The 57,671-nt window shown below is 40.5% G+C and carries 45 protein-coding genes (1 of these 45 running past the window's edge); 10 read left to right on the forward strand and 35 right to left on the reverse strand.

Annotation, left to right across the window (positions count from 1 at the left end):
- Nucleotides 1–438: 438 nt before the first annotated feature.
- The 5 genes from BM291_RS18900 to rpmH form a co-directional block, all read right to left on the reverse strand.
- Nucleotides 439–948: a DUF2480 family protein gene (locus BM291_RS18900; RefSeq protein WP_092900425.1), complete on the reverse strand. Its 510-nt coding sequence runs from the start codon at nt 946–948 to the stop codon at nt 439–441.
- Nucleotides 945–1,634, reverse strand: a complete 690-nt coding sequence (gene tsaB / locus BM291_RS18905) for a tRNA (adenosine(37)-N6)-threonylcarbamoyltransferase complex dimerization subunit type 1 TsaB (RefSeq protein WP_092900452.1) — start codon at nt 1,632–1,634, stop codon at nt 945–947. Before tsaB ends, BM291_RS18900 begins: the two co-directional genes overlap by 4 nt.
- A 5-nt stretch (nt 1,635–1,639) precedes the next feature.
- The gene (locus BM291_RS18910; protein ID WP_092900462.1) at nt 1,640–3,301 is read right to left on the reverse strand and encodes a S41 family peptidase; all 1,662 of its coding nucleotides are present in this window, start codon (nt 3,299–3,301) and stop codon (nt 1,640–1,642) included.
- A gap of 86 nt (nt 3,302–3,387) precedes the next feature.
- Complete coding sequence (gene rnpA, locus BM291_RS18915) at nt 3,388–3,789, reverse strand: ribonuclease P protein component (protein WP_092900475.1); 402 nt, start codon at nt 3,787–3,789, stop codon at nt 3,388–3,390.
- A 52-nt stretch (nt 3,790–3,841) separates the two neighbouring features.
- Nucleotides 3,842–4,000: a 50S ribosomal protein L34 gene (gene rpmH / locus BM291_RS18920; protein WP_092900477.1), complete on the reverse strand. Its 159-nt coding sequence runs from the start codon at nt 3,998–4,000 to the stop codon at nt 3,842–3,844.
- A gap of 138 nt (nt 4,001–4,138) precedes the next feature.
- Here rpmH and BM291_RS18925 point away from each other — a divergent pair, with 138 nt between their 5' ends.
- Complete coding sequence (locus tag BM291_RS18925) at nt 4,139–5,785, forward strand: M61 family metallopeptidase (RefSeq protein ID WP_092900479.1); 1,647 nt, start codon at nt 4,139–4,141, stop codon at nt 5,783–5,785.
- Nucleotides 5,786–5,839: 54 nt separating this feature from the next.
- Here BM291_RS18925 and BM291_RS18930 read toward each other — a convergent pair whose 3' ends face one another.
- The 8 genes from BM291_RS18930 to BM291_RS18970 form a co-directional block, all read right to left on the reverse strand.
- A complete protein-coding gene (locus BM291_RS18930; RefSeq protein ID WP_092900485.1) occupies nt 5,840–6,568 on the reverse strand; it encodes a LolA-like protein in 729 nt (242 codons plus the stop codon).
- A gap of 6 nt (nt 6,569–6,574) precedes the next feature.
- A complete protein-coding gene (locus BM291_RS18935; RefSeq protein ID WP_092900677.1) occupies nt 6,575–8,623 on the reverse strand; it encodes a M16 family metallopeptidase in 2,049 nt (682 codons plus the stop codon).
- 27 nt (nt 8,624–8,650) lie between these two features.
- The gene (locus BM291_RS18940) at nt 8,651–9,979 is read right to left on the reverse strand and encodes a M16 family metallopeptidase (protein ID WP_092900680.1); all 1,329 of its coding nucleotides are present in this window, start codon (nt 9,977–9,979) and stop codon (nt 8,651–8,653) included.
- Between the two features lie 204 nt (nt 9,980–10,183).
- Nucleotides 10,184–11,179 (reverse strand): adenosine kinase, encoded by a 996-nt coding sequence (locus tag BM291_RS18945; RefSeq protein WP_092900493.1) that lies wholly within the window; start codon nt 11,177–11,179, stop codon nt 10,184–10,186.
- 212 nt (nt 11,180–11,391) lie between these two features.
- Nucleotides 11,392–12,555, reverse strand: coding sequence for a hypothetical protein (locus BM291_RS18950; protein ID WP_092900494.1), 1,164 nt, complete (start codon nt 12,553–12,555; stop codon nt 11,392–11,394).
- 440 nt (nt 12,556–12,995) lie between these two features.
- The gene (locus BM291_RS22345; protein ID WP_245786917.1) at nt 12,996–13,271 is read right to left on the reverse strand and encodes a hypothetical protein; all 276 of its coding nucleotides are present in this window, start codon (nt 13,269–13,271) and stop codon (nt 12,996–12,998) included.
- A 404-nt stretch (nt 13,272–13,675) separates the two neighbouring features.
- The gene (gene rimO / locus BM291_RS18965; RefSeq protein WP_092900683.1) at nt 13,676–14,989 is read right to left on the reverse strand and encodes a 30S ribosomal protein S12 methylthiotransferase RimO; all 1,314 of its coding nucleotides are present in this window, start codon (nt 14,987–14,989) and stop codon (nt 13,676–13,678) included.
- A gap of 351 nt (nt 14,990–15,340) precedes the next feature.
- Nucleotides 15,341–16,435, reverse strand: coding sequence for a hypothetical protein (locus BM291_RS18970; protein ID WP_092900496.1), 1,095 nt, complete (start codon nt 16,433–16,435; stop codon nt 15,341–15,343).
- A gap of 319 nt (nt 16,436–16,754) precedes the next feature.
- Between BM291_RS18970 and BM291_RS18975 the strand changes: the two genes are divergently transcribed.
- Both BM291_RS18975 and BM291_RS18980 read left to right on the forward strand, forming a co-directional pair.
- The gene (locus BM291_RS18975) at nt 16,755–18,755 is read left to right on the forward strand and encodes an alpha-ketoacid dehydrogenase subunit alpha/beta (RefSeq protein ID WP_092900497.1); all 2,001 of its coding nucleotides are present in this window, start codon (nt 16,755–16,757) and stop codon (nt 18,753–18,755) included.
- 251 nt (nt 18,756–19,006) lie between these two features.
- Nucleotides 19,007–20,332: a DUF5723 family protein gene (locus BM291_RS18980; protein ID WP_092900502.1), complete on the forward strand. Its 1,326-nt coding sequence runs from the start codon at nt 19,007–19,009 to the stop codon at nt 20,330–20,332.
- Between the two features lie 65 nt (nt 20,333–20,397).
- Here the strand turns inward: BM291_RS18980 and BM291_RS18985 are convergent, their stop codons facing one another.
- Nucleotides 20,398–21,558, reverse strand: coding sequence for a cellulase family glycosylhydrolase (locus BM291_RS18985; protein WP_092900507.1), 1,161 nt, complete (start codon nt 21,556–21,558; stop codon nt 20,398–20,400).
- A 316-nt stretch (nt 21,559–21,874) separates the two neighbouring features.
- Here BM291_RS18985 and BM291_RS18990 point away from each other — a divergent pair, with 316 nt between their 5' ends.
- A complete protein-coding gene (locus BM291_RS18990) occupies nt 21,875–22,570 on the forward strand; it encodes an outer membrane beta-barrel protein (protein WP_092900512.1) in 696 nt (231 codons plus the stop codon).
- A gap of 16 nt (nt 22,571–22,586) precedes the next feature.
- Here the strand turns inward: BM291_RS18990 and BM291_RS18995 are convergent, their stop codons facing one another.
- The 7 genes from BM291_RS18995 to BM291_RS19025 all read right to left on the reverse strand — a co-directional run bounded on the left by BM291_RS18995 (nt 22,587) and on the right by BM291_RS19025 (nt 34,380).
- Nucleotides 22,587–23,723 carry a hypothetical protein gene (locus BM291_RS18995; protein WP_092900524.1) on the reverse strand — a complete coding sequence of 379 codons (1,137 nt, stop codon included), beginning with the start codon at nt 23,721–23,723 and terminating at the stop codon, nt 22,587–22,589.
- 116 nt (nt 23,724–23,839) lie between these two features.
- Entirely contained in the window at nt 23,840–25,024 is a 1,185-nt protein-coding gene (locus BM291_RS19000; protein WP_092900527.1) for a DUF4221 family protein, read from the reverse strand.
- Nucleotides 25,025–25,274: 250 nt separating this feature from the next.
- Nucleotides 25,275–26,381: a 6-bladed beta-propeller gene (locus BM291_RS19005; protein ID WP_092900530.1), complete on the reverse strand. Its 1,107-nt coding sequence runs from the start codon at nt 26,379–26,381 to the stop codon at nt 25,275–25,277.
- 60 nt (nt 26,382–26,441) lie between these two features.
- Nucleotides 26,442–29,630 carry an efflux RND transporter permease subunit gene (locus BM291_RS19010; protein ID WP_092900534.1) on the reverse strand — a complete coding sequence of 1,063 codons (3,189 nt, stop codon included), beginning with the start codon at nt 29,628–29,630 and terminating at the stop codon, nt 26,442–26,444.
- A 1-nt stretch (nt 29,631) separates the two neighbouring features.
- Nucleotides 29,632–32,676 carry an efflux RND transporter permease subunit gene (locus BM291_RS19015; protein ID WP_092900536.1) on the reverse strand — a complete coding sequence of 1,015 codons (3,045 nt, stop codon included), beginning with the start codon at nt 32,674–32,676 and terminating at the stop codon, nt 29,632–29,634.
- A gap of 3 nt (nt 32,677–32,679) precedes the next feature.
- On the reverse strand, nt 32,680–33,750 hold the full coding sequence (locus BM291_RS19020) for an efflux RND transporter periplasmic adaptor subunit (protein ID WP_092900540.1): 1,071 nt from the start codon (nt 33,748–33,750) through the stop codon (nt 32,680–32,682).
- Between the two features lie 81 nt (nt 33,751–33,831).
- Complete coding sequence (locus tag BM291_RS19025) at nt 33,832–34,380, reverse strand: septal ring lytic transglycosylase RlpA family protein (RefSeq protein WP_092900542.1); 549 nt, start codon at nt 34,378–34,380, stop codon at nt 33,832–33,834.
- A 231-nt stretch (nt 34,381–34,611) separates the two neighbouring features.
- Here BM291_RS19025 and BM291_RS19030 point away from each other — a divergent pair, with 231 nt between their 5' ends.
- Together BM291_RS19030 and BM291_RS19035 are read left to right on the forward strand one after the other, a co-directional pair.
- Nucleotides 34,612–35,841, forward strand: coding sequence for a metallophosphoesterase family protein (locus BM291_RS19030; RefSeq protein ID WP_092900686.1), 1,230 nt, complete (start codon nt 34,612–34,614; stop codon nt 35,839–35,841).
- Nucleotides 35,838–38,867 carry an SbcC/MukB-like Walker B domain-containing protein gene (locus tag BM291_RS19035; protein WP_092900545.1) on the forward strand — a complete coding sequence of 1,010 codons (3,030 nt, stop codon included), beginning with the start codon at nt 35,838–35,840 and terminating at the stop codon, nt 38,865–38,867. The genes BM291_RS19030 and BM291_RS19035 overlap by 4 nt, the downstream gene beginning before the upstream one ends.
- Nucleotides 38,868–39,271: 404 nt before the next feature.
- Here the strand turns inward: BM291_RS19035 and BM291_RS19040 are convergent, their stop codons facing one another.
- From BM291_RS19040 to BM291_RS19110, 14 genes are all read right to left on the reverse strand, one after another.
- Nucleotides 39,272–39,880 carry an alpha/beta hydrolase gene (locus tag BM291_RS19040; protein ID WP_092900689.1) on the reverse strand — a complete coding sequence of 203 codons (609 nt, stop codon included), beginning with the start codon at nt 39,878–39,880 and terminating at the stop codon, nt 39,272–39,274.
- On the reverse strand, nt 39,873–40,823 hold the full coding sequence (locus BM291_RS19045) for a ring-cleaving dioxygenase (RefSeq protein ID WP_092900556.1): 951 nt from the start codon (nt 40,821–40,823) through the stop codon (nt 39,873–39,875). The genes BM291_RS19040 and BM291_RS19045 overlap by 8 nt, the downstream gene beginning before the upstream one ends.
- A 111-nt stretch (nt 40,824–40,934) precedes the next feature.
- Nucleotides 40,935–41,462, reverse strand: coding sequence for a YceI family protein (locus tag BM291_RS19050; RefSeq protein WP_092900559.1), 528 nt, complete (start codon nt 41,460–41,462; stop codon nt 40,935–40,937).
- 73 nt (nt 41,463–41,535) lie between these two features.
- Entirely contained in the window at nt 41,536–41,988 is a 453-nt protein-coding gene (locus tag BM291_RS19055) for a MarR family winged helix-turn-helix transcriptional regulator (protein WP_092900562.1), read from the reverse strand.
- Nucleotides 41,989–42,137: 149 nt separating this feature from the next.
- Nucleotides 42,138–42,938: an alpha/beta fold hydrolase gene (locus tag BM291_RS19060; protein ID WP_092900572.1), complete on the reverse strand. Its 801-nt coding sequence runs from the start codon at nt 42,936–42,938 to the stop codon at nt 42,138–42,140.
- A gap of 79 nt (nt 42,939–43,017) precedes the next feature.
- The gene (locus BM291_RS19065) at nt 43,018–44,607 is read right to left on the reverse strand and encodes an amidohydrolase family protein (protein WP_092900575.1); all 1,590 of its coding nucleotides are present in this window, start codon (nt 44,605–44,607) and stop codon (nt 43,018–43,020) included.
- A 135-nt stretch (nt 44,608–44,742) separates the two neighbouring features.
- Nucleotides 44,743–45,558, reverse strand: a complete 816-nt coding sequence (locus BM291_RS19070) for an enoyl-ACP reductase FabI (protein WP_092900589.1) — start codon at nt 45,556–45,558, stop codon at nt 44,743–44,745.
- Between the two features lie 85 nt (nt 45,559–45,643).
- The gene (recN, locus tag BM291_RS19075; RefSeq protein WP_092900600.1) at nt 45,644–47,296 is read right to left on the reverse strand and encodes a DNA repair protein RecN; all 1,653 of its coding nucleotides are present in this window, start codon (nt 47,294–47,296) and stop codon (nt 45,644–45,646) included.
- A 39-nt stretch (nt 47,297–47,335) separates the two neighbouring features.
- Nucleotides 47,336–48,238 (reverse strand): type IX secretion system protein PorD, encoded by a 903-nt coding sequence (porD, locus tag BM291_RS19080; RefSeq protein WP_092900603.1) that lies wholly within the window; start codon nt 48,236–48,238, stop codon nt 47,336–47,338.
- Between the two features lie 243 nt (nt 48,239–48,481).
- Complete coding sequence (gene coaBC / locus BM291_RS19090) at nt 48,482–49,690, reverse strand: bifunctional phosphopantothenoylcysteine decarboxylase/phosphopantothenate--cysteine ligase CoaBC (protein WP_092900609.1); 1,209 nt, start codon at nt 49,688–49,690, stop codon at nt 48,482–48,484.
- Nucleotides 49,691–49,694: 4 nt separating this feature from the next.
- Nucleotides 49,695–50,009: a DNA-directed RNA polymerase subunit omega gene (locus BM291_RS19095; RefSeq protein ID WP_092900612.1), complete on the reverse strand. Its 315-nt coding sequence runs from the start codon at nt 50,007–50,009 to the stop codon at nt 49,695–49,697.
- A 20-nt stretch (nt 50,010–50,029) separates the two neighbouring features.
- Nucleotides 50,030–50,938, reverse strand: a complete 909-nt coding sequence (locus BM291_RS19100; RefSeq protein WP_175499749.1) for an outer membrane protein assembly factor BamD — start codon at nt 50,936–50,938, stop codon at nt 50,030–50,032.
- Between the two features lie 67 nt (nt 50,939–51,005).
- On the reverse strand, nt 51,006–51,722 hold the full coding sequence (locus BM291_RS19105) for a T9SS type A sorting domain-containing protein (RefSeq protein ID WP_092900616.1): 717 nt from the start codon (nt 51,720–51,722) through the stop codon (nt 51,006–51,008).
- Nucleotides 51,723–51,891: 169 nt separating this feature from the next.
- Nucleotides 51,892–53,532, reverse strand: a complete 1,641-nt coding sequence (locus BM291_RS19110; protein ID WP_092900619.1) for an OstA-like protein — start codon at nt 53,530–53,532, stop codon at nt 51,892–51,894.
- 114 nt (nt 53,533–53,646) lie between these two features.
- Here BM291_RS19110 and tilS point away from each other — a divergent pair, with 114 nt between their 5' ends.
- The 4 genes from tilS to BM291_RS19130 form a co-directional block, all read left to right on the forward strand.
- On the forward strand, nt 53,647–54,900 hold the full coding sequence (gene tilS, locus BM291_RS19115) for a tRNA lysidine(34) synthetase TilS (RefSeq protein WP_245786918.1): 1,254 nt from the start codon (nt 53,647–53,649) through the stop codon (nt 54,898–54,900).
- Between the two features lie 3 nt (nt 54,901–54,903).
- Nucleotides 54,904–55,419, forward strand: coding sequence for a Crp/Fnr family transcriptional regulator (locus BM291_RS19120; protein WP_092900625.1), 516 nt, complete (start codon nt 54,904–54,906; stop codon nt 55,417–55,419).
- Nucleotides 55,420–55,566: 147 nt separating this feature from the next.
- Entirely contained in the window at nt 55,567–56,502 is a 936-nt protein-coding gene (gene mdh, locus BM291_RS19125) for a malate dehydrogenase (RefSeq protein WP_092900628.1), read from the forward strand.
- Between the two features lie 100 nt (nt 56,503–56,602).
- On the forward strand, nt 56,603–57,671 hold the beginning of the coding sequence (locus BM291_RS19130) for a hypothetical protein (protein ID WP_092900631.1). The gene runs 1,637 nt beyond the window's last position; the window shows 1,069 of its 2,706 coding nt (coding positions 1–1,069); the start codon lies at nt 56,603–56,605; the stop codon falls past the right edge of the window.

Here is a 57,671-nt window from a genome sequence, read left to right on the forward strand (position 1 = left end):
TTACTATTTTTTTTGTCTTACATCACTTCAAAGAACTTAGTGCCACGCATTTGTGACTCTTGTCAGAGCTTCAAATCTTTCGATTTTCGTTCCGTTTTTTCCCCTTCCTTGCTGAAGGGAGTGCAAAGGTAAGAGGATAATTTTAACTTCCAATACTCTCTGCAAAATTTAATTTCTAAAGTTTCTCAGAGACTAAACCCGATCCGCTTTATCCCCCTTCCGTCCTGAAGGGAGCGCAAAGGTAAGAGATCATTTTTGACTTCCAAACCCTTTGCAAAATTTAATTTTTCAATACTTTCTGAGCCTTCCGACTCTTCCCTTTTCCTCAGCCGTTCGCGTTGTTTGGGAGTGCAAATATCTACCTTTTTATTTTAGAGACAATAGCAGGTGCAAAGAAAATCGTTAAATATCAGGTGTATTTCCGCAGTCCATTAATTATCAGGACTTTTGTTTTTTATAGAGGGGTACCGTACTACATGGCTCTCCGTACATAATTGATTTTGCACGGCTTTGTACCAGTGAAATTATTTTGCCGTAGGCGAATAAAGGAATAGGAAAATCACTGCACCCTTTAACCACAACTGGCCTATCTGTAAATGAATCAAGGTCTAATTCCCTTAAACAATCTTCGCAAATCATTACTTCAAGCTCCTTTAGATCGCCAATAGCGAAGCCTCGAGCGATGGAATGAAGATAAGTACCTACTAACATAAATGCCCAATTGGGAACAATTGCATCCGCAGTGCAAGTAATCGCAACCCATCTATTGTCATATTGAGCCCAATCAACCTCTTTTAGTGCTGCCCTGAAATCCTTTTCACGCAAAATCAACTCTTGAAAGAGAAAAGGCTTCAGGTCAAACATCACGCGTTCTTCCTTAGGATATATCTCTTCCAGGTTAATTGTAATAATCGGGCTACTTGCAACTCTATTTATTATTTCACTCATATAAGCAATGGATTCTTTTTGGACTGAAGGGCTTTAAACTCCTTCAGATAATTTGGGACGAAATATGCCAGGTCGGCAAACTCTCCTTTTTGAAACTTTTCAAAGGCCAAAGCACCTACATACTCCGCTGAGATTGCTACGTCTAAAAAGATCGCATTTTCGTGATGAATTACCTTAGACACTTTCTCGACCGCATCTCCTACATAATAGACTTTACCCTTTTCGAGCAAATCGGAAAACGATTCCTCATCGATGATCTCCGAGTCTAGCTTTCTGACAGAAACTAAATCCTCATCAAACACTTCTCGATAAACTTCCATCCGGCGTGCATCTAGCATTGCTACAATCAAACCAAAATCTTCTACCTGTGACTTCGCTCCATAAGACAGTGCTTTCAACGTACTAATTGCAATCAACGGTATGTCTCCAGCAAATGCCAAACCTTTGGCTACTGAAACACCAATTCTTAATCCCGTATAAGATCCAGGTCCTTCAGATACTGCAACAGCATTAACTTGTTTTATCGTAAACTGACATTCATCAAGGAGACTTTCTATCATCCCCATCAATTTCTCAGAATGAGCTCCCGGAACGTCTAATGACTTCTCTCCTATCAACACTCCGTTCTGATGAAGCGATATGGAACAAATGGTAGTAGAAGTCTCCAGTGATAAAATAACTGCCATAGATCTTATTTTGAAGAGGCGGTTAGTATTGTTTTAATTTTTGCGGGTTCCTTCAAATACTCTTTTGCAAGCATCACATCTTCGTCACCTCGTAATCCAGTTTGAATCATTCCCTCCTGAAAGTAGTACCTAGACACGATTTCCTGAGAAAGGATTTCTTTGATCTCCTCCTTATTAGTAACCAAATCTTGCTCTTTGCTATGATTCACTCTCTTTTCAAGTAAATCTATCTGAGCTTTGATCTCATCATAGTAATCTACTTTCTCTGCATTCTTTCGCATATCCTCCACAGATTTCTCTAAGTAGGTAGTGTAATCGTATTCTTTTCCGACAAGCCATTTTACAAAACCATCATAATCTGCATCCGAGATAGCAAAGCTGGATGGATCGGCAATCTTAGCATGCTCGTAGAAGTACTTTGTAGCATAGTCAAAGACGTGATTTCTAGCCACCAAACTGTAAGAAATTGGCGCATAGCTTTTCTGCTCCATTTTTTTGTCAGGCTCAATTCCCGCACCATCCAATACTTTTCTACCATTTTTAGTGTAGAACACCTTTCTCAAGGAGTCAGGAACAGTAACCAACTCATTGCTTTCTCTGCTTTGCAAATAATCAATTGCCTGAATACAACGTCCACTTGGGATATAGTACTTGGCCGTAGTTACTTTCATCTGAGCATTGTAAGTCAGCGGCACGGTTGTTTGAACCAAGCCTTTACCAAATGATTTCCTACCAATCAAAACTGCGCGATCATAATCTTGCAGTGTACCCGCTACGATTTCTGAGGCGGATGCACTATGCTCATTGAGCAATACAACCATAGGAATATCTTTATCCACTGGTGTCTTGGTAGTCTTATAGGTGTAATTCACATTTTCAAGCTTACCAATGGTCTTTACAACCTCTTTCCCTTTTGGAATAAAAAGGTTAATGATCTCAACGGCTTCATTTACTAGTCCACCTGGATTGTCTCTCACATCTAACACCAAACGATCTATTCCTTGGCTTTTCAAGTCAACCAAGGCATTTCTAACTTCAGTTGAAGCATTGGTTGTAAACTCAGCCAACTTGATATAACCTGTTTTTTCATCAAGTTTCCCATAATAAGGAACATTCTTGATTGCTATTTTCTTTCTGACTATGTCAAATTCAAGCGTATCCATATCTCGCTTAACCTGCAAATGAACAGGTGTATTCACGGGACCCTTGAGAAGTGCGGACACATCCGCAGTTCCCAAAGTGGTAACATCTGTAGTGTCTATTTTTAGAATATAATCAGCAATCTTCAAACCTACCGTCTGAGCTGGAAAACCAGTGTAAGGCATAATGACCATACTTCCTTCTCCCCTATTTCCTATTAAAGCCCCAATTCCAGCATATTCCCCGGTAGTCATCATACGATAATCGTCTGAATCCTCCTCAGGCACATAGGTAGTATAAGGATCTAACTCTTCCAGCATTGCATTGATACCGATAGTCACCAATGCATCCGGATCAATATCATCCACATAATAGGAATCCAACTCTCTTATGAGCGTCGCGAAAATGTCAATATTCTTAGCTATTGCAAATAACTTATCATTCTTAGCTTTGAATGCAAAAAACCCTGTTAGTACAAACGCTCCCAACACGAAGATCAGGAGGGATTTTTTCAATGATTTATTCATATGATTATAATTTATCTTCAATGGCGATCCCAATAGCTATCGGGAGGAATCTCGCAGGGTTCACAATCATCCTAGCGTGTGACTTTTTAGTCTTGCTCGATTTCATGTTGTTTTTGGTTTTCGCTTACAATGCTGGCCAGTTTTTTAAGAACCAGAGTGATTTTTGTCTGAATGTCTGAGAACTCCATCAAATCCGAACTTACATATATTAAGCCAATGGACATAGCTGGAGCAGTGGGTGGGATCAAAGCTTTGTTAAGCCTGTAAGCCTCGCGTATTCTTCTTTTCACGAAGTTACGCCCGACGGCTTTTTTGATCTTCTTCTTCGAAACGGAGAAAAGTACCTGCGAGGTTCCACTACCCTGGTCCTTTTTAACAAAAAATTGGACTTTAAATGGGTATAAAAAAAAAGAGGAACCTTCGTTAAAAAGTTCCTTGATAAGTTTGTCGGCATGAAGCCGCTCACTTTTTGGGAGTCTGTAATTCATCACAAGGACTTAATTGCATGTAAACATACAATTATATTATCAGTGCTAAGAATTACTTCTTCAATGTCTTTTCAGAAGAAACAGACAATTTATGTCTTCCTTTTGCTCTTCTAGCTTTCAGTACTCTTCTACCGTTAGCAGAAGACATTCTTTCTTTAAAGCCGTGCTTGTTTTTTCTTTTTCTACGAGAAGGTTGAAATGTTCTTTTCATGATCGAATATCTTTATCTAATTGCTTTCTATTTCTTTGTTCCCCAGGTTCACCCCTGAAAAGGACTGCAAAGATAAGTACCATTTCTTAAAATTCAAACAAGGCAAAAAACATTTGTTTGAAATCATTCAACTTCACAATGATTAAATACCACATAAAATCAACAAATCCAGTTTCCCAATTCATAGAAATCAAGCTATTCATCCCTGTGAGGCATCTTTCGCAGGTAAGACTACAACTTCCTGCTTGGCGAGCAGGGCGATATCAATTGGCAAATTACGTTCAAAATATTCGGAATCTCATCGTTTTCACACCTGCAGGAAAGCAGGTTTTAGCCTCCAAACTCACTAAAGATTTGTGGGAATTCACTCCTGATCATGTGGGTGAGTACGAAGTAAGCTACGAATATTACTGCGCGAAGATGGATGCGGGTTCTTGCTGGGTAGACGACGAACAGATTTATCTGAACTTTGTCAATTGCTGTTTTGACGTGGAAGGCAGCTCAGACGAAAAGATCCAAGTGGAAGTCTTCTATCCCAAAAACTTCCAATCCTGCACTACTTTACCAGCAGAAAACAACGAATTCTTTGCTTCTAACTTCCAGCAACTGGCGGATAGTAGCTTCCTAGCTTCGCATAGTTTGATTCATGAGTCGTTTGAAATCGATCAGGTAAAATTTCATCTATGGCTTCGTGGGGAAGTACATTTTGATTTAGCTGAATTCAAAGCGAACATCAAACGATTCACAGAGAAACAAATCGAAGCATTTGGAGAATTTCCAGTCGACGAATATCATTTCATCTATCAACTCCTACCCTATCCTCATTATCATGGAGTGGAGCATCAACGAGGGACTGTGATTACGTTTGGGCCTGCGGAAAGCTTGGCAGATCGAGCGCATATGAATGAACTCATGGGCGTGAGTTGTCATGAACTCTACCATGCTTGGAATGTCTGTCAGATCAGACCAAAAGAAATAATGCCTTATGACTTTTCTAAAGAAGCATATCACGAAGCGGGATGGATAGTAGAAGGTATCACCACCTATATGGGAGATATTTTCCTGTTGAAATCAGACTATTTTTCACTTCGGGAATACTTTGAAACTTTTGAAAAAGTACTGAACAGGGAATCTGTGAACTTCGGTTGGAGAAGTCAATCCATCCTAGAATCTAGCTTTGACCTCTGGATAGATGGATATGTAGCTGGAATTCCTGACAAAAAGGTAAGTATCTATACCCATGGTGCTTTGATCGCCTTTTGCCTAGACGCTATGCTCTTGGACGAAAACTCTTCCCTTCATGAAGTGATGAAGATATTGTGGAAGCGTTTCGGGAAACCTAAAATCGGCTACAGCCTAGATGAGGTATGGGAAGTCGTGCTTTCGCAAACTGATCACACTATTTATTTCAATCAATTCTATGAAGATTTTATCATAGGAAAAGAAGATATTTTCCCTGTAGTAGGGAAGCATCTCGCTTCTTTAGGCTTCGAACTTGAAACCAAAAATAGAGAAGATAACTTATCTTCTACTTATGGTATAATCAACCTAGATGAAGGCAAAATAACTAAACTTCACCCAAACAGCGAGGCTTACAAAAAGCTTATAATAGGTGATTTGATCACCTCTAAAACACTAACAAATAGCGGAATTAACTTATCAATCGATCGATTTGGAAGAAATCTGGAAATTGAATTATCAATTTCAAAAGAGATCTTATTTCAAGACCATTTCATCATGGACAAAAAAAGCAATTCCAAAAGAGAAGCTTGGATAAATGGCTAAAAGAAAAGGGCTGTCTTTGCGGACAGCCCAATATACTTTTACATTATTTTCTAATCAATTGAAGACAGAATCATCTAAATCCTGGTTGAATTTAACAGAAGTAACCTTAGCCTTCAATGGCATTGGCATCAAACTGTTCGTGATTTCCATAGCCATTGGCATCATCAACCCATCCACTTCTTTGTAATCTTTGTAAACCATAGTACCTACAATGTCTGATTTTGTCTGAATTTTCAGACCTGTCGCCACACTGTAGTATTCTGTGGTATTAGCATCTCCTCCAGCTTCAAAAGACAGCTTATAAGCTTGCTCGCCTTCCACCTCCTCAGTTCCTTCATAGGTGACATTGATCCCCAATTCATCCAAATACAATTCGCGGAAAGCGTAAATCTGATTTTTCAATACAGAAGCCACCTGTTCGTCTGTCAAAGATTGCTCCTGCCCCATGGCAGTAACAGTTCCAGCTCCATCTTTCACAATAGTCTTGGACATTACATTACCGTTCACTTCTGTCACATTCAGCAGCCTCTCATTTTTCTGATCGGTTACACCAGAAATGATCAATTTCATGCCCTGAATTTCGGCTTCCATGTTCATCTCCACGTTGTAAATTGCCTTCATCTTCGCTTCTCCACCAATTGCTTTGATATACTTATCAATTACTTCTTTGACAGAATTCTCAACAACACTTTTAGATGAAACTTCTTTCTCTATTACACTTGCTTGCGTAAGACCTGGCGCTGCTAGCAAGCCAAGTGCTAATACTACTATTATTTTTTTCATATTTAATTAGTTAAAATCCGCTTCAGTCAATTCCGGATTGATTTCAATACTTGTGATTTTAGCCTCTAGAGGCACAGGAATCATAGCTGACTTGATGGTCTGAGTCATTGGTATCAAAACGCCATTTTTCTCCTGATAATCACTATAAAAGGTATCTCCTGAAACAGGGTTCTCATTTTTAATTTTCAATCCAGACTCTACTGAGTAATAGTTATTCACAGTAGATCCCAATGGAGTCGTCACAATTACCTTGTATGCAGGAGTTCCCTCCACATCTTTAATTCCGTCCAACTTCAAAGTATATCCCATAGCTACGAAATGCAATTCAGGCAAGAAATAGGTTCCTAGCTTTGCCGCATCCACTTGCTCGTCTGTCATAGCCATAGATTGACCTTGCACACTTGCAGTTCCTTTTCCATCCTTCACTACGGAAGTTTGCATTACATTTCCTCCCACGAGCGTCTTTTGCGCAAATCTCATATTAGCATCATCATGGATCAATTGAATGGTCAACTGTGTCCCCATCACTTCTGCTACCATTTCTAGTTTCGCAGCTTTGATGGCTTTTGCCTTATCCATTCCACCTATTGCAGCTATATAATTTTCAATCACTTTTTCAGAAGTCATGTCAGCATCTACAGCCGCCATTTCTTTAGCAGGAAAGCCCATATTATCATACACCGTCACTTCACCAAACTGTGCCAGTTTATCCTTAATCTCTGCGCCATTACCTACAGCAGTGATATAAAGCTTACTTGGGTCTATCAGATCGACAGCAGTTTTGTTGATATCAGCTACGGTCAAGGCATTCATTTTCTGCAAGTAAGTCTCGTAGTAATCTTTAGGAAGGTTATAGCGCTCGATATTCAAGGCAAAATTCGCTATCGCTGCCGGGCTTTCTAGAGATCTTCCAAATGAGCCAGCTAGGTTAGCCTTCGCCTTATCCAATTCTTCCTGAGTTACTCCATCTTTTACCAATCGGTTGATTTCATAGATGAATTCATAGACTGCAGAATCCGTCACCTCTGTACGAACTGAAGCGCTAGCAGAGAATTGTCCAATAAGTTTGTCTGCAGCGAATGAAGAATAAGCGCCATAAGTGTAGCCTTTGTCCTCACGAAGATTCATGAAAAGCCTAGAGGAAGATCCTCCACCAAAGATTTGATTCAAAACTCTACTTGCAATGTATTCCTCATCACCAAGAGTCAAATCAATTGGCTGAGCAATATCAATCACAGTTTGCACCGATGAACTGCGATCCACCAAGCCTACTACATTTTTGGTCGCTGGAGCCGGAGCCTCATAGGTGAATTTCGGCACATCTCCACTTTTCCATTTTGAAAAATGCTCCTTCACTACTTTCTCCGCTTCTGCCTTAGTCATATCACCTACAATTGCCAAGTAGGCAATATTCGGTTTAAAGTAAGTTTTATAATAAGTTTTCAAATCATCCACACTCACGTTACTCAGTGAAGCTTCAGTGGTTACTTCACCATAAGGATGATCTTTTCCGTACACCATCGCATTGGAAAGTCTACCCGAGATAGCATTTGGCTCATCCTTGCTAGTAGCCAAAGCCGTCAGCGATTGCTTCTTCAATTTCTCCAATTCTTCTTCAGGAAAAACAGGATTATACAACACATCAGCCATCAAGTCAAGAATTTTGCCCTGATGCTTTTTAAGTGATGATGCAGAAACGGAAGTAGCGGAAACACCGAGATTAGCTCCAATGAAATCAACTTCTTCATCTATCTGATCCTTGGTCCTGCTGGTAGTACCTGCCATCATCATCTGACCTACAAAACCAGTCAAGCCGGCTTTGTCGCCTTCAAATAATGGATCTCTTTCGAGTACTAGCGTGAATGAAACTCGAGGGAGTTTATCATTCTCTACTACAAAAACTTTCAGTCCATTGTCTAGGGTAAAAGTCTCTGCCTCGCCTATTTTAATTACGGGCGCTGGCCCAGCTTTTGGGAATTGACTTCTGTCCACCTGAGCAAAGCTCGCGACAGACACCAAAAGGCTCAATACAAAGGCTATTGTTATTTTCTTCATGTCATTTCGATTGTTAAGGTGAATCAATTACTGAGCTGGTTCAGCTGGCTTTGGCAAATAATACAAAACTACGCGACCGTCTAGTGTCAAATATTCTTTGGCGACTCTCTGCAAATCAGCCTTAGTCACCTTACCGTATGCTTCCATCACCTTATTCACGTATTGTGTATCACCATAAATCACGTGAGCCTCCGCAAGGTTTTCCGCTACTCCTGCCATCGAAGAGTTTCCACTCACGATGTTGTTCTCCATGATATTCTGAAGTTTTTCAAAATCCTTGTCGGAGATTCCTTGATCCTGCACCTGCTTGATCAGCTTATCTATTTCTGTTTCCAGATCCTTTGGTTCTACCCCCATGTTGGTAATTCCATACATGATAAAAATGCCACCGTCTTCCAAATCCAATGGAATCGCAGCCAATGCTAGCGCTTTTTGTTGCTTATCTACCAACTCTTTGGTCATCAAGGAAGAATTCCCTCCAGTCAGGTAAGTAGAAAGCATAGACATCGCATAAGAATCCTTATCCGTTTTTGGAGGAAGATTGTATGCCTGAATCACCGCAGGAATCTGAATATTGTCATAAATAATATCTCTGATCTCTGCAGTTTTCTTTGGTTCCTTTACATCTGGTCTGTAAATAGCTTTCGTCCCCTTAGGGATTTCAGAGAAGTATTTTTTCACCCACTCCTCCGTCGTCTTGTAGTCTATATCTCCAGCGATGGTCAAAGTCGCATTGTTTGGCACATAGAAATCCTTGTAAAACTGCTGGAATTCTTCGATAGAAGCAGCATTCAAATCATCCAGTGAACCAATTGGTGCCCAACGATAAGGATGCTCGGTATAAGATCTTTTCAGAGTTTCGATTAGAATACTTCCGTAAGGTCTATTATCATAGCTCTGACGCTTTTCTTCTTTTACAACTTCCCGTTGCGTTTCCACTCCTGTCATATCCACCTTAGAGTGAAGCATACGCTCACTTTCCATATACAGTGCCAGTTCCAATTCATTGGAAGGCAATGACTCATAGTAGTAAGTAATGTCATTTGACGTGTAGGCATTCAATGTACCACCGTGTGCTTGGATGATATTCATGTATTCTCCACGGTCGATATTCTCAGTTCCTTCAAACATCAGGTGCTCAAAAAAGTGTGCAAAACCAGTTCTGTCTGGCTGCTCATTCTTTGACCCTACATGGTAAAGAACTGATGTCACCACAATTGGCGTGGTATTGTCTTGGTGCATGATCACATGCAGCCCATTGTCCAAGTCAAATTCCTTGAACTCAATTTTGGTTTGTGAAAAAGCCGGGACACTTAGCATCCCTGCTACTAACCCCAAAGCAGTAAGTTTTCTCATCATAGTATATTGGATTTTATTCTTATTCATTATTCTGGAAGCAAATCTATCAGTGCAGTCTTTTCAAAAGCCTAATCCGACGCTGATAAAACCATTCATCACAATTTTACCCTAAAAAAATACTATTAATTGTAATCTAAAAATTTAGGATAAAATATTAATAAAAAATAAGGCTCTGAAAAATCAATTCCCAGAGCCTTATTTTTATGGATTTAGCTTTGCTAAAATCTCCTTCGCTTCATGTCCTTGTAGTCTTGGCCCAAATTGACTTACGATCTTCGAACTTGCCATCGATGCAAGTTTACCACTCGAAGCATAACTATGATCATTGGTAATGCCATACATAAATGCTCCAGCAAACATATCCCCTGCTCCGTTGGAATCAATAGCTGCGGTAGCATATGGCTCGATATCGATAAATGTATCTCCATCGTAAATCATCGCACCATTTTTACCCTGCGTGATTACAAAGTGCTTAGCTACCTTTTTCAACTCCTCACGAGCCTCTAGTAAATTGTCTTTGCCAGTGAAAATCATCGCTTCTTCCTCATTTGCAAAAAGCAAATCCACACTCGCTCCGATCACCTCAGTCATCGGGTCTTTGAAATACTTCACCATCGCTGGATCAGAGAATGTCAAGGCCACTTTCACACCATTTTCTTCAGCAGTTTTCTTTGCATGAATCATCGCTTGCTTACCATTCTCAGAAGTAATCAAATAGCCTTCTATGTATAAATACTGCGAATCTTTGATCGCTACTTCATCTACATCTGCCCTGGAATAGGTCTCAGTGATTCCCAAAAATGTATTCATCGTACGCTCAGCATCTTCAGTCACCATCACTAGGCATTTCCCTGTGATTCCTTCAGCCAAATTGCTTTCGTTGAGATTGTGAGAAACTCCAGCATCCTTCATGTCATTCATGTAGAAATGACCTAGCTCATCATTTGCAACCTTGCAGGAATAGTAGGATTTGCCTCCAAACTGAGCAAGTGCTATCACTGTATTCCCAGCTGATCCTCCACATTGTTTCTTAGCCTGCTCGGTATTGATCACTTGCATCAATGCATTTTGGCGATCCTCATCTACCAAAGTCATCAAACCTTTCTCAACTCCATTGTCTGTAAAAAACTGATCTTTTACTTTGAACTCTATATCTACTAAGGCATTTCCTATGCCGGTTACGTCGTATTTTTTCATTTTTTATTCTGTATTCTGTATTGGAAAATTGAAATATTTTAAAATTGGAAGATTGGGCTCAGAAGTTAGCGATACTTCATTATTCGAAATTCAGTGTTCTTCATTCGATGTTACTTTTGAAAGATTAGGCATAAAGAGACTTCAAAGGTTAATTAGGAGAATATCTCAATAGCATAAAAAGACCTCGCAAATCGTAATTCAGATATCGTAAATCAATCGAATATGCGGTGTCTCTCAAAAGGTTTCTCTCGATCAAATAAAAACCGATAGGTATGATGCGTCTTGTAAATATCTGCCAAAAGCTGCTCACACACACGCATCATTTTCGGATTAAAATCTCCAATCCAATTCATCTCGATGGTCTTGTACTGGAAATCAGATTTACCACTCATCTTGTCGTAAGTAATAATCATCGCACTCTCCACCCCTTTTCCCTGATGCTCCGGCACTACTCCAAACACCAAACCGAGCATTTTGTTAGGCGGTGAAAAGGTTTTGTACCAAAGGAATTTGAGTTTACCTATCAGATCCATCTTTCCATTCACATGTTTGAAGATCTGGTTGATTTCTGGAATCTGAATAAAGAATGAAACGGGCTCGCCTTTATAAAAGCCAAAGTAAATCAGCTTTTCGTCGATGATCGGTTTCATCTTGGCAAACATCATCTGTGCTTCTTTCAGCGCAAGTGATTTCCCCATATGTCGCGCCCAAGCCTTATTATATACGGTCATGAAATATTCTGGAGCTTTTTCCTTCAGCTCTTTGCCTTTCAGGTAGTGAAATTCATAATCCGGATTATCTGTAACCACCTTGGCTCTGGCTATCATTTTCGCATCAAAGCCTAAACCTTGCACATTTCTAGCGTAGGTGAATTGCTTGAAGTAAATCTGAAAGCCGTATTCTTCGAAGAACTTTTGATAATAACCGAAGTTCCACGGCATATTGTAGTTCGGCTCAGTGAATCCATCCACGAGCAATCCCCACCATTTGTCACGTTCACCAAAGTTGATTGGACCATCCATGGCTTCCATTCCTTCACTTTCAAGCCAGGATTTCGCCGTATCAAAAAGTAGAAAAGCTGCTGTCTGATCGTTGATACACTCAAAGAAGCCCAATCCTCCAGTTGGTTGCTTTTCTTTCATCTTTGGATTGATGAAAGCTGCTACACGTCCGATTGTTTCTCCTTTATCATTTTGCAAAAGCCAGCGCTTGGACTTTGCCCCATTCCGAAAAAGCTTGTTTGTTTCCTTGTGAAAAAGCCCCTCGATATCAGCATCAAGAGGCCGAATCCAATTCTTTTCATTTTTATACAACCTGACAGCCATCTCGATAAACTCTTTCTGATGGGCAGCTGTGGTAACTTCGATCAACTTCATTCGGGTGATTTTAGAATGCTAAATTAGGTAGATCAGGTGAAAGGGCAAAAATCAATTGCTGTGCTGCCTAAGTTGTGCTGCTTCTCCAGAAGCAGTACAAACTATGAAATGGGAAAAGATAAGTTTTCCTGCTTCACCAGAAGCTGAACTAAAGAAACCTAAAACCAAATCCAAATGATCAATTCTCTCACTACCGTAATGCCACCTAATGTCAATAAGCAGTAGATAAAAATATTTCTCTTGAATTTGTATTCGTAATTGAATTTGTGAAAGCCCACTTTATCAGGTAGAATAACCTTACGGTATAAATAAACACCCAATCCAAATAGGATTAAACCGACTAAAATCAACATAATTTAATGTTTTTAAATGTTGCTTGTGGAAAAGCAGCATAACCTGCGATTTGTTGTGCTGCTTCTCCAGAAGCAGTACTCTAAGAACTAGTACAATTCTACTTTTACCAAACCTTTTCTACCAGCATAATCTCTCGCGGAGCTGAACAAATATTCCTCTGGTTCATCTACAATCATAGCTTCAACCGGATTTTGATGAATGTAATGCAGTTTCTGTTCCAAAAAATGATTTGATTCTATTGCTACTGCATGCAATCCATCAACCCAAAACTTATAATTAGTTATTCGATTTTGATTCGCGCCCTTTTCCTTAAAAGTTTTCAAAATCCATGCTGCTCTGGATTCAATTGATTCTCTTTCCATACTGGCTAAAATCTTTCTAGCAGTGAATTTTTTAAAATCTTGAATAATATCACTTAATCTAAAAGCCTCTTTTTATCTACACAACAAATGGAGGTGATTGCTCATTAAGCACCAAGCAAAAATCTCTAATCCCTTTCTCTCAACGCAGAAATTTAGGCTATCAACAACTTCTAGCTTGTATTCTTTCCTTGTAAAAACATCTATCCAGTCGACAATCGTTAATGTCAAAAAATAAACTGCATGCTGATCAGAAACTTGAAATGGCCTCATAAAAATCAGTTTTAAAAGTTACTTAAATGCTGCTTCGAAAGCTGGAATATAAAAATAAAGAAAATGCTGCTTCTGGAGAAGCAGCATAACTAGCATTGTTGTCCTGCTTCTCCAGAAGCAGGACTTATTTCATCCTACTCCTCTACCGTCGCATACAGATCAAACTCTGTTGCATCAGTTACTTTCACATTAACAAAGTCTCCAACTCGGCAATAATGCTTGGAAGCATCGATCAGTACTTCATTATCCACTTCCACAGAATCGTATTCGGTACGACCTACGAAGTGTCCACCTTCTTTTTTGTCGATTAGCACTTTGAAAGTTTTACCGATTTTCTCCTGGTTCAGATCGTAAGAAATCTGCTCCTGAATCTCCATCAGATGGTTTGCACGCTCCTGCTTCACTTCCTGAGGAATAACATCTTCCATCGTATAAGCATGCGTACTCTCTTCGTGAGAATAAGTAAACACTCCTAGGCGCTCAAATTTCATTCGCTCCACGAAGTCTACCATTTCCTGATATTCTTTCTCGCCTTCACCTGGATGACCAGCGATCAGCGTCGTACGGATAGCGATATCTGGCAAAACATCACGTATGCTATGGATTAAATTCTCTTGCTTTTCACGAGTAGTACCACGACGCATCGCTGTCAATACATCCGTAGAACCGTGTTGCAAAGGAATATCCAGGTAATTACAGATATTATCACGCTCTTTCATCACCTCAATGACTTCCATAGGGAAACCAGTTGGATAGGCATAATGCAAGCGAATCCAGTCGATTCCCTCTACATCAGAAAGTCTACGCATCAACTCAGCTAGGTTACGCTTCTTGTAAATATCAAGTCCGTAATAAGTAGAATCCTGAGCGATCAAAAGCAACTCTTTCGTTCCGCCAGCTGCTTTATGCTGAGCTTCTTTCACCAATTCCTCAATTGGTCTGGAGATATGTCCTCCACGCATAATAGGAATCGCGCAAAAAGAACAAGGTCTGTCACAACCTTCGGAAATCTTCATATAAGCATAGTGAGAAGAGTGAGTCAATAGTCTCTCTCCAACCAACTCATGCTTATAATCTGCTTTGAATTTCTTCAAAATAGCTGGCAAATCCCTGGTACCAAAAAATGCATCGACCTGAGGAATTTCCTTCTCCAGATCATCTTTGTAGCGCTGCGAAAGACATCCCGTCACATAGACTTTGTCCACCAAACCTTGCTCTTTGGCCTCCACATACTGCAGAATAGTGTCAATAGACTCCTGCTTTGCATTGTCGATAAACCCACAAGTATTGATAATGATGATGTTATTGTCATCCGTACCAGACTCATGGCTGGCGTTGATGCCGTTACCTCGAAGCTGGGTAAGTAACACTTCCGAATCAACAAGATTCTTGGAGCAACCCATGGTTACAATATTGACTTTGTCTTTTTTTAACGTTCTCGCTTTCACAGTTTTCCTACATTTTGAGGCTGCAAAGGTAGACAAAAAAGTGCGAAGCGAAATTTTGAATTGGAAAATTGGAAAATTAAAAGATTGAAAAATTCTTACCTATCGAAATCGGGAGGTAAGAAGCGATTGCTCTTGAATACTAAAAGCGTTGATTTTTATCTTTTACCACAAAGTCGCTGAGAACACGAAGTAAAACGCAAAGGTTAGTATTTCAATAGTAGAAGGCTTAAAAAGAGTTATAAACGATTTGTACAACAAACAATTCCTACTCTTTGCGATTCTTCTCTGCGAACTTAGCGGCTCTGCGGTAAAAAGAACCTCTTGCATTCTTTACGCAAATTTCAAATTCTCTCAATACCCCGTAATCTCCTTCAGCAATTCAAAAAATCCTTTTTTCCGCTCGGAATTGATCCCCCAATCAACCGGCACGCTTTGATAACCTTCTTCAAATCCCTCGTCTTTCATGCGGTAATCAAAGTATCCCCAAGATGCATAGGCAGAAACAGCAGCGGTAAAGTTGTTTAAATCCTGATCAAAGTTGAAGTGATCGTCCTCATTGTAAACGATTGGTTTATTCGTGTATCCATTCACTTGGCGCGTCGCTTCCACCTGCTCGATAATCTTATTCGGATCTTTTACGCCATTCCCATGAAGCAAAATATAATCAGAAGCCCTCACTACATTTTCCTTCGGCACCGCGCCTCCACCATAGCTGGTGCTAACTAGAAATCTATAGCCATTTTTCTCCTTGCTTTTCACCAGCTCTATCAATTCATGAACTCGCTCAGGCTGAAGAATTGGATGATCGTAGCGAATATTACATTCATTGTTCACTTCGATTAGCACATTCTTATAGTCTTTGCTGTGCAACCAATCAATCACATTGCTCACAGCATTTACGACAGCTTTTTCATCGGCTAGATTTTCGTCTTGTCCGAAGTAAAATAGACCCAACATTGGCGCCATGCCCAATTCATCAGCTTTATCTAAAATCCGCTCCAATCGTTTGAAATATGCTGGTCTCAGTTCTCCGCTTTCTGTATAAGCGGAATTGATCCAAGGCTGACTCTGTGAGTAGCCATAGGGACTTCCGCCTTGTAGATTCAGTGTAAATGACAAAAGCCCATACGACTTCCAAACGGACATATTTGCCACAAACTCATCCGTATTCCGATCTGCATCCCACTTCCTGGTATCAGCATATTGCCAGTTTTTAACAGTCTCTGCATTCAAGTCATCAAATACTCCTTGCACCATTCTCGAATTCATCAACAAACCTTCAATTGGATTTCCTTTCCAATTTCTGTCCGAATAGGTCAATTCATTATTGATGTAGAATTTCCCTTCAGAGATGCTGACTACAGTCTTACGGGAAGTTTGGGAAAAAGCACTAAATGCTGATAAAAGAAAAATACAGGATAAAAAGAGAAAGTACTTGCGTTTCATAATAGCTAGGTTTTGGGTTAAAGTTGCTGCCGTAATTTCCAGTTTCTTTTGGACACCAGCACATTAACCATCATTTTTTTTCGCCTCAAAATCCAATATTATCTTAAGATCATTTCATAAGACATATTGTTAAACTAAGCTTAACTCGCTTCATGGCTTGGAGCAAGCGCCTTTTACTACTTTTGAGACGTACAGCAAACTTTTTAACTCCTTGCATTTATTTTTCGCCCCGATTCACGTCGGGGCCTTTTGGCAAGGCGCTATAGATCCTTTGGCTTTTTGTTTGCTTCCTGTAACTTAGAATGGAAATCACCATTCTATGGAAACCACCACTCAAATTCTAGCTTTCGATCGTAAAGATATATCTGATATAACTCTATTGGAGCTTTATGAATCGCTCATCATGCCGCGAAGAATCGAGGAGAAAATGCTTATTCTACTTCGTCAAGGCAGGATTTCCAAATGGTTTAGCGGCTGGGGACAGGAAGCCATTTCGATTGGAGTAGTAAACGCTCTTCAAACTGATGAGTTCATCCTTCCTATGCACAGAAACCTAGGGATTTTCACGGGGAGAAATATGCCATTGGAAAGACTGTTTGCTCAGTTTCAGGGAAAGCTATCAGGTTTCACCAAAGGCCGTGATCGCTCCTTTCACTTTGGGTCGATTGAACATCATATAGTTGGGATGATTTCGCATTTGGGTCCTCAATTGGCTATCGCCGATGGGATCGCATTGGCGGATAAACTATCGCATGAAAAGAAAGTGACTGTCGTCTTTTCTGGAGATGGAGCAAGTTCGGAAGGTGACTTTCACGAGGGGTTGAATGTGGCAGCAGTGTGGAAATTGCCGGTGATATTTGTCATAGAGCATAATGGCTACGGGCTTTCTACCCCGAGTGAAGAGCAATTCGCTTTCAACTATTTCACTGAAAAAGGCCCTGGCTATGGAATGGAAGCCATTCGAATTCAGGGAAATAATGTGCTTGAAGTTTATACAGCAATCAAAAGTCTGGCAGAAGATATACGTCAAAATCCCCGTCCAGTGCTCGTAGAAGCAATCACTTTTCGGATGAGAGGACACGAGGAAGCCTCTGGCACCAAGTACGTTCCCAAGCAACTCATGGAAGACTGGGCGAAATTGGATCCAGTAGATAACTATGAAGCTTACTTGGAAAAAATCGGTGTTTTGGATGAAAAAACTAAGACTAAGATCAACGCCAAAATCAAAAAGGCGATCAATGATGGCTTGGAAATCGCCTTTGCTGAGGAGGCCATTTCAGCCAATCTAGAAACGGAGCTAGCTGATGTCTATGCGCCATTTTCGCAGGAAGTCATTTTCCCATCAGCAAATAGCCCCAAGTCTGAAAAGCGGCTCGTCGATGCGATCTCGGACGGTTTAAGACAATCCATGGAAAAGTATTCCAAGCTCATCCTCATGGGACAAGACATAAGTACATACGGGGGAGTTTTCAAAATAACAGATGGATTCAAAGCTCAATTCGGTGCTGATCGAGTGCGTAATACACCACTTTGCGAAAGCGCTATCATAGGAACTGGACTTGGACTTTCCATCAAAGGATACAAAGCCATGGTAGAAATGCAATTCGCTGATTTCGTCTCGGTAGGATTCAACCAAATCATAAATAACCTCGCCAAAATCCATTACCGCTGGGGTCAAAATGCCGACGTAGTCGTAAGAATGCCAACTGGAGCTGGAATGGCTGCAGGTCCTTTTCATTCACAATCTAACGAAGCTTGGTTTTTCCATACTCCAGGGCTAAAAATCGTCTATCCATCCAATCCATACGATGCCAAAGGCTTGCTGAATGCAGCCTTCGAAGACCCAAATCCTTACCTCTATTTTGAGCATAAGGGAATGTATAGATCCATCAGCGCCGAGATTCCAGATGAGTATTACACGGTGGAAATTGGCAAAGCGACTTTGGCGAAAACCGGAGATCAGCTTTCCATCATCACCTATGGAATGGGAGTTCATTGGGCGGTTAAAGCAGTGGAACAACTTGGGATTTCTGCTGATATTCTTGATCTGCGTACACTTTTACCTTGGGATAAGGAAGCTGTGAAAGACACCGTAAAGAAGACTGGTAAGGTTATTTTCCTACAGGAAGATTGCTTGACTGGTGGAATCGGTGCTGAAATCTGCGCATGGATTTCAGAACATTGCTTTGAGTACTTGGATGCTCATGTCATGCGCGAAGGCAGTTTGGATACGCCAGTACCTTTTGCGCCAAACTTGGAAAAACAGTTTCTTCCTGTAGAGCGGTTTAGCCAGAAACTAAAGGAACTGCTAGCTTATTAACACGTGTATGATTTCTCATAATAGTTCTATTATTAGATAATATCATCCCAGAATAGCAGAAATTAATATGACCCGCAGCTTCTAATTCATACCTGAATAAACCCTTCTTAATCTTTTTTGTTTATTTTGAATTAAGTAATTTTCTTTACGATTAGATATCGTAAAGAGGCAACGGGATTTTTCAAATAAGGCTTTTCACAAATGTCTCTTCTAACTAATTTTTATTCAAATCATTTTTAAAAATTACTATCATGATAAAAAACTGTAGCTTAACACTTATAGTAGCATTAATGGTTACTTCTGTAACCTTGACAAATGCTCAATCATTCATCGGTAGCACCGTTGACAATTATGCGGGAGTGCATTCCGTGCTTATTAATCCTGCAAATGCAGCGGATTCCAGAATGAAACTGGATATAAATCTATTTTCTGCCAGCGCTTTTGTGGGAAATGACTTCATAAGTGTTGATTTGAGTAACCTGAAAAATTTTAGTGACGGTTTTGATTTCAATACCGATGCGGAGAAAAACCCTATGGATCAAAACAATTTCTTCGGCAATGTGGATATCCTCGGCCCCTCAGCTCTATTCAACCTAAATCAAAAAAATAGTATTGCTATTACTACACGGGTTCGGGCATTTTTCAATCTCCATAATATCGGAGGAGAACTTTACGAAGTATTAAACGGTGATGAAGATATAGACAACTTCAATATCTCAATGAACGACTTGTCTGGAGTTGTACATGCTTGGGCCGAAATTGGGCTTACCTACGGAAGGGTAGTTCTAGAGAAAGACAAGCACTTTTTGAAAGCCGGAGCTACCCTCAAGTACCTTGGAGGGGCTGGAGGATTGTTTGGCTTGAGCCCGCTTTTGACTGCCAATTATAGTGCAGATAATGAATCTCTTACTACTACTGGTAGTCTAAATTATGGTTACACTTCAGGTTTTGATACTGAAGAAATTACCTTTTCAGATGTCAGTGGAGGCTTTGGAGCAGATCTAGGCGTCGTCTATGAATTTAGAGATATAGACAACAGGCATGAGAATCCATATAAATTTAGAGTAGGGCTTTCGGTGACGGATATTGGAGCAATTAATTATAAAGCAACGAGTAATTTTCGCTACGATATGAATGCTACCATTGATGCAAATGAATTTGAAGAAAAAGATTTGGACGAAGTATTAGACGATAACTATAACGGCACAGAAACGCTGGAAGCAGCCAAGTTCGGCTTACCCACTGCCATTCAGATTTTTGCCGATTACAGTATCACTAACAGATTCTTTGTAAGTGCACAAGGTGCTGTTTCCGCCAAAAAAGTATCTGATGTGCCTGTGAGCAATATCATCAATTCCTTTTCAGTCACTCCCCGGTATGAGATGAGATGGATTAGTGTTTACAGTCCACTTAGCTTCCGACAGTATGATTCCAGCCTAGCATGGGGATTTGGGCTACGCGCCGGTCCCGTGACTATAGGCTCAGGTTCTATTCTTACGAATCTAATTTCAGGATCTTCCCGCAGTGCAGATGTATATGTCGGGTTGAAAATTCCACTTTATAAAAAGTCAGAATAAATAAAGGTCAGGGATTTCGAAATCCCTGACCTTTTCATTTTATTTCCAAATATCCTATTTAGTGATTAAATCTGAGCCCTCAGCAACTCCAAAAACTTCCGATCCAGCTTCTCTCCGTACCAATCTTCGTATTCCACGTCTTTTCTGCTAGAATTCAATACTCCAAAAGTCCCTGAGAATTCCCAGATCCCGAAGCCAATTCCATTTTCTTTTAATACCGTCAACACATCACCGAACCAGCTCAAGAACACGTCGTGAGGCGTTTCATTATAACAACCGCATTCTCCACAGTGAACGCCTATCCCCTGATCAATCAAAGCTATCCAAGGCGCATAATACCTCCTGATTTCCTCAATATCTAAAATCCTTTCTCCCTGTGTCAATGGCCAATCCACTGGAGGAACGCTTTCCGGATCCTTATATACCCATCCGGCTTTGTAATGTGATATTGGAAAAGGATGGTATCCTCGACAACTTTGCGCCAGCTCCAAGTCCGCCAACTCAGGCATGGCTGTCCCACCTCCGCCGTTTCCATCAGCAATCACCAATCGGGATTTTTTCACGGATTTGATGGTATTTAGCGCAGCCTCAGCCACCCGATGATAATCCAACATATCCACGGGTCCTCCGGGGCTATGTTGATCATTTGGATCGAGACGCTGATAGGGTTCATTGACCAAATCGAAGCTCAAGTTCTTCTTAGAAATACCTTTGTAACGGCCCGCCCACATTTCCCAGTGCGCACAGAATGCATCTAAGGCTTCCTGATCTTTCCAGAGATTGTATGGCTCTACAAATCCTGCATTGATACAAAAGCCTGGTGCTCGATGGAGATTCAGGCTCACATGCAATCCTTGGGAAATGCATCGCTCGACCAGCTCATCCACTTTCTCCAAACGGCTTTCGTCAAAGTTCATCACTTCATCTGGACGGATAGGCCTGCTTCGATCTATATCCAGATAGCTTGGATAGGAAATAGGAATCCGGGCAAAATCAAATCCCCAATCGGCTATCCATTTCACGTATTCTGGTTTGGTGGGCCTACCTCGATCTGGATGATCTGAGAAAAAGTGCAGTAGGTTAAAGCCTTTCCAGGCGGGTAGTTTGTTTTTGGATTTGGCAACTTCGGCAAAAGCCTGAAGCGAGGTACTGGCAGCTAAGCTAAGACCTGTACCAAGCAAAGCGGATTTCTTGAGAAAATCCCTTCGGGAATCTGAGGTATTCATAGGTTATTATAGGTTTGATACCATCAAGATACTAAAGTCATACAGCCAACTGGCTGAACAATACATAAATGGCTTCTTATTTATCTTTTTGGAATTCTCTAAACAAATCGACCTATTTGTCCCGTATGCATAACTAACTATTATGATTGTCCGCAATGATGCCAGTAGCGATAGTTTCTTTGCTTTACAGGACGTCCCGATAGTTATCGGGAGACCAATGACCGAAGTGGCCTAAATGCCAATTTTTACCATATTAGAAGTCGCTTTTAGGCCCTTACTGGTGCAATTGCGGATTTACATAACTAACTCTAAGCTTATGCGGAAATCTTTACTCATTCTTCTTTTTCTAGCCAGTGCTACAAGTCTTAAAGCGCAATTTTTCATAGCTGGAGGGCATCTCAACGGCGGATTCCCTGCATCCAATCTAAAGCAAGAAGTGGATAAGACATTTTTCCCAACACTATCCGGAATACTACTGTATGAATTTCAAACCCAACCTTTTCAAGTAGGTCTGGAAGTAGGCTATGGTGTCTACGGAACTAAGCTGGAGAAGCGGGACGATTTGTATCCAGGGTTTTCGGAAGAGTTTAGGCTCAGGAGGAATAATAACTATGCTTCCGGAATGGCGGTGTTCAGATACTTACCGACGCAGTCGAGCAAAATCACCCCTTTTGTAGAGATCCAAGCTGGGGCAAATTACCTGTATTCGCGATTTCAAATACGTGCATCCATTTTTGAGGATCCAGTGGAAGTAGGCATAGATATGCAGGACTGGGGATTTGCGTACAAGATCGGCGGGGGAATTCAACTGCCGTTATCATTCATAGAAGGCGGCAAGCTGGAATTGAGAGTGAATTATCAAGACGGAAGCATAATGCGATTCTTGACGAGAGCTGATACTAATTTTTTACCAGATAAGGGCAACGGAGAATTTGACTACAATCCCCGACAAAGTCCGCTACAGCTGATTACAGGTTCTGTAGGAATAGTGATTTATGATGCTTTTAGGTGAGAAACATTGAATTGTACTAATTCACTCCTGCGGAATCAACAGATATCAGATAATACTTAAAAACATCCTCATCTGGATCTTTGGAGGATTGTATAAGGATTTTTCCTTCTACTGTGATATAAAATGGTTTCAGCTTTGACTGAATGGCTGTGAGATCAAATTCAATTATCTTTTTAAGTGAGTTATCAAATAACTCTAAAAATTTCTTAGGAGATTCATCTTGAGCTTCAAATACTATCCGATACAGCAAGCCATTATTTAATCTATATACAGATCCATAATTGACATCTTTGCTCCATCTAGAATTAATTTCCATAAATTCAGATAAATCCTTAAAATCATTTTTCTGCTCTGGCAAATCTTTCTGAGTCTTGAAAAGCATCGATTCATATAGAAAGTCTACTTGCTTCAGATCATCTAATCCAATCTTACTTATTTTATTCATAAACGGATAGGATACAATGAGCACAGAATCAGCGACAGTTAAATAAGGAGAAAAAGAATTTGAAACGGTAGATCCTTTAGCAAAGTCAAAAGAAATCCTATGTTTTGAAATCTGTTCCGAATCAAATGAAAAAGGTATTTCTTCAAAGGTTTCAAAATCATACTTCATAAGAGTATACTTTTCAGTTTCTGAATCCTTAACAATCATACTAATAAAATCTCCTTTAAATGAAGCTGACTTAAATATTCCGTTAGTTACATCATAGCCGTAAATTGACTTTAGTGATTTACTACCATCGCTAAATACTTCACTCATCCTAATCTTAATCGTCTCTCCATCTTTGAAATAGTAAAACTCATTAGCTGTAAAGAAAAGAATTCCCTGCTCTGTATAACTGAAGGTAGCAAAACCAGGAATACTACCCGGCCCCTCTTTGGGAACCTCCACACCAGGTACCAGCCTCATTTTCTTTGAGCTAAATGACACAGTATCCAATCGCCTATAGAAAGTATTAAAAACCAAAAACGACTCATTCTTCTGATCTAACGGAGAAATAGAAAAGGGTATTTCTGATGACATGCCCACTTCGCCGAAATCTAAACTCAGTTCCTCACTGAAGGAGATTTGGGAGTTAGGCAATGAGGAAGATTTTTCATCATTGCATCCAATTAGAAATGCGATAATCCCCAAAAACAATAAATTCTTCATCTATGTCTTACTCTATAAACCAAAAATATAAGTAAGACAAACTAAAGATTTTTCAGAAACTAACACATGTTTAGCCTGTTAATAATTGTAAAAGGAGAATGATAAACTTCTATTTATCAATCCTCCACCAACCTCACCTTATAAAACAGATTATAATCCCGCTCCACTTCTCCGTCAGCAGCTTTGACGATAAGTGTACCATCTGGCAAACCAAAATTTACAACACCTGCTACTGGAAGCTCATTAAGGATTCCGATTTGCTGTTCTCCTTTGACGATAATGTAGCGGGGCTTTCTATACTTAATGAGAGCTTCTCTGAATTCCGGATCTCTGAAATATTCCTCTGATTTTGCTCTAAATCCCATTAAAATATCTTCCGGCATTGGAGTGAAAAATGTAAGTATCTGATACGGGCCAAATGCTTTGATATCGTTAAACCCAGGGTACACCAAACCATCCAAACCAAGAACAGCCTCATACCCATCCCGATCAGGATGGCTCAATGCTACCGCTGTTTGATAAACAGCGGTATTTCCTTCCAGCTTATAAATACCCAGTTGATTACCCATCTGCGGTAAGGAGGCCAGGGTTTTGGTAGTTGGGTTGAAGGATAAACTAGGATAAGTTGCCCCGATCCACTTTTGTTCTTTTTTAAAAGTCCAGTCATCAGGATATACATTTAGGTAGTAAATGGAGTCCTGATCCAAATCAAGTATAAATCCTGATTTTACCTTATTGTAAAAATCAGCACCTATTGTCTCTAGATCAATATCAGCCACTGAATAGGAATTGGGCTCCTCCCCCACCAACTTAAACTTCCCACCCTCTTCATACACTGCAAAACTCTGTTTATTGGAATTGATGGAAAGCATCATCATCTCTTTCACCGTGCCCTTCGTTTTTTTGATTTTATTAAAATCAACGTCGAACAGGTGATAAGGCATCTCCATAGAAAGCTCCTTGAAGACATATCCGGATTCTCCGTAAAACCTACCTTCATAAAATTGTTGAATCTGATTTGGACCTTCTCCTCCTAGTTCATGCTTTTCGAGGATTTCTCCCTTTCCATTGACCAGAAACACCTTTCCTTCTCTGGTATTTTTCATCAGATATAGATCCTTTGAGGAATGGTAATCCAAAATGGTAACCGGCTCAAGCAAATCCACCATAATCGAATCATAGACCTCAAACTGAAGTTCTTGAATTGGGCTTGTTGGAGTTGTATTGGTTTCTTTTTCGGAACAGGAAAAAAGTATAGATGCTAAAAGTGCGGTAAGGGCAACAAAAGTAGATTGAGTCATAGCTATGAGTTAAGGTTCTAAGTTAGTCGGAAAAGGGGGGATTTATAGGACAAGAGAGCTTAGATACAATCAATCATCCCTGCAAATTTAAAATCAAATTTTAAATTTGCAGGGATGTATAAATGAAAACGGACTTTGCGCCTTAGCGCCTTGGCGGGAGATTTTAAAACCTTTTAGGAGGCCCTTCGACTTCGCTCAGGATGACACCTCAAAGGTTATCTAACTTCGCTGCGCCGCCACGAGAAACAAGCTACTCAGGTATTTTCACATAGATAATCACTGGATTTGAATCTTCCGTAACTGACGACAAAGATGCTTTTGCTTCAGGACTTAGATTTAGCGTTTCTCTATTTCTCACCAAATAAGGTGCATAGGAGATAAATACAAGCTGATCACCTTCGAGCCCAATCAGAGAATTAAAATATCCTTGTTCATCCTCATCTATTACAATCTTGAACTCTTTGTTGGTTGACTTATTCCAGATATACAATTCCTTCTTCTGACCACTTTCGTTCTGAGTGACTACGTCTGCCAATAAATACTTCTCCGTTGCTTGCAAAAAATTCAGATTTGAAAAGCCTTGTTTGCTTATCATCTCAAACCCTGCAAAAGCATCCATTTCCCAGTAGCTTTCAGGAACTGTGGTTGCTCCAAAATCAAAGCGGTAAACTTCTCGCAATGAATCTCCTTCACTCAACTCATATACGCTAGTCATAAAAGACTCCCTGAACAGCACCGCGTTATCACCCTCAAAAAAGGATTGCTCATCAATTGGAAGCATCTTCTCATTGAAATCATTTGGAAGCAATTCCTTCAGAACTTCCCCCTGCCCATTAGCTTTAAACAAGCGATGATCGCCCGCCACCATATTGTAACTGCTATAAAACCAAAGTTCATTCTGATCTATAGGGTAAAAGGAAAAAGCATTTATCGGATAGGGAGTAGAATTCAACAGCTCTCCTGATTTTGTGAAGGAGTGAATCTCCAGAGAATTTCCAAACCCAGAATTCACTTGCACTACATCTCCGAATAGCCTAAAATTCCTTACACCCATGACCTGTCCTGGAGCCTCACCGATTTCAGCTACCATTCTCAAGTATTTCCCCTCCTTCGAAAAATGGTGGATTCCTGTTGGACGATCATAGTTCATCACAAAAAAATCATCCTTATCATATTTCACCATCAGGTATTCGCTGAGGAGAGCAGTAGAGTCAGTTTCCAGTGGAATTACTTTCTCGATCAGCAAGTCAACCGAAACCTTTCCCAATGCTTCAAAATCAATGACTTTAACTGATACCGATTCCTTTTCTGTACAGCCCAAGAGCGTTAAAAATGCAATTGCTAAGATCTTTTTCATTGTAATAGATTTAAGACATCAAATTTTTCATCTGTAAAACCTTCGAGGTTCAAAATAACCTCAAAGGTTATCTAACGCTGCGTCGCCGCGCCGCCGCGAGAAAAACCATTTGCGCCTCTGCGCCTTGGCGGGAGACAATGTGCTTTCAACAGCGCCTTTCTTCCATAGCAACACCGGCAGCACCCAAAACACCCCAAGCATACTGAATACCAATCCGCCAATCGTCCCTATCGCCAGTGAGAACCAGAAAATCTCGTTTTGACCTTCCATGATAAATGGAATCAAACCAAAACAGGTGGACATAATCGTAAGCAATATCGGAATGGCCTTTCCAGCTACGGACTTCAACACATTTCTATTGTAAAGCCCTTGACTTCTATTATTCAGATCATTGACAATGAAAATCCCAGCATTAACAGCCAATCCTCCCAGCATCACAAAGGCGGCATAACCACCCTGATCGAAATAGAAATCGAAGAGTGAAAAGATCAAAAACAGGCCAATAAAACTAATCGGGATGATCACGATGATGTAAATCGGCTGTTTCAAATTCTCAAACAATACTGCGCAAATCATAAATATTCCTACGATCAGCAAAGCCAATAAAGAATATTGTCGCTTTTGCTGATCATAATTCCAATTATAAGAATCCCTCTTAGCTTCATAACCAATCGGCATAATCTGCTTCATCTCATCGAGCACCTCATCGAGGTATTCGCCACCAAACTTCCCTGATCCCATGTACTCAAATGCAACAATTCGGATATACTGTCGATCTTCTTTGTTGAGGGAATTGGTGGTAGTCTCCTTCGTCAACGTACCATAATCGGAGATTTTGAAAACTCGGTTTTCTCCACCGATTAGCCCTTTTTGCTCCAGGTCAAACTTGCTAAAATCTCCAGACTTACGCTCACGAACCATGAGACCATAGTTTTGATTCTCCAAGGTCAACATAGTCGAAGTATTCTGAGGCTTGGACATATCCTGCAAGGCAGTGATCACTTCGAATTGATTAGTCTGTCCTAATGCCATTTTACCTTGATCGAGACGAAGGACGTATTCTTCCGTTTTCTGCTCACCATAACCCGCGCGCTCATTGGTTTTCACTTCCTGAATCCGCTTATGCGCCAAAAGCTTCTCAGCTAGTACATTTGCCTGTCGCTCCAATTCGTCAAAATTGTAGCCCTTCATTTTCACTCGATAACTTGGTATCTGATCGCTTGAACCTCCTGTATAAAACCCTTGGCCCACTCCATACACATTCCACTGCGCTCCAGACCAATCCGTAGATTTCACAGAAAGTTTGCCCTTCAGCTGGTAAGGCAAAGCCCCACTTTCGTAAGCTTCCTTAAAAGTGATTTCTATCCTAGCACTTTGCCCAGAGAACACCGAAGTCACGAATTGATCGATCCCTTCCACATCCTTTAGATAGGACTCAAACTCCCGCATGATAAAGTCCATTTGCTCCAGCGTATTCCCAAAAGGCAATCGGCAGTTGACATAGAGTCTAGTCTTTGCAGCCTCTCGATAACCACTTTTTTCATATACACCACGCACAAACATGCGCATGGATCCGCCCAGTGCTTTATCTAAGTATGGCCTGATTTCCTCCTGATAGAAGGTGTTTCCTACGGTTTTATTGTACCATTCCTGGTCTTCCCATTTGGCAGGGAGAAAAAATACCGGCAGTCCAAAAAGCAAAATCAAAAACACAAGAAATGTCTTCCTGTATTTCGCTGTCCAGCCAATTCCTCTTTCGTAGCTGCGCAAAGCTTTAACACGCTTCCGTAATTTAGGCATAGTCAACTTCCGCCCTTGATTGACTGATTCTTTGAACATCACCTGATAGAAAGCCGGAGTAAAAACTAAGGCAATCAGCAGCGAAATTCCCAGCATTACCGAAACGACAATAGAGAATTCAGACAGGTTTTTTCTTTCCTCTTCTGGTAGGAAAAAGACGATCATCAGCGCCGCAATGGTTGTCATTGAAGCAGCCAAAAGCGCCAAGAAAACCCGACGATTTTTATGTTTGTGCAGGTGATCTATCATAATGATCGCATTGTCCACGATCAAGCCAAAACTAATCGTCAAACCCGCCAAGGAATAGAGGTGAATATCAACCTTGAGGAAATAGAGCACGATGGCGCAAAGGCTTAGATTTGCCACAATTCCCAAAAAGAGAATACTCAGGTACTTTATATTTCTATTGATCAGAAATATGAAAACCACCAAAATCAGGATCGATAGTCCAGATCTCTTGTATATTTTATTCAGTTCTTTTTCTAAAAACTCAGTGTCGTCATTCTCCAATCGAACTTCAAAGCCGGCAGGAAGCAATTCCCCTGCATTTTTGATGGCAAGCTTTAGATTTTGAGCCAGCAGGACCTTATTTACTCCATCTCGATTGTAGATGGTAAGTGTTACTGAGTTATTCCCGTTGATTCTATAGTATCTGGTTGGTTCTGCTTCTTCCAAAGTCAAGCTGGCCACATCACGAAGCCGGATTTCCATACCATCCATTTCGCTTATGACCAAGTTCTCCAATTGATCCTTCTCCTTGAGCGAGCGATCCACTTGTACGAAAAGCGTCTTGCCCTGATTGTTCATCACAGCGCCTGGGAATGTCAATCCAAATGCACTTCGGATACTACCATCCAGTTGATTTTTAGTAACTCCAAAAGCTTGCATCTTTTGGATATCATAAGTCACGAATAGCTGCAGATCATTTGCCCCGAGCACTCTCACGTCCTCCACTTCCTCGAAGCGGGTCAATGCTGGCTTTAGGATATCTTCTGCTATTTTCTTGATCTCAAAAGAAGCGAATGGGCCATTCACACTATAGGTCAAAATTGGGGTTTTATCGTCTGATCTCTCCTGAGACGATTGTGCAACTGTGGGATAACTCACCCTAGAGTCCATCTGGGGATAAACCTGTCGGATCATAGAAGAGATTTCAAACTTCTTCATCTCCATATCCGACTTCTTATCGAAAGTCAGCGTGATATACCCGCCGTTATAATTGGAAGTTGATTTGATTTCCTTAAGCTCAGTCAGACGGGAAAAAGCGCCCTCTAATGGCGATGTAGCCAGTTTCTCCACGATTTCTGGAGAAGCATTGCTTATCCCAAATGAGACAGATAAAATCGGCGCCCGTTCCTTCGGATTCAAATCCACAGAAAGCATAGGAATCACCGCCAATCCAAGGATTGATACGACTACAAAGACTATCAGAATTCTGAATGGAGTCATATCAAGTCGCTTTCAATGATTTTTTAGAAACAGTAAACCAGTAAGCCAAAGGCACAAAATACAAGGCTGTGATCGTACCTATCGTCAAACCTCCGATCACTGCAAACACCAAAGGCCGCTGCAAATCGGCTCCCAAACCACTACTAAACACGATCGGTATCAATGCCAAAATCGTAGTAATCGAAGTCATCAAAATCGGCTTGAGACGAATCTGTCCAGCTTTGTGAAGTGCCATTTCCAGCGCTTCAACAGCCGAAATCGTGTCTGACTCTACATAAGTTACGCGAAGTCGATTGATCGTATCGATTTTCAAAATCGCATCATTCACCATGATCCCCAGCATCACGACCAGACCTATCGCAGACATCACATTCAGCGAAGCTCCGAAAATAAGGAGAACTAAAAATGCACCTCCGATCCCCAAAGGAAGGGTAAATACTACAATCAATGGCTGAATAAAACTCTCAAATTGCGCAGCCAAAATAAAGTACAGCAGCAATACCGAAATCAACAAGATGCCGATGAGCTGACGGATATTTTCTTTGTCTTTGAAATACTGACCTACCACCGTCATGCCCAGGTTTTTCTCCTGACCCCAGCGAAGATATTCACTGGCATTCTCATCTGGATTCTCAGCAGTCACATTGAGCGATTGATAAATCCCGCCCTTGTCAGCAGTCACATATTTGTAATGATCTTCGTAGTTATACTCCACAAATTCACCTAGCATGTAAGAAGTTGTATCCGAGGCAATCACTCTGGTATTGCGTAGTATATCTTCAAATCGAGCATTTGGCTCTTTAAGTCGAATTGGAGTGATTTCCCCAAATCGTCTGATATCTGCGATAGGATAACTTCCAAAAAGCATTGCAATGCGATCTTGGATGCTGCTCACAGGGATTTGATAAGTCGCCATTTTATCCGCTCGAAGCGTGAAAACCACTGAAGCTTCCTTCTGCAATCCTGGACCACGCTCCCATTCCTGCGTTGGAAACTGACTGAGCCAAGGATCCATCTTTTCCTCTGGAACTGGCTCTTTCGCACCCAGATCTTTCCATCTCACTTCGTAAAATGGCATGTTCGAACTGAATAACTGATCAAAAGCATTTGGCGCATCGCCAAGGGTAAAAGACGCTTCTGGGTAATTCTTCTTCAAAGTTGCTTCCAATTCCATAATAGCAGCTTCTTTCTCTTCTACTGTTGGGAAAAGGAAATAAAGCAAGGACTGCTGAATGGAATTCTCTCCATCAAAAAGCAAGAACTGCTTCACTCCAACGTCAGCTTCTGCTTGAGAATACCTTCCTTCCAAACTTTTCAATAAGGTCACCACACGATCTTTGTTTTCAGCAGCGGAAATCGGTTCGCTCCAATCCACATCCAGCGTAGCATCCAGCTTTTCGATCTCTGGCAAACCAGTTGTTTCCAACAATTGACTAATTCCCAAACCAAGCGGAATCAGTAGCAAAAACACCAGCATAGCCACTTTTCTATTCCCGGATACCTTGCGGTAGCCAAATTCATACATTCCTAAAACCTTGGTGAAAAAGGCTCCTTCACCGTCATCGAAGGCTTTTTTGCTCCGCGAAAACATCAAGAAATAAAGCATAGGAAGCAGGATAAAAGCCACTGCTAGAGAAACCGATAGAATCGCCGTCACCGCCACGGCCTGATCAAAGAACAAGGCTCCAGAAATCCCACTCAAAAAGACCAGCGGTACAAATACCGCTAAGGTAGTAAGTACAGAACTGATCAAAGCGCCCATTACCTCATCCACGCCTTCCACACAAGCTTCGAAAAGCGGTAAACCACTCTCTCGTTTGCGTGTGATATTGTCTAAGACGATGATCGCATTATCGATCAGCATCCCTATTCCGAGTGCTAGACCTGAAAGCGAAATGATATTAATAGAAAGATCAAAAAAGTAGAAAATCAAGAATGATATCAGCAAGGAAGACGGTAAACTAACGCCGATAATCAGCGGAAGTCTGTAGTCTTTCATGAAGAGAAAGAGTACTGCGAAAGCGAAAACACCTCCGAAAAGCAAGGAAGTTTCCAAATTGGAAATCGCAGCATTCAGCAGATTTGATTGATCTTGAGTCAGTTCAAACTCTACCAGAGGGTAATCCTCCTTGAACAATTCCAGTGATTTTTTCAGCTCAGGAATCAGCTCATTCATTTTGGCGGAAGCCTGCTTGTGTACCGTAATGACCAAACTTTCCTGAGTTCCGAAAAGATGGTAACCAAGCGTCTCTTCAGTCTCATAGTTTACTTCAGCAAGTTTGCCCAGTGGAATGACTACTCCTGAAGGAGCCGCCACAGGCAAACTCTCAATATCCTTCGGTGTGTCTACTCGCGTCGCTAAGCGTAGGTAGTAGCGGAATTGACCGTCTTTAACTGATATCCCACCAAGCTCTCTATTGCCTGATTGAATGGCAGAGATCACGTTTTGCTGCGTCATTCCCAGCGCTGCCAACGCTTCTTCATTTGGCTTTGCTGTGATAATGCGCTCCTTTTTGCCATTGATATCTACCAGAGATACTCCTGGCAACTGCTCAATTCTTTTCTTCAGAACATTCTCCGCAAGGAGACTCACCTCCACTTCGTCTGCTCCTTCTTTTGGCACCACCTGCACTCGCGCAACAGGAATATCAGAGGTGTTGATTCGGATGACTTCGGGACGTCCTAGATCTTCTGGCAGAGAATTCGTAAGACGATCTATTTTTTCATTGACATCGATATAGGCCAACTCCATCTTGGTTCTGTAGTCGAAGGTCAATCGAATCGTCCCCACTTCGGATCCTGCCTTGGAATCCATTTCCTCCAGGCCATTCAAAGTAATCAATCCCTCACGTATTGGACTGAGTACATTTTGTTCGATAGCTTCCGGAGAGGCATTTGGATAACTGACCTTCACCACTATCTGCGGTACATCGATCGGAGGCAAAAGCGAAATTGGCAGTGTACGTAAGACGATGAAGGCAAAAACCATCAGCGCCATAAAAGTCATAAAAACTGCAATCGGCCGGGCCAGTAAAAATCTAACCATGGCTTATTTTTTTATAATTTGAACCGGAGCCTGATGCGCAAGTTGAAGGTTATTGGTCGTGATTACCGTACTGTTTTCCTCGATTCCATCAAGAATCTCCACTTCCTCCCCATTGTCTTTACCCACCTCCACGTAGTTCCATTTGGATTCCTTGTTTTCTATGGTAAATACCACAGCCCTGCCTGATCTATAGACCAGTGCATCTTTTGGTACAACCAAAGAATTATTTTGTGGAGCGCGGATAATAGCTCTGGCATTCATGCCCGGCAGCAAAGCTTTGTTGGCCGCAAGCGTAATCGAAACCTGCACCAGACCAGATTCATCTACTTTAGGATTGATACCAGTTACTCTTCCCTCTAATGCTGTTTGGGTATTTGAAATCGGATAAACTTCTGCTTTCTGATTAATAGATATAAAACTAATATCAGATTCAAGCACTTTTACTTTTAGGATAAACTGACTGGTCCCCAACACCTGACAAAGCACTTCATTGGAACCTACTAAACTTCCAGCTTTATATTTAAGATCGGCCACTTGACCGGAGATTGGCGCTTTTACTACACTTCTATCGAAACTCATCTGTGCTTCTCTCAACTCCACTTCGGCAAGGAAAACACCTGATTTTGCTTTGAGCTGCTCATCTACGACTCCCTTTTGCTCAGTTTTATCAGAAGCAAATAAGGTCTCAAAACCCAACTTGTCAGATTCATATACTGCATTGGCATTTCGAAGGGAGATTTTAGCTTTTTCTAGCCTAAACTCTGGCTCAGTAGGATCCAGCTTGGCAATGACATCACCTTTCTTGACGAACTGCCCTTCTCGGACATTTACTTCGAGGAGATAACCAGCCTGCTCAATCACAGCCAGAACTTCGGCTCCAGCTTCAAGTTTGCCAGTCGCTGGAATGAGATAATCGAAGCTTTTGCGCTCCGCAGTAGCGATATTCACTTCAGTGGCGGCAACTTCGTTTCGAAAGGATTCTGTGGGAGCTTCTTCGACCTTTTCCTTATCTTCTTTGCAGGCAGAAAATAGGACTATTAAAAAACCGAAAAGTATGAGAGGGAAGTTTTTCATTTAAATAGTAGTTTCAGGTAATAAGAAACTAACTAATTATTCAATCTCAAAGTCTTTATTGTAGAAAGGATGTTAATGATTCTAAAAATCAGGAATTGACTTGTCAATTTTCACAAATGGAGGATTAATAGCATCATCCACAGGACGTAAACGCATAGTTATTGGAGGTGTATCTCCAAAGTATTCAATAAGTCGGTCTATCTCTGCTAGATTCTCAACCTCGATACGTACTGAGGCAATTCCATCATGAAGAAGGCCTAATTGAGTACCTGCAGCTCTAGATAAATCTACTACCCTCCTGGAGTTTTTCGGAAGTCTATCATTGATCCTCACCCATACAAATTCGCCTGTGTCAGGTCTTGTAACCTTGATTCGAGTATCAAAGGGTAACGTCTTGTGAGCCGCAGTTAAGCTGTCCATGTGAAAAACCTCTCCATTTGAAGTCTTTCTCAAATGAAATCTGCGTCCATAAAAACTGGCCGTACCTTCCTGAATCAGCAAAGCATCTACAGCCATCTCAGGCTGTGCATACTCTGGAATGAGTGCAGCAACTAAAATAAGAAACCAATTCCACATAGGGTGATATGAATTATCGCCTGCCTTTTCAATAAAGATGCCAATTAATGTCATTTGTATCAAATGGCTTGCAGTAAGTGCTTCACTGAAGTAACTTAGTTAATCACTTATATAATTATCCGAAATGGTGCCATTAACCATCATTTCTTTGATTTACCGGACGGAAGACCGCAGACGAGTGACCGAAGTAGCGACAATATTAGTTTTAAACATCGTTGACGTCACTTTTTGTCTTTTACTAGTTCCATTTCAGATATACTTATTAATTCTTTTTTGATGAAAAGCATGTTCAAAATCCTCCATACAGCAGATTGGCATTTGGGAAAAAGACTACAGGAATTCTCCAGGCTTGAGGAGCAAAAACTAGTTTTGGAAGAAATCAGAACAATAGCTGATCGGGAAAATGTAGATTTGATTCTACTGGCTGGAGATATCTTTGACACCTTCAATCCCAGCCATGAAGCGGTGGAATTGCTCTACAAATCACTTCGAAGACTGACGAATGGAGGAAAACGGCCGATTATCGCCATCTCAGGAAACCATGACAGTACGCAGTTTGTCGAAGCTCCAGATCCTCTGGCTCGTGAGATGGGTATTTTTTTCTATGGAAAATATGACACAGTCATCCCAACTGGAAAACTTGATAATGGCATAGAAATCACACAAGCTGCAGAAGGTTTTGTGGAAATGAAACTGCCCAAATTTGATTTTCCAGTTCGAATTATCTTGGCTCCATACGCCAATGAGGTATCGATGAAAACATACCTAGGCGAAGGAGATCGTGAGGAGGAATTCCGCAACTTGATGGAAGAAAATTGGAAGAAAATCGCAGATCAGTATTGCGATGAGCAAGGCGTTAATCTTTTCGCAGGACATTTTTTCTTTATGAAAGAAGGAGAAAAACCGGAAGCCGAGCCAGAATCTGAGCGACCGATTCTCCATGTGGGCGGAACCCAAGCACTATACACCAGAAATATCCCAGCGCAAACCCAGTACGCAGCATTGGGACATTTGCATCGCTATCACGCTGTCGGACACGAGCATTGCCCAGTAGTGTATTCAAGTTCTCCTCTCGCATACTCCTTCAGCGAAGCCGAACAGCAAAAGCAAGTAGTGATCATCGAAGCAGAACCGGGGAAGCCTGTAAGCTATAGTCCAATTGGATTGGCCGAAGGAAGACCGCTGTATCGTAAAACATTCGATAATCTTCCTGAAACTTTAGCCTGGCTAGAAGAGAATCCTTATTGCTTTGTGGAATTGACCTACATCACCGAAAGCTCCATCGAAGCAGCAACCCGAAAAGCAATCATAAAAGGACACGATGGAATTGTGAATTTGATTCCGCAGATCAAAAACCCTTTGGGCAGGGAAAATCAAAATCTGAAGGTGGAAGATCTGGGAAAAGACATGGAAAGTTTATTCAAGCTTTTCTACCAAAGTGACAAGGGTCAAGAGCCCAACGAAGAATTACTTACCATCTTCAAAGAAGTCATCAGCCAAAACGACCAAGCATGATTCCTATTAAACTCGACATACAGGGATTGTATTCCTACAAAGAGAAACAGACAATAGAATTTGACAAGCTCACAGCTGCTGGATTATTTGGAATTTTCGGCGCAGTAGGAAGCGGTAAATCTTCCATTTTGGAAGCTGTGTTGTTAGCGCTATATGGTAGCACTGAACGCCTGTCCGATCGGGGAGAAAAGAACAGTATGGTCAATCTTCAGAGTGATCTACTGCTTCTGAATTTTGAATTCAGCTCAGGTAAAAATAATGCTAAAACCTATTTGGCTCGTTATTCAGCGAAGAGAAATTCGAAGAATTTCGATGACATCAAACCTGCAGAACATACTTTTTATGAAAAAGTAGATGGAAACTGGGAACCTATATTTGCGAGAGCTGAGGAGATCGTTGGCATGCGAAAGGAGCACTTCAAGCAGACGGTGATCATTCCACAGGGGAAATTCCGTGAGTTCATCGATCAAAAGCCCATCGATCAGGCGAAGATGATGAAGGAGCTTTTTGGTTTGGAGCGATTTGATCTATCTTTTAAAACAGGTCTACTTCTAAAAACTCTCAAAGAGCAGAAAATCCGCCTAGAAACTCAATTGCAAGGACTGGAGGAATACTCATTAGATATTCTCACTGAAAAGAAGAGTCAATTCGCTGAAATACAAACTCAGGCTACCGAAGCCTCGCTAAAACTAACATATGTAGAAAATGAAGTCAGATTACTAGAAAATCTAAGAGCAAAAAATCAGCAATTATTAAAGTTCAGAGCCGAACAAGAAAATCTTGTATCACTACGCCCTGAGATAGAAAAACAGCGTCAGCTCCATTCAGAATTCATCACTGCCAAAACCTATCTTCGACCAATTTGGGAAAATATTGAGGACACTAAAGCGTCTTTGGAGCAATTTAAAGTAAGTGTGATTGATTGTGAGCGCTTCAAAATTACGTTTGCCAAAGAAGTAGCGGAGCTTGAAGAGCAAGAAGCCGATCTAAAAGCGAAAAACAAGGAAAGACCGCAACGAGAGGGTAAAATCCGTGACTTGAAAAAAGTCATAGAAATTCAAACCCTAGAAACGCAGCGCGAGCATGCAAATGCTATACTGCTCAATTTGCAACCAACAATAGAAAGCAAAAAACAAGCTCAGAAGGCATTAGAAACAAAAATCGCGGAGCTAGAAAGCGAAGCTGAAAAGATCAGTGCAACAGATAGCTCCGTCTTAGCCAATCTGATGAGTTCGGCAAAAGACTGGAAGCAGGCAGAAAATCAATTGAGTAAAATTCAATTGGAATCAAATGAAATAACTCAGGAAATTGAAACTTTCAAAAGGCAACTAGCTTCTCTGAAAATCAGTATTCCTGCTAATGAAAGTTCGTTCGAAACATGGTTGATTACTCAGAAAACAACTATTCTAGAACTAGAGAAACAGCGTGATCTCTTGATGCAAAAGCAGGGACTTGCCGCCCATGTTCATTTGCTTCACAATGGAGAGGCATGTCCACTTTGCGGAGCGCTAGAACATCCCAATCCGCTTGAAGGAAATGATCAAAGCGGCTTAGCACAAAAAGATCTTCAAATAGGACAAGCCAAGCTACTCCTAGAACAGATTCATACGTCAAAATCCAACTACAGTGAAGTGGCCTTTCAGCTAGAAAATCATCAAAAAGGCGCTAGTATCAAAGGCATTGAACTCCAAGAAACAGAGCAAAACCTCAGCTCCATAAAAAGTAGCTTAGCGCAAATTGGAATTGAGGGGCATGAAGAGCTTTTAGCCAAAATACAGGCGATAGAGCATAGCTCTCAAACTCGAGAAAAATTGCTTCAAGAAGTAAAATCACTTCGTAAAAACTGGGATTCTGAGCGCATCCTAATTGATCAATCCGAAAAAGAATTGCAACAAGCACAATTAAAGCTGCAATCTGTGCAGTCCAACATTTCCTCCAAAAAAGAAGAAATCAGAGACATGGCTTTCTGCAAGCAATTTTTCGCTAGAGAAACAAATCAAATCCAAACTGCTATAGATAAGGTTGAAAAAGATATCGAAGAGGCACTTCAACTACTTGAGGGAAAACAGAAACACTTACGGGAGAAACGCAGTGTGACAGATAAGAATTTAGCTGATCTGATCAATTTCACGCACCTTCGTGATCAAAGTTCTACCAAGCTAGAAAAGCTAAAATCAGATTTTGAAGGGTTGAAACTTCAGTATGGATTCACGGATGAGGAGCGTTTGATCCACTTGTTCCAACACTCGATTGATGCTGAGAAAGTAGCTCGTGAGATCACTCAGTTCGACCAGAAACTCGCCATTGCTGAGAATAGAATTCAGGAACTGGAAGCTGAAGAAGGAGTCGTTGCTTATCAGGAAGAAGCGTTCCAAGAACTTACCAGTTCATTCCAAAACTTAAAAATCAATGCTGAGTCCTTTCAAAAACAAGTGCTTTTACTTGATAAAGAGATTCAAGAAACCACCAGAAAACTAGACGAAAAAAAGGTTCATCAGGCAGACTTCGCCAAACTGGAAATCAGAGAAAGCTATCTCAAAGAGCTGGACAATATGTTCCGAGGTAGTGGTTTTGTGAAGTTCGTGAGTTCCATTTACCTCAAGGAACTATGCAACACAGCCAATGTGCGTTTTATGAAGCTCTGCAAAAACCAACTGAGTTTAGACATCGATGACAATAATACTTTCTGGGTGATTGATTACCTGAATGGCGGTAAGAAGAGACTACTTAAAACACTCTCAGGCGGACAGACTTTCCAGGCTTCACTTTGTCTTGCTTTGGCACTTGCTGAGAAAGTAAAAGCCCTCAACCAAGCAGATCAAAGTTTCTTCTTTATGGATGAAGGCTTTGGAGCTTTGGATAAGAATGCGCTTAGGGTGGTCTTTGAAACACTCAAGTCACTTCGCCATGAAAATCGTATCGTCGGGATCATCAGTCATGTGGAAGATCTGCAGCAGGAAATCGGAGTCTTCGCGAATATAGAACTCGATCCAGAACGAGGATCTCAGGTGAGTTATTCCTATTAGATATATTTTTCTTAGTGTACTTCGTAAAATCACTTAGTACATTGAGCAATATATTTAACAGCACATCTAATTACTGATTATCAGTGAATTATAAAATAATTATTAATAAAAAAACAGGACAAAATAGAGTGATATATAGGCAGTTGAAAGTCTTTTTAACTCAAAGGAGTGTGAAAGATTAATTTAAACCAATTTTTGAAATCAACTTTCACAACCCTCGATGGAAAGATAGTTTAAGTCCAGCTTCCTGAGAAGTTGTTCAGCTGTGTCCTCCGAGTAAATTCTGTGAACTTTGCGGTAAAAATTAAACAAAAAATCAAGATTGATTCTTATGCCGTTAATTTTCGAGCAAAAAAAATCCTCTGACAAACTGCCAGAGGATTTTCGTAAGTAAGAAAACCTATTTACAATATATTTCCATTTACCCAATCAATCTCCTCCTTGCGGATGGTATGATTTGAGTCCTTGAATATTGACAATTTCACTTTTGCACCCATCCTGCTCAGTAGGGTTTCTGATTCTTTAATTCTAGAAAGTGGTACATGAACGTCTTTTTCACTACTTCCAATAAAAACAGGTGTACCCTCAAAAGCACCGGAATACTTCTCTTCCAGAATCTTCTCACCAATTAGACCACCAGTAAAGGCTATAACACCTGCTAGCTTTTGGGCATTTTGCGCCGCAAATTCAAGACTCAGACAAGCTCCTTGAGAAAAGCCAATGAACACCACATTTTCTGGAGAAATACCTGCTTCTATCACTTGATTCCATACTACTCTGATCGTTTCTAAGGATTTAGCTAAAGCAGATTGATTTGCAGAATCCGGAGCCATAAAGCTATAAGGATACCAAGAGCCACCTTCAGCTTCTGGTGCCAATAGCGCATAATCATCTAAGGAAAGGTATTGTGAAAGTGAAAGAATACTCTCTGCACTTGCACCTCTTCCATGAATGAGAATTGCAGCTTTTTTAGTCTCAGACAAGGGTAAGCCTGCTGTTTTTATCTTAGTCATAATCTTCAACATTTAACTTAACTGGCGCTAAACTCTCTTCTAGTTTTGCACGATTAGGTTCAGCCCATTTTGGCAATTTGATCAATTCACCTAAATGAGCTTCATCCTCATCAATCGCAAATCCTGGTTCATCGGTAGCCACTTCGAACAAAACTCCTCCCGGTTCACGGAAATAAATCGACGTAAAGTAGTTTCTATCCTTTACCTCTGTGACTTGATAGCCATTTCGCATCAAGATCTCCTGAACCTGAAGTTGCGAGGCAGCATTCTCTGTTCTGAAGGCAATGTGATGAACTGTCCCAGCACTTTGCAGACCACGGTTTCCAGATTTATCGATCACGATATCTACGATATCGCCAGGCTTCCCAGCTGTACCGTATCGGAATCTTCCATTTTCCTCTCCTATGAAATGATAGTCCATATGCTCAGTAAGCAATTTTTCAGTCAAATCCTTAGCTCGTAAGCTCAAGGTAGCTCCATAGAATCCTTTGATAGAATGCTCTATTGGCACTTGGCCATAAGACCAACCTGTTCTGTCATCCTGATCATTGGCTACCAATTCTATCCCCATACTATCGTGGTCTTCGAATCTGATCAACTGAGCACCAAATCTCGTCAGGATATCAGAGACTGGTATTCCATATTTTTTCAATCGATCTATCCAATAATCCAATGATCCCGCCGGAACAGAAAAGGCTGTGTAAGTAACCTCACCAGCTCCTTTGGTTCCTTTACGGGCGCCAGTAAATGGGAACGTGGTAAACACTGTTCCTGGCCGTCCCAACTCATCTCCAAAATAGAAATGATAAACACCAGGCGCATCGAAATTGATTGTCTTCTTCACCAGTCTCAATCCAAGGATCCCGGTGTAGAAATCTATATTTGCTTGAGGGTTTCCAGCTATCGCAGTGATATGATGGATTCCAGTGATTAATGGTTTCATGGTATGTAGGGAAAATGTTAAATGTAATTTAAAACCTTCGAGATCTAAACGACTTTAATGAGACCTTAGAATCCCGACAGCCTATATAGCCATCGGGAATTTCTATTCTGATTAAGCCTGCTTTACAAGCTGAATATTCAATATCAAGCGAACTTGATCACTAACTACTATGCTTCCAGCTTCAGTCACTGCTGACCAAGAAAGACCGAAATCTTTTCTGTTGATTTTACCTTCGATTTCAAAACCAGCTTTGGTTTGTCCGTAAGGATCACCTGCAACTCCTCCGAAATCAACATTGAATTCAACATTTTTTGTAGTTTCTCTTAATGTCAAATCACCAACTAACTTGTAATCACTACCGTCCTTTGTGATTTTACCTGAGAAAGTCAATTTAGGATGATTCTCTGCATCAAAGAAATCAGCAGACTTCAAATGATTGTCTCTATCTTTTTGATTAGTGTCTATACTGCTAATAGCGGAGGAGAAAGAAACACTTGCTCCTTCGAAATCATCAGAAGAACTTTCTGCAGCTCCTTCGAATTCTCTGAAATAACCTGTCACTGTAGAAATCACTAAGTGTTTTACTTTAAAAGACACTTCAGAGTGTGTAGGGTCGATAATCCATTTTGTAGTACTCATAGCTTGTTATGTTTTAGTTAAATTTTATTTGTATTGATGTTAAATGTATATACACGTATTAGTGTAAAATTTTTTATCCTCGTAATTTGTCCAGAAGATTATTCATCAAAATCACTTCCTCTTCACTCAAATTGATGACTTGATTATTAAATCCTTCCATATGAATGTGCAAATCGTTCAGTATTTGAAGTCCTTTCTCAGTGATTAGAATATCCACTTGACGACGATCACTTGGACATTCTCTTCTTTCTACCAACTCTTTAGCTTTCAATTTATCCACCAGACGACTGGCATTCGACATTTTGTTGAGCATTCTATCCTGTATAGAAGACACTGTCGTAGGGACTCCATTTTGTCCTCTCAAAATCCTAAGCACATTGTATTGCTCTGGAGAAAGATCAAAAGGTTTTAAAATTCCATTTTGAGCCGACACCATATAGCTGTGTGTGAAAAGAAGATTGACCACTAATTTATTATATGGGTCTTTGAACTCCTTCTGCTTGATTGCTTCTTCTAGACTTCCCATATCAATTATATCTTTTGTTATTGTATTTAATGTATATACATGTAAATATAGCAAAAGGTTTCAATTGAGTAAACTTTTTTTTTAAACCAAATGAAAAAAGACCTCAAAGAGGCCTTTAGACATAAATTCTTGTGATTATGAAAAAATAATTAACTTTTCTCGATCAGCCAATCACCTATCAATCTATTGATTTCCTTAGGCTTTTCTATACAGCTACTATGGCCAACTCCTGGAATTCTATGCAATCTTGCCTTCAAGATACTCATTTGAATAAACTTGGCTTTGATTGGCGTAGTAGCCACATCCTCATCACCTACAATTACCATGGTCGGGCAGGAAATATCTCCAAGTTCGTTTTCGATTCCCTTCCTATAAATCACCCCATCAACTGCCCCTACAACACTCTTTTTATTTGATTTCAACTGAGACTTCCAAAAATCTATTTTCTCAGAGTTTATCGGATCATTCAGCCAACTATCAGCAAACATGATTTTCATGACCTTATTGGCAACTGGCGGTATTACACCAAGCCATTTCACTATACCATTAAGGGTTTTGTATTTGGGAAGATTCTCAACTGGCTCCGAGTTAGCAGAAGTCTCCAAGAGAATAAGGCTTTTAATCAGTTTTGGAAATCGAGCTGCAAGCCTCATCCCAATAAACCCTCCCATTGATAGTCCCACAAAATGAACTGGCCCTACACACAATTCTTTGATTAGTTCTGCAGCATCCTCCGATAGGGTATCCATATCAAATGGCCCAGTGACCTCACTTTGTCCTTGCCCTCTATGATCATAGGCAATCACACGAAACCGCGGTTGGAGGAATTCAATTTGATCAGCAAACATTTTGTGGCTCCAAAGCAATCCATGAGAGAAGACAATGGTTTCCTCTCCATTTCCTTGATCCGTGTAGAAAATATTAACTCCATTTACATTGATCTGAGGCATTCTGTTTTTGTTTTTGAGTTATCAGTCGATAGAATACTTGAGTTGACTGAATTAACTCTATTCTAAATTCAATTTTATTTTACCAATCTAAACCTGGCTGGGTGATGGTGTATCCTTCTACAGCTTTCTGCTTGTCCACTATCGCTTTCACATCTTCCAGAAGCTTCTTAGCATCATAGACAATACCATCCTTTACGGTGTACTTTACGCCACCTACTCTAATTGGTTCATTATTATCATCAATTCTGATCGCTCCGGTTCCATAAAGTACTTTCAGATTTTGCAGCGGGTTCTCTTCCAAAATCACAAAATCCGCCAACTTTCCTACTTCCACAGATCCAATTTCCTTTTCCATCCCAAGCAATTCAGCCCCATAAAGAGTAGCTGAACGTAGTACTTCTAGCGGATGAAAACCAGCTTCTCTAAGCAATTCCAACTCTCGGATATAGGCAAAACCATAGAGCTGATAAATAAACCCAGAATCAGAACCTGCTGTCACTCTGCCTCCTTTATTCTTGTATTCATTTACGAAAGTCATCCAAAGTCTGTAATTCTCTTTCCACTGAACCTCTTCCTCAGTAGTCCAATCAAACCAGTAGGAACCGTGAGATTGGCGACTGGGCGCGTAGAATCGCCAAAGCGAAGGCAAAGTATAGACATCATGCCACTCAGCTGTACGCGCTCGCATCATGTCACGATTGGCTTCATAGATATTAAAAGTCGGATCGAGTGTGAAATCCAATTCAAGTAATTCATTCATCACCTTATTCCAATGCTCAGAACCTGGCTTAGCGGCTTGCTTCCAAAGTTTCCCTGCTTCACCAAAACGGTGCTGCTCATTTTGATAATTATAATCCAACCTGAAATCCTGAATCGTGCGATCTTCAAAAAGCGCTTCAGGCAATCCGTACCAGTGCTCCATTGAAGTCAGACCTGCTTTGGCTGAATTTATCACATTCCAACGAGCCACATCCAACTGCTGATGGTGCATCGCTGAGCGTAGGCCAATTCTTTTATTTTCAGCTATCGCAGCTTCCATTACTTCTGGATTTGCGCCAAAAAACTTAATTCCATCTGCTCCTTTTTTCGCATTCTCATTTACCCAGGCTTTTGCTTGCTCAGCAGTCGTGATTGGAGCTTTCGCACCCTGTCCGAAACTTGTGTAAGCCATAATCCTAGGCGCAGTAATTTCATTGGCTGCGGACCGTTTCTTTTGATCCAGCACCCAATCCAACCCATTTCCAGCTGAAGGGTCACGAATAGTCGTGATGCCATGAGCCATCCATAGTTTGAATACATATTCCGCAGGAGTTCCTTGTCCACGGCCTCCAATATGGCCGTGAGAATCCACAAACCCTGGAAGCAGGTAATGTCCTTCCAACTCATAAACCTTATCATCTGGACCAGCCTTCGGCCTACGGCTTTCATTGATCGGCATTCCTGGATATCCGACAACTTGAATTTGGGCAATTCTATTTTTCTCCACTACAATATCTACTGGGCCAACAGGTGGCGCTCCTGTACCATCGATCAAGATCACTCCTCTTAATATCAATCGTCCGTATTGCCCATCGCCTTCGTCTCGGTCGGGTGCAGATTCTATTTGAGAATAAGAAGAAAAGGAAAGGTATAAGCCAAAAATGGCAAGGAGTAAAAGTCTTTTTTTCATAGTGCTGAGGCCTGATTAAGCTCAATAAGTTAAGCCAAAAAGTCGCAACAAAAAATCGAAATAGGATGAGCAGCAAACACACAAAAAAAGCCCTAAGGAAATTTCCAGAGGGTTTTTAAGGATTGTTGGTGGTATTTATAAATCCTTGAACTTCTCCATAATATCTTCAGAGATTCCTGTGCAGGAATATCCCCCATCATGGAAGAGGTTTTGCATAGTTACTAATCTAGTGTAATCAGAGAACATCGTTACGATATATTCAGCACAGGCTTCAGCGGAAGCATTACCCAATGGAGAAAGTGATTCAGCAAAATTGTAAAAGGAATCAAACCCGCCAATCCCAGTTCCTGCCGTTGTTTTGGTAGGAGATTGAGAAATCGTGTTCACTCTTACTTTTTTCAGCTTACCAAATCTATATCCATAACCACGTGCGATGCTTTCAAGTAAAGCTTTGGCATCAGCCATATCAGTGTAGAAAGGGAAAACTTTTTGTGCAGCGATATAAGAAAGACCGACGATCGATCCCCACTCATTCATCACATCTTGTTTTTCGGCTACTTGCATCATCTTGTGAAAAGAGATTGCAGACACATCGTAAGACTTCATCGCCCAATCATAGTTCAGATCTCCATAAGACCTTCCTTTTCTGATATTTGGAGACATTCCGATGGAATGTAGAATAAAATCAAAGTTTCCTCCAAGATACTCTTTAGCTTCTGTGTAGAGCTTTTCGATATCTTCTGTGCTCGTTGCATCCGCAGGAATGACGATAGTGTCACATTCCTTCGCAAGCTCATTGATAGCGCCCATACGCATGGCAATTGGCGCATTGGTCAATACAAATCTTGCTCCTTGCTCTTTCGCTTTAAGCGCTGTTTTCCACGCAATTGAGTTCTCATCAAGAGCACCGGTAATGATTCCCAGTTTTCCTTTTAGCAAATTATCTGGCATATAGCTAGGGGGTTATTTTCAAAAATATTGTCCAAAAATAGGAAAAAATAATCATTCAAGCCCCTAAATTGATGTAATGCACGAATTACCGCCGTAGCAACTCTTTGGCACTTTCTATAGCAGATGCAGACGGTGAAGCTCCTGAGATCATTTTGGCCAGCTCTAGCACACGCTCATCTGTATCAAGCAACTTTATCTTACTAACGGTTTTTTCAGAAGAGTTATCTTTGAAAACATAATAATGAAGATCACCTTGACCTGCGACTTGTGGCAAGTGAGTAATGCAAATCACCTGATGTTTCTTCGAAATATCCTGCATCATCCCAACCATCTTCAACGCTACTTCCCCAGAAATCCCCGTGTCAATCTCATCAAAAATAAGTGTAGGCATTGCCATCTTATCTGCCATCAAGTATTTGATAGCAAAAAGCAACCTAGAAAACTCTCCACCAGAAGCCACTTTCTTCAATGGCTGAGGAGAAGATCCTTTGTTGGCAGAAAATAACAATTCGATCTCATCTATTCCATTTGAAGCTGGTTCTATGGATTTATGCTCCATCACAACTTTGGAATTCTCCATCCCCAATCCTCCGAGTAAATTCTCAAGAGAATTCTGAAAATTCGCAAAGCTAGCTTGCCTTTTTTTGCGAAGAGCCTTTCCTGAATCTGCCACTTTTGCTCTGCTTTCTTCAAGCTCTTGTTTGGCTTTGGCCAGCGTTTCATCCAGGTTTTGAAACTGGAAAACCTTATCCGCCAATGCTCTTTCCAACTTCATCAGTTCTTCTACTGACGCTACTCCATGCTTCTTCTGAAGTTGGTAGATTTTGCTAAGCCTATCTCTGATTTCATCCAATCGCTCAAAATCAACTTCTACCCTACTATCTTCATCACCAAGTGTTTCTTCTATATCTTTTAATTCAATATTTACTGCTTGAAAACGCTCTTTCAAGGAAGCAAAAACATGCGCCAAGCGCTCCAAGGATTGCATACCATGCTGTACTTGAGACATACCTTGAGTGATACCAAATTGCTCATCCTGAAATAGATTAAGCATTTCATTGATCTTTAGCTTGATTTCTTCCGCATTCTCGAGAATCTCCTGAGTGGATTCTAGTTCTGCCTGCTCATTTTCCTTCAAACTTAATACACTCAATTCTTCCAATTGAAATTGATTGAAATCAGCTTCCTTTTGCAGTTCAACGGCTTTTTTGTTTAGCTCATTGTAAGTCTTTTGTGATGTTTGAAACGTTTTAAAATCAGCTTTATATTTTTTGACTTCCTGCTGAGTCTGGGCAAAGGCATCTATAAGGCTAAGCTGATAACTTCCTTCTCCCAGTTGCAAGGTGTCATGCTGGGAATGCACATCCATCAAATAGCTTCCTAGGGTCTTCAAGGCATCCAGAAGCACAGGCGTATCATTCACAAACGATCTAGATTTCCCTGCAGGACTAATCTCCCTACGTATAATACAAGTAGGCTCATAATCTAGCTCTGCCTGATCAAAAAATTCTTTCAACCCATAAGTAGCCACATCGAACACTCCTTCGATGACACACTTTCTATCCTCATGGAGCAAGACTTTTGTATCTGATCGATTTCCCAAAAGCAATCCGACAGCGCCTAGCATAATAGACTTACCGGCACCAGTTTCGCCAGTAATCATACTAAGCGCTGGACTTGGCTGCATGTGCAGTTGGTCAATCAGAGCATAATTAGAAATGCTAAGAGATTTAAGCATGGGTAAAGAGTTCGTTTGGGCAAAACTAAAAAATCGAGCTTAGCTTTTCAGCAGCTCATTATACTTTCTCGCATTATTAGGATCAATTTCCAAAAGTAACTGGACAATTTCTGTCCGAATCTCCAGAGAAGCATTTTTCATGATAGAGGTAATCTCATCACTTTTGGCATCCATAAATGAAATAGTAAAGATTCCATTAGGCTGTGTTTTATTGGCAGATGCCAAAATCCGAACTGCTTCAAGAATATTTGTATAGGCCTCTTCTGGGCGAATCTGAAGGATATCTAATCCTTGTCGATGATACAAATAATAAGCATCACGAATCACTGAGAACACAGAAGATATATAAATATCGTTGTTTAAAGAATAACGATTACGACGGTCCGAAGTGCTCTGAACCCAACCAGGCCGCCCTGATTGTTGAGCGTTATTTACTATATCATTTGCTGCCGCAAAAAACTCGCTCCCACCTCGACTTTCGAAGGAATCATAATCCAAGCCCAAAGCTATGTGTGCATAAAATGCTAATAAGGAGCTGATATTATTCAAATAAGTGAATCGATTGAACTCCAGCGGCTGAGATTCTATGTAATCAAAACTCCAGCTTCGATCTGCAAAATTAAACACTAGACTTTCGTAATTGGTACCGTACACGGGCCTTACAGTCTGAATCTGGACCGTAGCATTGTAGGTCCCTACCTGAGGCACATCATTGATGGTGATAAGTAAATTTCCTTTGATCCGCTCCTCAGGACGAAACTCATCAGAAGTCCAAGACCTACCATTGAGGAATTGCTCAAAACTGGTCTTCATTTGGCTAAACACATTTGTATTCTGAATTCTAGCACGATCACTATTTATGATCACCGTGAAATTAAGCTCTTGAGAAAAGCCAATTAATGAATTGCAAAAGAAGAGAAGTAGGAAAAATCCTTTTTTCATCTGTTTATAATTTGATTGTCAAAGGCCAACCCGATAAATATCGGAAGGAATCTCGCATGTACTATAACCATCCCTCTGTGTGTCGCCTGAGTCATGCTTGATTTCATGTGTTTAAATTTATCTTTCAAAAGGTAACCCAAATCAGTGCTATCGGAAGGAATCTCGAGTTGGTGGATCATTCCTCCAAATATCACTTAAAACAAGCTCGACTTCATAGTCTTAAAAATAAGGAAATATCTATGCTCAAACCCAAACTGGGATATTTTTGATTTGATCTAGTATAAGATCTGCAATCTGCTTTTTTGGAGCAACGTCTGATTGTATTGATAAGCCAGAAGCATGGAAAATGTGCACTTTATTCGTGTCTAATTGAAATCCTGCTCCGGAATCCTTCATTGAATTGAGAACAATAACATCAAAATTCTTTTTGGAAAGCTTCAACTGAGCATTTTTAGCTTCATTCTCTGTTTCCAATGCGAAACCTACATGCACTTGGTTTTGCTTTTTCTTAGCACCCAAACTCGCCGCGATATCTACATTTTTCACAAGAGAAATTGAAAGAGAAGCATCACTTTTTTTGATTTTCTCTGGAGCAATTTCTGCGGGGGCATAATCGGCTACTGCTGCTGCAAAAACACAAATATCCATTTGATCATGGATTGCAGAAGCAGCGTCATACATTTCTTTTGCGGACCTTACATTCTTCCAATGGAAAGCATCCTTATTCACTTTCAGTGATATCGGCCCTGAGATCACAAAGACATCAGCTCCTCTGGATAGAAAGGCATCTGCAAGCGCGAGTCCCATTTTTCCACTCGAGTGATTGCTAATGTACCGTACAGGATCAAGCGCTTCTTGTGTTGGTCCCATGGTGATCATCACCTTTTTACCGCTAAAATCTGTATTTCCAGCAAAAAATTCTTCTACTCTTGAAGCAATATGTTCGGGCTCCATCATTCGCCCCTGACCAGATAATCCACTCGCTAATTCCCCTGATTCAGCATCAAGGATAATATTCCCGTAGGACTCTAATTTTTGAATATTGGACTGAACAGAAGGATGCTGATACATATCTAGGTCCATCGCTGGAGCTACCATCACTGGACATCTGGCGGATAAGTATGTTGCAGAAAGCAAATTATCACATAGACCATTAGCAAATTTCGCTAAGGTATTAGCACTGATCGGTGCTACTAAAAATAAATCCGCCCAAAGTCCTAGCTCTACATGATTGTTCCAGACACCAGTTTCATCTTTTTGGAATTTGCTCAAAACAGGTCTTTTGGAAAGCGTAGCTAAGGTGAGCGGGGTTATAAAATCAAAAGCAGAAGTGCTCATAATGAGTTGCACTTCTGCTCCTGCTTTAATTAATAAACGAGTAAGGAAGGCGGACTTATAGGCAGCGATGCTACCAGTAACTCCTAATATGATTTTCTTACCCTTGAGGCTCATAAGATTACTCGCCCGTTGGTTCTTCTGGAAATCTATGATAGATTTTATCTTCTATGAATTCTTCTAGAGCTAGAGCACTTGGCTTTGGCATTCTCTCGTAAAACTTAGAGATTTCGATTTGCTCCTTATTCTCAAATACTTCTTCCAAATTATCAACTGTAGAAGCGAATTCGGAAAGCTTCGCATTAAGCTCTTCCTTCAATGTATTGGAGATTTGCTTTGCTCTCTGTCCTACGATATGAAGAGACTCATAGATATTACCGGTTTTATCGGCGATTTTATCAAGGTCTCTTGTAATGATGGATGGATTAACTGCCATATTCTTATTTGATTATATTTCTATTTATTATCTACTTTTTCTACAGGCTTATTTTCTAATGCTTTTGCTTTTTGCTCAGCTAGACGTTCAGCATATTGCACTTTCAAAACTAGGTGCTTATCAAGTTCCTCTTTGGCTTCAGCCTCAAATTTCTCAACCTTTCCAGTAAAAGGACTGCTTGGATATCTTCTATAAAATGTCGTAGCAAATGCCAATGCATCTTTCAATCTTTCCTCCTTTTTAAGGAATGCACTATTTTCTGCATATCCAGTACTCACTTCCACTAGCTTGTATGCAAGCTCTTCATTATGCTTACTCTCAGGATAATCCTTTGCAAAATTCTGGAAATTTATAATGCAAGCACGATAAAAATCACCAGGATACAGACCATCTTTAAGTCTATAATACATGGATGATTCCATATAAGCCTTCTCTTCAAATCTTCCTTGCAAATCAACTAGCATCTCCATCGCCCGCTCATAGCTGGCTGATGCTGGGAATTTGGTCACAAATTGCTGTATAGCAGAAACTGCTTCCTGAGAACTTTGCTGGTCAAGGTTTGCATCTGGAGCATCCAAGTACAAGGCATATGCATTCATAAATAATGCTTCCTCAGCCAAAGGGCTCCTATTGTATGTTCTATAGAAATTACTGAAATATCCAGCAGCCTCAATGTACCTCTTAGTCTTGAAATGGCAATTGGCATAATTATAATCTGCCAATTCAGCCTTTTCACTCCCTCTAATCACAGGTAAAACCTTGTCATAGAGTATAATAGCTTTATTGTATTCCCCTTCCTGATAATATTTGTTTGCTCCAGCATACAATTCCTCCCAGTTAGTGCTCTTCTCAAGCTTGTTAAATGGGCCACAGGAACTTGCAGCAAGTATGATAATCAGTAATAGAATGGATTGTACGCGCATTTTCATTTTCAAGACCGCAAATATACGGGATAATTATTCGGATTCAAATGGATGAGGACTGGATAGTCAAGTCTTACTTCTTGACAACGAGCTTCTTGGTCACTATATTCTTATTGTCCAAGAAAAGGGTGTAGAAATAAATCCCAGGATTGAAATCAGACACATTAATTGGCAGTGTATTTCGCTCAGGATCAAGTGTATATTCTGCCACTGGGTTACCTATAAAACTATTTATAGATATCCTGGCTTTAACAGACTGGTTTTTGAATTTATAATCAAATTGAGCCATTCTCACACTTGGGTTTGGATAGACGTCACTAAGTACAATGTCTTTATAGTCAAATTCATCAACCTTAATGGCTGGATCATCGACTTCATATCTTGCTTCAACGACGAACAAGTCTCTTAGATTGCTTTCATTAACAAATGACAAATCGAAAGAACCTCGAGTTTCTACAATTCCCATTTCGAAATCGAGATACAAATCTGTCAACAATTCACCAGGCTCTAAAGTCAGCTTGATTTTCGCAAGGTCTTTTTTAGGATCGTAACACTGCTCTCCAATACATATTTTCACCCGTTGGGAAGAACCAATATTGCCTCGAAGACTTTTAAGAAGATAAGTTTTTGATTGGTTCGTCTCGTTCTGAAGGATTACTGTTTTGCGCTGGGTTGAGCCTAAATCTCCACGAAATTCTAAGCCCTCACTTAACACGCGCACTTGCTGTGCTTCCGCAATTAACGGAGCTAATAGCCATAGCCATGTAAAAAGTATGAGTAATCGTTTCATGTAGAGTTTTAATCGATACGCCTTCAGTATTTGTAACTGTATTCAATATACGGACAAAATTAAGCCAATGACTATGGAAATTGAGAAAAATGCGGTTAAAATCTGTTAACCCTTTTAAAATTTTTTTCCATCAAGTACGTTACGCACTATCACTAAGCACGATAAACGACTACGTAGCTTTTTTTTCTGGTTTCCAACCACGTTTTTCTAGTGACTTTAGGATTTCTTCATCAGTTGGCAACACCAATTCTATTTCCGGATCATTAAACAAATTATTTGCATTCGGATCAATTTCTTCTGGTTTTCTCCAAATATTTATCTGCTCCATCCCTGGCCGTTCTTCAAATCTCCAAATAAAACCTTCCAACCTAGAGTTATCCTTATTGACTAATTGGAAAGGGGTAAACTTCCCGTCGGGCTTTATCCCATAAGTCACACGTTGTATAGCACCATCTTTAAACCTAAGCTTTATGTTGGCACTGAGCGTCTTATTGATTCCTTGAGACAGTGTGTCTGCCTGTACAGCAAAATATAGCGACTCCCCGTTTCCATCGATATCAATCCTATCCATTTGACCATCCACAAAATAGCCCATCATGGTTCGACCCTTCATCTGATTAAAATTAAGTAGTGTGTCTTGCGTGATCACAAATACTTTATCCTTCATGAAAACCCTATCCAACTCTTCATTGGCAAGGTAAAAAACCATACTGTCAGCTGTAATCTGACTTTTTTGATTCCACATTACAGGATCTTTGAACAGCTGAATCGAGGAATCAGAGTAATTATAAACCAATGAATCCGCAAGCCCAGCCAAGTCTGTTTTCACCAGTTTTACAGATCGAAAAGCCAGGAGGTATTTCATGGAATCAGCCTCTCCATCCTGAGAAATCAAGGTGTCGGAAGCCATATACAAGGTGTCTTTTTCAAAATACTTTCTCACTAATGCATTTCCGTGCACCAAACTATACTTTCGCCCTTCCCAATATTCTCCCACGTCTCCAAAGACCTCAACCTTCCGCTCCTTATTAAGCACACTTACATCATCTTTCCCTTCATAGTACTCATCTAACTCACTATAATATAGTTCCTTTGCTTTTATCCTACTGGTTTCAGTTTCTACAATCCCATCATAAAAAGTAAACTTTTTTGCCTGGGTATTATAAAAACTGCCATTTTGAGCATCAAGCGTATTGCCATCTTTGGAAATCAGATTTGTCAAACCTTTTGTTTCAGCAGTCTTCGGGATAGTCATGTAAACCAGGTCGTTGGTTTTCATGGTGTAATCAGGGTTGACTAGCACCACATCCTTCTTGAATGTAATCTTCTCAATATTCACCTCGTAGGTACCTTGTTCGCTTGTGAGCACATTGACCGAGTCAACTACTTTTCCATCATTATAGTAATAGGCAATGTTTCCGGCACGGTCATAATCCAAGTACTCTGTAGTAAGTGTGGTTTTTTGGTTTGTGAAAACAACATGATTTCTAAGCTTTGCGAATTGGGTATTTCCATCGTATTCGGCATAAGTACTGGTCGTCTGCACAGGATCTTTCACGTCCACTATCCTTACATTCCCAAATAGTCTAGCCTTATTTTCTGCTCTAAAAAAATGAGCCGAATCACAATAAATCAACGTATTCTTATGCTTCATTTCTACATCACCAAGCAAGCGCTCAAAATTTTTGGAACCAAGCAAAGTGCCTGCGCTATTGATCTCTAACACAGATTTTTCCTGAGAAAAAGCAGGTGTCGCTATTCCCAAAAAGCCCAGAAGGATAATAAAACTTGTAAGTGCTGTAAATCTCATATTGGATCGAATGTGGGCAAAATTAGTAGAAAATGATATTTTTGGTCAATGGTTGAAGCTTTTATCCGGCATATCCGGAACAAAACAATTTTAGATCCCTCCAAAACCTACCTATTGGCAAGCAGCGGCGGTATAGACAGTATGTGCCTAGGCAATCTTCTTACCAAAGCGGAAATCCCTTTTGAGATAGCTCATGTTAATTTTCAATTACGCGGAAAAGACAGCGATGATGACGAAGAATTTCTAAGAAAATGGGCGAATTCCTGTGGGAAAACTTTCCATGTACATCATGCTGATACATACTCTTTCGCATCAGAACGAAATATCTCTACGCAAATGGCAGCAAGAGAGATACGTTATGAGTGGTTTGAAAAATTAAGAACAGAGCGAAAATTAGATGGAATTATTCTAGCCCATCATGAAGACGATCAGATCGAGACTATTTTTCTGAATCTACTTCGAGGCACTGGCATAGAAGGTATTTATGGAATGGCTGAGCGCAGAGGCTGGTTGATCCGTCCCCTACTACCTTTTGGGCGAAAAGAAATTCTAGATTATGTACTCACGAATCAGATCGAATGGAGAGAAGATAGTTCTAACGAAAAAACTGATTACAAACGTAATAAGCTTCGTCACATTAGTTTACCAGCCCTTTATGGTACAGCTGAGGATGCGAAGTCAAATTTACTCAACAGTTTCGCTAGGTTAAAAGACACTGGAAAGGCTTTTACAGCGCTTTTCGACAATTGGAAAAAGGAAAAAGTTAAAGAAGTTGACGGACTTCATATTGTTCAATTAGCTGATATTGTGAGAACCACTGGTGCAGCTTCACTAGTTTACTTTTGGCTTCGCCCCTACGGCTTCAATTCCGATCAGGCGCAGGATATTCTGGAAACATGCCAATCTGGTGATTCGGGCAAACTATTCGAAAGCTCAAGCCATCTACTCAATCTTGACAGAAATCAGCTCATCCTCGCTCCAGCTCCGGTAGACTTTGATTCTATTACAATTTCCGAAAATGACATTGACTTTACTTTGCCCGAAGGCAGGTATGAAATCCTAAAATTGGACGGAAAAGAAGATCTGGATAAAACTAGACAAAATGCCATGCTCGATCTTGAACGACTTAATTTCCCTTTAGAAATCCGAACTTGGCAAGAAGGTGATCGATTTATCCCCCTTGGCATGAAGAACGCCAAGAAAATCTCGGACTTTTTAATAGATTTGAAAATACCCGTAGTGAAAAAACATGCTGTGAAAGTATTACTTTCGGAAGGACAGATAGCTTGGGTTATAGGTTTTAGAATTGCTGATTGGGCAAAATCAACAGCAGCAACCCGAAAACTACTTTATCTAAAAAAACGATAAAAAATGCGTAATCCATTTTCTAAAACGTACACAGAGTCAGAAGAAAAAATGTTCAAGTTTCTTGGACAAATCAAATTCTTTGAGCGCCTGAAAAATAAAGAAATGATTCGATTCATCCCAGCGATGCATCATCGAAAGTATGTGAAGGATGAGGTGGTATTCTTCAGTAAGGATCCTAGCCAAGCTCTGTACCTAGTCCAAAGCGGAGATATTTGCCTTACTATAGATATTAAAGACAATTTTGAAACCATACTAGAAGTCAAGAGAGGGGAAGCTTTTGGAGAAAACTCACTGCTTGAAAACTCCAAGAGAACTTACACGGCGCTAATTGTCTCGGACGAGGCGGAATTAATCGTAATCCCTCACTTTGCTATTCAAGAGGTTTTTGACAGCAACCCAAAGATTAAAGCAAAAATGATGACTTCCTTAGCGGAATACTACAATCAGAACAATCAGCGACTTTTCCGCTCTTATAGGGAATCGTTTGGGTTCTTCAGTCTCCGCCAAATGTTTGAATAGTAACATTCAAACACCCAATTTCGCTTTTGTCAAAAAACCTTAATTACTTCCAAAGTATTCTGGGCTCTGTTTCGAATCCTAGGCATTGTTTAATAACTTAGCGCCGCTTTTTAACGCAACATATTCATATAAAAATTTATAAATCTAATGAGCAAAGTAACCGTAGTAGGAGCTGGTAACGTAGGCGCAACCTGTGCCGATGTATTAGCATATCGCGAAATCGCTGAGGAAATTGTACTAATTGACATCAAAGAAGGCGTAGCTGAAGGTAAAGCACTTGACATTTTCCAAAAGGCACCTATCAACCAATACGATAGCCGCACCACTGGAAGCACAAACGATTATAGCAAAACTGCTAATTCTGATGTAGTAGTAATCACTTCAGGCCTTCCTCGTAAGCCAGGCATGACTCGTGACGACTTGATCGAAACCAACGCTGGTATCGTGAAGTCTGTGACTGAAAACGTAATCAAGCATTCTCCAAATGCTATCATCATTGTGGTTTCTAACCCTCTTGATGTAATGACTTACCAAGCGCATATCACTGCTGGTATTTCTAGAAATAAAGTAATCGGTATGGCTGGTATCTTGGATACAGCACGTTACAGAGCTTTCCTTGCTGAAGAATTGAACGTATCTCCAAAGGAAATCCAGGCGATCCTAATGGGAGGTCATGGTGACACGATGGTTCCACTTCCTCGTTACACTACAGTAGCTGGTATCCCTGTAACTGAATTGGTAGCTAAAGACAAACTGGACGCAATCATCGAAAGAACGAAATTCGGTGGTGGTGAACTAGTGAAGCTAATGGGTACTTCTGCTTGGTATGCTCCAGGAGCTGCTGCTGCACAAATGGTAGAAGCGATCTTGAAAAATCAAAGAAGAGTATTCCCAGTTTGTATCAAACTAGAAGGCGAATACGGTATCGACGATTGCTACCTAGGTGTACCAGTTATTCTTGGCAAAAACGGTGTTGAGAAAGTATTGGAACTAGATCTAAATGCTGAAGAAAAAGCACTTCTTGAAACTTCTAGAGGTCACGTGAAAGAAGTGATGGAAGTTTTGAACAAGCTAGGCAAGTAATTCTAGAACATTTATACATCAGACCTGAGATTCTCTTCCTTTTGTGAGGGTTTCTTAGGTCTGATTTTTGTAATATGCCGTCTGAATCATCCTTGAGCCTGTGAAGATCTGGAAAAGCCTACTTATACTTTTTATCACCATTCTCCTAGCTGGGGGTGGATTCTGGATCTACAAATCATACTTTTCTTCACGTCAAGTCAATAGCTTACAGGTCATTAGTCAAAATGCAGTTTTTGTATTTGAAACTCATGAAGGCGCAGAACAGTGGAATTCTATCGTCAATGATCCGATCTGGCAGATTTTAAAAACTTTCCCAGCATTTCAACGATTATCGGATCAGCTCTTTACTTTGGATAGTCTAAACGGTGGTTCAGGAAAAATAGCCAAATCCCTGAACAATCAGCAGTCCACTATCAGTCTCCATTCTACTGGTATTGAAACTTTCGAATTACTTTTTACCATAAATCTAAATCCTTCAACTGCAACCAATTTCATTGAGGAAATTAAGTCACGTATCCCTGCAGGATCAAGATTTCAACCTAGAAAATATTCTGATCAAGATGTACTGGAATATTACGATTCCAACAACGACAGACTTTGGAGTATTTCTTTGCTCGGAGATCTAGCTGTCATCTCCTCTTCCTCTTTCCTAGTGGAAGAAGCCATCCGCTTCTTTGTAAATGAAGATCAGCAAAGCTTTTATTCACTGGTGAAGCCCATCCCATACAATTCAGACGCACAGGGAAGGCTTCTACTTTCTGGTAAAGGACTGGGTAGCTTATTGAAAGGAATTAGTGGCCAACGAGAAAGCACCGCAATTGCAGGTTTAGAGATCATGCCTGGGGTAGTGGCACTAGACTTGATTCTGGAGGAAAACCAAATGGTTTTCAAAGGACCAGTCTTGTATGAAGAGGCTATAAATTTCACACCTTCTATTCAAGCCAATCTCACTGCTTTTGAAGAAGTTATCTCCAATCGGACTCTAGCACTCACTCAGATCAATTTAGAAAGTATCTACGAAACGCAAAAAATCACTAATAGAGCGTTTACAGCAAGAGCAACTTTTAGTGGAGACATACAACGTAAGCTTCTTGATAAAGGCTTCTTGGACAGCTTCACTGGAGAGTTGTATTTACTTGATCTAGAAAATACTGGCGGTGTAGATCAAA

Source organism: Algoriphagus aquimarinus (assembly GCF_900112005.1).
Taxonomy (GTDB): Bacteria; Bacteroidota; Bacteroidia; order Cytophagales; family Cyclobacteriaceae; genus Algoriphagus; species Algoriphagus aquimarinus.

Coding starts and splice junctions, on each gene's coding strand:
- BM291_RS19020 (WP_092900540.1), bottom strand. CDS start 33,750: ATGAAAAACTTCCCTCTCATACTTTTCGGTTTTTTAATAGTCCTATTT.
- BM291_RS19005 (WP_092900530.1), bottom strand. CDS start 26,381: ATGAAAAAGATCTTAGCAATTGCATTTTTAACGCTCTTGGGCTGTACA.
- BM291_RS18900 (WP_092900425.1), bottom strand. CDS start 948: ATGAGTGAAATAATAAATAGAGTTGCAAGTAGCCCGATTATTACAATT.
- BM291_RS19040 (WP_092900689.1), bottom strand. CDS start 39,880: ATGACTAAGATAAAAACAGCAGGCTTACCCTTGTCTGAGACTAAAAAA.
- coaBC (WP_092900609.1), bottom strand. CDS start 49,690: ATGAGCCTCAAGGGTAAGAAAATCATATTAGGAGTTACTGGTAGCATC.
- BM291_RS19105 (WP_092900616.1), bottom strand. CDS start 51,722: ATGAAACGATTACTCATACTTTTTACATGGCTATGGCTATTAGCTCCG.
- BM291_RS18930 (WP_092900485.1), bottom strand. CDS start 6,568: ATGAAAAAAATAATAGTAGTATTAGCACTTGGCTTGCTAGCAGCGCCA.
- BM291_RS19030 (WP_092900686.1), top strand. CDS start 34,612: ATGTTCAAAATCCTCCATACAGCAGATTGGCATTTGGGAAAAAGACTA.
- BM291_RS19070 (WP_092900589.1), bottom strand. CDS start 45,558: ATGCCAGATAATTTGCTAAAAGGAAAACTGGGAATCATTACCGGTGCT.
- rnpA (WP_092900475.1), bottom strand. CDS start 3,789: ATGAATTACAGACTCCCAAAAAGTGAGCGGCTTCATGCCGACAAACTT.
- BM291_RS19100 (WP_175499749.1), bottom strand. CDS start 50,938: ATGAAAATGCGCGTACAATCCATTCTATTACTGATTATCATACTTGCT.
- BM291_RS18940 (WP_092900680.1), bottom strand. CDS start 9,979: ATGAGAAAACTTACTGCTTTGGGGTTAGTAGCAGGGATGCTAAGTGTC.
- BM291_RS18980 (WP_092900502.1), top strand. CDS start 19,007: ATGATAAAAAACTGTAGCTTAACACTTATAGTAGCATTAATGGTTACT.
- BM291_RS18910 (WP_092900462.1), bottom strand. CDS start 3,301: ATGAATAAATCATTGAAAAAATCCCTCCTGATCTTCGTGTTGGGAGCG.
- mdh (WP_092900628.1), top strand. CDS start 55,567: ATGAGCAAAGTAACCGTAGTAGGAGCTGGTAACGTAGGCGCAACCTGT.
- BM291_RS19050 (WP_092900559.1), bottom strand. CDS start 41,462: ATGAGTACTACAAAATGGATTATCGACCCTACACACTCTGAAGTGTCT.
- BM291_RS19010 (WP_092900534.1), bottom strand. CDS start 29,630: ATGACTCCATTCAGAATTCTGATAGTCTTTGTAGTCGTATCAATCCTT.
- BM291_RS18925 (WP_092900479.1), top strand. CDS start 4,139: ATGATTAAATACCACATAAAATCAACAAATCCAGTTTCCCAATTCATA.
- BM291_RS19095 (WP_092900612.1), bottom strand. CDS start 50,009: ATGGCAGTTAATCCATCCATCATTACAAGAGACCTTGATAAAATCGCC.
- BM291_RS18950 (WP_092900494.1), bottom strand. CDS start 12,555: ATGAAGTTGATCGAAGTTACCACAGCTGCCCATCAGAAAGAGTTTATC.
- BM291_RS18970 (WP_092900496.1), bottom strand. CDS start 16,435: ATGAAACGCAAGTACTTTCTCTTTTTATCCTGTATTTTTCTTTTATCA.
- BM291_RS18975 (WP_092900497.1), top strand. CDS start 16,755: ATGGAAACCACCACTCAAATTCTAGCTTTCGATCGTAAAGATATATCT.
- BM291_RS19015 (WP_092900536.1), bottom strand. CDS start 32,676: ATGGTTAGATTTTTACTGGCCCGGCCGATTGCAGTTTTTATGACTTTT.
- BM291_RS18995 (WP_092900524.1), bottom strand. CDS start 23,723: ATGAAGAATTTATTGTTTTTGGGGATTATCGCATTTCTAATTGGATGC.
- BM291_RS19060 (WP_092900572.1), bottom strand. CDS start 42,938: ATGCCTCAGATCAATGTAAATGGAGTTAATATTTTCTACACGGATCAA.
- rpmH (WP_092900477.1), bottom strand. CDS start 4,000: ATGAAAAGAACATTTCAACCTTCTCGTAGAAAAAGAAAAAACAAGCAC.
- BM291_RS18985 (WP_092900507.1), bottom strand. CDS start 21,558: ATGAATACCTCAGATTCCCGAAGGGATTTTCTCAAGAAATCCGCTTTG.
- BM291_RS19110 (WP_092900619.1), bottom strand. CDS start 53,532: ATGAGATTTACAGCACTTACAAGTTTTATTATCCTTCTGGGCTTTTTG.
- BM291_RS19065 (WP_092900575.1), bottom strand. CDS start 44,607: ATGAAAAAAAGACTTTTACTCCTTGCCATTTTTGGCTTATACCTTTCC.
- BM291_RS19120 (WP_092900625.1), top strand. CDS start 54,904: ATGCGTAATCCATTTTCTAAAACGTACACAGAGTCAGAAGAAAAAATG.
- recN (WP_092900600.1), bottom strand. CDS start 47,296: ATGCTTAAATCTCTTAGCATTTCTAATTATGCTCTGATTGACCAACTG.
- BM291_RS19025 (WP_092900542.1), bottom strand. CDS start 34,380: ATGACATTAATTGGCATCTTTATTGAAAAGGCAGGCGATAATTCATAT.
- BM291_RS18945 (WP_092900493.1), bottom strand. CDS start 11,179: ATGAAAAAATACGACGTAACCGGCATAGGAAATGCCTTAGTAGATATA.
- BM291_RS18990 (WP_092900512.1), top strand. CDS start 21,875: ATGCGGAAATCTTTACTCATTCTTCTTTTTCTAGCCAGTGCTACAAGT.
- BM291_RS19055 (WP_092900562.1), bottom strand. CDS start 41,988: ATGGGAAGTCTAGAAGAAGCAATCAAGCAGAAGGAGTTCAAAGACCCA.
- BM291_RS22345 (WP_245786917.1), bottom strand. CDS start 13,271: ATGGAAAGAGAATCAATTGAATCCAGAGCAGCATGGATTTTGAAAACT.
- BM291_RS19045 (WP_092900556.1), bottom strand. CDS start 40,823: ATGAAACCATTAATCACTGGAATCCATCATATCACTGCGATAGCTGGA.
- tsaB (WP_092900452.1), bottom strand. CDS start 1,634: ATGGCAGTTATTTTATCACTGGAGACTTCTACTACCATTTGTTCCATA.
- BM291_RS19000 (WP_092900527.1), bottom strand. CDS start 25,024: ATGACTCAATCTACTTTTGTTGCCCTTACCGCACTTTTAGCATCTATA.
- BM291_RS19035 (WP_092900545.1), top strand. CDS start 35,838: ATGATTCCTATTAAACTCGACATACAGGGATTGTATTCCTACAAAGAG.
- porD (WP_092900603.1), bottom strand. CDS start 48,238: ATGAAAAAAGGATTTTTCCTACTTCTCTTCTTTTGCAATTCATTAATT.
- BM291_RS18935 (WP_092900677.1), bottom strand. CDS start 8,623: ATGAAGAAAATAACAATAGCCTTTGTATTGAGCCTTTTGGTGTCTGTC.